Origin of the sequence: Pseudonocardia kujensis, from assembly GCF_021283305.1 — a bacterium.
Taxonomy (GTDB): domain Bacteria; phylum Actinomycetota; class Actinomycetes; order Mycobacteriales; family Pseudonocardiaceae; genus Pseudonocardia; species Pseudonocardia kujensis.
The window spans coordinates 55,494-111,221 of record NZ_JAJSOK010000020.1 but is presented as its reverse complement, the minus strand read 5'-3'; the positions used below and the strand labels follow the sequence as shown (position 1 = coordinate 111,221).

Annotated in this window: 56 protein-coding genes (1 of these 56 cut by a window edge); 19 read left to right on the top strand and 37 right to left on the bottom strand. The window is 75.4% G+C overall.

What is annotated here, in order from left to right; all coding sequences use genetic code 11:
• The 6 genes in view from LWC35_RS16520 to LWC35_RS16495 are tightly spaced (at most 32 nt apart) and all read right to left on the bottom strand, a layout consistent with a single transcriptional unit that may run on beyond the window.
• Positions 1-769, bottom strand: the 5' portion of a protein-coding gene (locus tag LWC35_RS16520) for an ROK family glucokinase (RefSeq protein ID WP_232871018.1). It extends 194 nt beyond the left edge of the window; only the first 769 of its 963 coding nucleotides appear in the window; the start codon lies at positions 767-769; its stop codon lies off the left edge, out of view.
• A 1-nt stretch (position 770) separates the two neighbouring features.
• Positions 771-1,199, bottom strand: coding sequence for a hypothetical protein (locus tag LWC35_RS16515; protein WP_232871017.1), 429 nt, complete (start codon positions 1,197-1,199; stop codon positions 771-773).
• Between the two features lie 13 nt (positions 1,200-1,212).
• The gene (locus LWC35_RS16510) at positions 1,213-2,478 is read right to left on the bottom strand and encodes an ArsA family ATPase (protein ID WP_232871016.1); all 1,266 of its coding nucleotides are present in this window, start codon (positions 2,476-2,478) and stop codon (positions 1,213-1,215) included.
• Between the two features lie 32 nt (positions 2,479-2,510).
• Positions 2,511-2,963: an SRPBCC family protein gene (locus LWC35_RS16505; protein ID WP_232871015.1), complete on the bottom strand. Its 453-nt coding sequence runs from the start codon at positions 2,961-2,963 to the stop codon at positions 2,511-2,513.
• Between the two features lie 21 nt (positions 2,964-2,984).
• Positions 2,985-3,773 carry a metallophosphoesterase family protein gene (locus LWC35_RS16500; protein ID WP_232871014.1) on the bottom strand — a complete coding sequence of 263 codons (789 nt, stop codon included), beginning with the start codon at positions 3,771-3,773 and terminating at the stop codon, positions 2,985-2,987.
• A gap of 12 nt (positions 3,774-3,785) precedes the next feature.
• Positions 3,786-4,181 carry a polyketide cyclase / dehydrase and lipid transport gene (locus LWC35_RS16495; RefSeq protein WP_232871013.1) on the bottom strand — a complete coding sequence of 132 codons (396 nt, stop codon included), beginning with the start codon at positions 4,179-4,181 and terminating at the stop codon, positions 3,786-3,788.
• Between the two features lie 202 nt (positions 4,182-4,383).
• On the opposite strand from LWC35_RS16495, the gene LWC35_RS16490 reads away from it, so the two are divergent.
• Entirely contained in the window at positions 4,384-6,195 is a 1,812-nt protein-coding gene (locus LWC35_RS16490) for an AMP-dependent synthetase/ligase (RefSeq protein ID WP_232871012.1), read from the top strand.
• 137 nt (positions 6,196-6,332) lie between these two features.
• On the opposite strand, the gene LWC35_RS16485 is transcribed toward LWC35_RS16490, so the two are convergent.
• From LWC35_RS16485 to LWC35_RS16470, 4 genes are all read right to left on the bottom strand, one after another.
• Entirely contained in the window at positions 6,333-7,469 is a 1,137-nt protein-coding gene (locus LWC35_RS16485) for a glycosyltransferase family 4 protein (RefSeq protein ID WP_232871011.1), read from the bottom strand.
• A gap of 71 nt (positions 7,470-7,540) precedes the next feature.
• Positions 7,541-8,677 carry an NlpC/P60 family protein gene (locus LWC35_RS40300; protein ID WP_232871010.1) on the bottom strand — a complete coding sequence of 379 codons (1,137 nt, stop codon included), beginning with the start codon at positions 8,675-8,677 and terminating at the stop codon, positions 7,541-7,543.
• A gap of 333 nt (positions 8,678-9,010) precedes the next feature.
• Positions 9,011-9,334, bottom strand: coding sequence for a hypothetical protein (locus LWC35_RS16475; protein WP_232871009.1), 324 nt, complete (start codon positions 9,332-9,334; stop codon positions 9,011-9,013).
• 109 nt (positions 9,335-9,443) lie between these two features.
• Positions 9,444-10,784, bottom strand: coding sequence for an NYN domain-containing protein (locus tag LWC35_RS16470; RefSeq protein ID WP_232871008.1), 1,341 nt, complete (start codon positions 10,782-10,784; stop codon positions 9,444-9,446).
• A 122-nt stretch (positions 10,785-10,906) separates the two neighbouring features.
• Between LWC35_RS16470 and LWC35_RS16465 the strand changes: the two genes are divergently transcribed.
• Positions 10,907-12,643, top strand: a complete 1,737-nt coding sequence (locus LWC35_RS16465) for a DEDD exonuclease domain-containing protein (protein ID WP_232871007.1) — start codon at positions 10,907-10,909, stop codon at positions 12,641-12,643.
• A gap of 4 nt (positions 12,644-12,647) precedes the next feature.
• Here the strand turns inward: LWC35_RS16465 and LWC35_RS16460 are convergent, their stop codons facing one another.
• The 4 genes from LWC35_RS16460 to LWC35_RS16445 all read right to left on the bottom strand — a co-directional run bounded on the left by LWC35_RS16460 (position 12,648) and on the right by LWC35_RS16445 (position 17,758).
• The gene (locus LWC35_RS16460) at positions 12,648-12,926 is read right to left on the bottom strand and encodes an Lrp/AsnC family transcriptional regulator (protein ID WP_232871006.1); all 279 of its coding nucleotides are present in this window, start codon (positions 12,924-12,926) and stop codon (positions 12,648-12,650) included.
• A gap of 296 nt (positions 12,927-13,222) precedes the next feature.
• Positions 13,223-14,263: a glycoside hydrolase family 16 protein gene (locus LWC35_RS40295; RefSeq protein WP_232871005.1), complete on the bottom strand. Its 1,041-nt coding sequence runs from the start codon at positions 14,261-14,263 to the stop codon at positions 13,223-13,225.
• 2,056 nt (positions 14,264-16,319) lie between these two features.
• Positions 16,320-17,360 carry an anthranilate phosphoribosyltransferase gene (trpD, locus tag LWC35_RS16450; RefSeq protein WP_232871004.1) on the bottom strand — a complete coding sequence of 347 codons (1,041 nt, stop codon included), beginning with the start codon at positions 17,358-17,360 and terminating at the stop codon, positions 16,320-16,322.
• The gene (locus tag LWC35_RS16445; protein ID WP_232871031.1) at positions 17,360-17,758 is read right to left on the bottom strand and encodes a response regulator; all 399 of its coding nucleotides are present in this window, start codon (positions 17,756-17,758) and stop codon (positions 17,360-17,362) included. The genes trpD and LWC35_RS16445 overlap by 1 nt, the downstream gene beginning before the upstream one ends.
• 229 nt (positions 17,759-17,987) lie before the next feature.
• Between LWC35_RS16445 and ctaE the strand changes: the two genes are divergently transcribed.
• The 5 genes from ctaE to LWC35_RS16420 all read left to right on the top strand — a co-directional run bounded on the left by ctaE (position 17,988) and on the right by LWC35_RS16420 (position 22,930).
• Complete coding sequence (gene ctaE, locus LWC35_RS16440; RefSeq protein ID WP_443690207.1) at positions 17,988-18,590, top strand: aa3-type cytochrome oxidase subunit III; 603 nt, start codon at positions 17,988-17,990, stop codon at positions 18,588-18,590.
• 55 nt (positions 18,591-18,645) lie between these two features.
• Complete coding sequence (qcrC, locus tag LWC35_RS16435) at positions 18,646-19,500, top strand: cytochrome bc1 complex diheme cytochrome c subunit (RefSeq protein ID WP_232871003.1); 855 nt, start codon at positions 18,646-18,648, stop codon at positions 19,498-19,500.
• Positions 19,497-20,618 (top strand): cytochrome bc1 complex Rieske iron-sulfur subunit, encoded by a 1,122-nt coding sequence (gene qcrA / locus LWC35_RS16430; protein ID WP_269804243.1) that lies wholly within the window; start codon positions 19,497-19,499, stop codon positions 20,616-20,618. The genes qcrC and qcrA overlap by 4 nt, the downstream gene beginning before the upstream one ends.
• Positions 20,615-22,312: a cytochrome bc1 complex cytochrome b subunit gene (gene qcrB, locus LWC35_RS16425; protein WP_232871002.1), complete on the top strand. Its 1,698-nt coding sequence runs from the start codon at positions 20,615-20,617 to the stop codon at positions 22,310-22,312. Before qcrA ends, qcrB begins: the two co-directional genes overlap by 4 nt.
• Before the next feature lie 330 nt (positions 22,313-22,642).
• Positions 22,643-22,930 carry a hypothetical protein gene (locus tag LWC35_RS16420; protein ID WP_232871001.1) on the top strand — a complete coding sequence of 96 codons (288 nt, stop codon included), beginning with the start codon at positions 22,643-22,645 and terminating at the stop codon, positions 22,928-22,930.
• Between the two features lie 68 nt (positions 22,931-22,998).
• Here LWC35_RS16420 and LWC35_RS16415 read toward each other — a convergent pair whose 3' ends face one another.
• Positions 22,999-24,366 (bottom strand): FAD-dependent oxidoreductase, encoded by a 1,368-nt coding sequence (locus tag LWC35_RS16415; protein ID WP_232871000.1) that lies wholly within the window; start codon positions 24,364-24,366, stop codon positions 22,999-23,001.
• 180 nt (positions 24,367-24,546) lie between these two features.
• The gene (locus tag LWC35_RS16410; RefSeq protein WP_232870999.1) at positions 24,547-25,509 is read right to left on the bottom strand and encodes a helix-turn-helix domain-containing protein; all 963 of its coding nucleotides are present in this window, start codon (positions 25,507-25,509) and stop codon (positions 24,547-24,549) included.
• 86 nt (positions 25,510-25,595) lie between these two features.
• On the opposite strand from LWC35_RS16410, the gene LWC35_RS16405 reads away from it, so the two are divergent.
• Positions 25,596-25,817, top strand: coding sequence for a hypothetical protein (locus LWC35_RS16405; RefSeq protein WP_232870998.1), 222 nt, complete (start codon positions 25,596-25,598; stop codon positions 25,815-25,817).
• A 114-nt stretch (positions 25,818-25,931) separates the two neighbouring features.
• Here LWC35_RS16405 and LWC35_RS16400 read toward each other — a convergent pair whose 3' ends face one another.
• The 4 genes from LWC35_RS16400 to LWC35_RS16385 form a co-directional block, all read right to left on the bottom strand.
• Positions 25,932-26,993: a winged helix DNA-binding domain-containing protein gene (locus LWC35_RS16400; protein WP_232870997.1), complete on the bottom strand. Its 1,062-nt coding sequence runs from the start codon at positions 26,991-26,993 to the stop codon at positions 25,932-25,934.
• A gap of 31 nt (positions 26,994-27,024) precedes the next feature.
• Complete coding sequence (locus LWC35_RS16395; RefSeq protein WP_232870996.1) at positions 27,025-27,945, bottom strand: LLM class flavin-dependent oxidoreductase; 921 nt, start codon at positions 27,943-27,945, stop codon at positions 27,025-27,027.
• A 67-nt stretch (positions 27,946-28,012) separates the two neighbouring features.
• A complete protein-coding gene (locus tag LWC35_RS16390; RefSeq protein ID WP_232870995.1) occupies positions 28,013-28,801 on the bottom strand; it encodes an IclR family transcriptional regulator domain-containing protein in 789 nt (262 codons plus the stop codon).
• Positions 28,798-29,937, bottom strand: coding sequence for a lyase family protein (locus LWC35_RS16385; RefSeq protein ID WP_232870994.1), 1,140 nt, complete (start codon positions 29,935-29,937; stop codon positions 28,798-28,800). The genes LWC35_RS16390 and LWC35_RS16385 overlap by 4 nt, the downstream gene beginning before the upstream one ends.
• A gap of 49 nt (positions 29,938-29,986) precedes the next feature.
• On the opposite strand from LWC35_RS16385, the gene LWC35_RS16380 reads away from it, so the two are divergent.
• The 3 genes from LWC35_RS16380 (at position 29,987) to LWC35_RS16370 (ending at position 32,186) form a co-directional block, all read left to right on the top strand.
• Positions 29,987-30,637 carry an HAD hydrolase-like protein gene (locus LWC35_RS16380; protein ID WP_232870993.1) on the top strand — a complete coding sequence of 217 codons (651 nt, stop codon included), beginning with the start codon at positions 29,987-29,989 and terminating at the stop codon, positions 30,635-30,637.
• Positions 30,638-30,745: 108 nt separating this feature from the next.
• Entirely contained in the window at positions 30,746-31,492 is a 747-nt protein-coding gene (locus tag LWC35_RS16375) for a CoA transferase subunit A (protein ID WP_232870992.1), read from the top strand.
• 70 nt (positions 31,493-31,562) lie between these two features.
• Positions 31,563-32,186 carry a CoA transferase subunit B gene (locus tag LWC35_RS16370; RefSeq protein ID WP_232870991.1) on the top strand — a complete coding sequence of 208 codons (624 nt, stop codon included), beginning with the start codon at positions 31,563-31,565 and terminating at the stop codon, positions 32,184-32,186.
• Positions 32,187-32,292: 106 nt separating this feature from the next.
• On the opposite strand, the gene LWC35_RS16365 is transcribed toward LWC35_RS16370, so the two are convergent.
• From LWC35_RS16365 to LWC35_RS16355, 3 genes are read right to left on the bottom strand one after another with little or no spacing between them, the layout of a single operon-like run.
• Entirely contained in the window at positions 32,293-32,901 is a 609-nt protein-coding gene (locus tag LWC35_RS16365) for a LutC/YkgG family protein (protein ID WP_232870990.1), read from the bottom strand.
• Positions 32,898-34,400 (bottom strand): LutB/LldF family L-lactate oxidation iron-sulfur protein, encoded by a 1,503-nt coding sequence (locus tag LWC35_RS16360; RefSeq protein ID WP_232870989.1) that lies wholly within the window; start codon positions 34,398-34,400, stop codon positions 32,898-32,900. Before LWC35_RS16360 ends, LWC35_RS16365 begins: the two co-directional genes overlap by 4 nt.
• Positions 34,397-35,209, bottom strand: a complete 813-nt coding sequence (locus tag LWC35_RS16355; protein ID WP_232870988.1) for a (Fe-S)-binding protein — start codon at positions 35,207-35,209, stop codon at positions 34,397-34,399. The genes LWC35_RS16360 and LWC35_RS16355 overlap by 4 nt, the downstream gene beginning before the upstream one ends.
• Positions 35,210-35,313: 104 nt before the next feature.
• Here LWC35_RS16355 and LWC35_RS16350 point away from each other — a divergent pair, with 104 nt between their 5' ends.
• Positions 35,314-36,027: a FadR/GntR family transcriptional regulator gene (locus tag LWC35_RS16350; protein ID WP_232870987.1), complete on the top strand. Its 714-nt coding sequence runs from the start codon at positions 35,314-35,316 to the stop codon at positions 36,025-36,027.
• On the opposite strand, the gene LWC35_RS16345 is transcribed toward LWC35_RS16350, so the two are convergent.
• The 3 genes from LWC35_RS16345 to LWC35_RS16335 form a co-directional block, all read right to left on the bottom strand.
• On the bottom strand, positions 36,028-37,284 hold the full coding sequence (locus tag LWC35_RS16345; RefSeq protein WP_232870986.1) for an RNA polymerase sigma factor: 1,257 nt from the start codon (positions 37,282-37,284) through the stop codon (positions 36,028-36,030).
• Positions 37,285-37,671, bottom strand: a complete 387-nt coding sequence (locus LWC35_RS16340; RefSeq protein ID WP_232870985.1) for a YciI family protein — start codon at positions 37,669-37,671, stop codon at positions 37,285-37,287. It lies immediately after the preceding gene.
• 100 nt (positions 37,672-37,771) lie between these two features.
• Positions 37,772-38,584: an alpha/beta fold hydrolase gene (locus LWC35_RS16335; protein ID WP_232871028.1), complete on the bottom strand. Its 813-nt coding sequence runs from the start codon at positions 38,582-38,584 to the stop codon at positions 37,772-37,774.
• 76 nt (positions 38,585-38,660) lie between these two features.
• Here LWC35_RS16335 and LWC35_RS16330 point away from each other — a divergent pair, with 76 nt between their 5' ends.
• The 3 genes from LWC35_RS16330 (at position 38,661) to LWC35_RS16320 (ending at position 41,414) form a co-directional block, all read left to right on the top strand.
• The gene (locus LWC35_RS16330) at positions 38,661-39,209 is read left to right on the top strand and encodes a CGNR zinc finger domain-containing protein (RefSeq protein ID WP_232870984.1); all 549 of its coding nucleotides are present in this window, start codon (positions 38,661-38,663) and stop codon (positions 39,207-39,209) included.
• Between the two features lie 11 nt (positions 39,210-39,220).
• Positions 39,221-40,462 (top strand): APC family permease, encoded by a 1,242-nt coding sequence (locus LWC35_RS16325; protein ID WP_232870983.1) that lies wholly within the window; start codon positions 39,221-39,223, stop codon positions 40,460-40,462.
• Positions 40,463-40,934: 472 nt separating this feature from the next.
• Complete coding sequence (locus tag LWC35_RS16320) at positions 40,935-41,414, top strand: DinB family protein (RefSeq protein ID WP_232870982.1); 480 nt, start codon at positions 40,935-40,937, stop codon at positions 41,412-41,414.
• Positions 41,415-41,427: 13 nt separating this feature from the next.
• On the opposite strand, the gene LWC35_RS16315 is transcribed toward LWC35_RS16320, so the two are convergent.
• Positions 41,428-42,129 carry a hypothetical protein gene (locus tag LWC35_RS16315; protein ID WP_232870981.1) on the bottom strand — a complete coding sequence of 234 codons (702 nt, stop codon included), beginning with the start codon at positions 42,127-42,129 and terminating at the stop codon, positions 41,428-41,430.
• Between the two features lie 43 nt (positions 42,130-42,172).
• Positions 42,173-42,784, bottom strand: a complete 612-nt coding sequence (locus LWC35_RS16310; protein WP_232870980.1) for an RNA polymerase sigma factor — start codon at positions 42,782-42,784, stop codon at positions 42,173-42,175.
• Positions 42,785-43,092: 308 nt separating this feature from the next.
• Between LWC35_RS16310 and LWC35_RS16305 the strand changes: the two genes are divergently transcribed.
• Positions 43,093-43,740 (top strand): response regulator, encoded by a 648-nt coding sequence (locus LWC35_RS16305; RefSeq protein WP_232870979.1) that lies wholly within the window; start codon positions 43,093-43,095, stop codon positions 43,738-43,740.
• Between the two features lie 15 nt (positions 43,741-43,755).
• On the opposite strand, the gene LWC35_RS16300 is transcribed toward LWC35_RS16305, so the two are convergent.
• Positions 43,756-45,471: a sensor histidine kinase gene (locus tag LWC35_RS16300; protein ID WP_232870978.1), complete on the bottom strand. Its 1,716-nt coding sequence runs from the start codon at positions 45,469-45,471 to the stop codon at positions 43,756-43,758.
• A 143-nt stretch (positions 45,472-45,614) separates the two neighbouring features.
• Between LWC35_RS16300 and LWC35_RS16295 the strand changes: the two genes are divergently transcribed.
• Entirely contained in the window at positions 45,615-46,733 is a 1,119-nt protein-coding gene (locus LWC35_RS16295; protein WP_232870977.1) for an Acg family FMN-binding oxidoreductase, read from the top strand.
• Positions 46,734-46,752: 19 nt separating this feature from the next.
• Here the strand turns inward: LWC35_RS16295 and LWC35_RS16290 are convergent, their stop codons facing one another.
• Positions 46,753-47,544: a hypothetical protein gene (locus tag LWC35_RS16290; protein WP_232870976.1), complete on the bottom strand. Its 792-nt coding sequence runs from the start codon at positions 47,542-47,544 to the stop codon at positions 46,753-46,755.
• A gap of 143 nt (positions 47,545-47,687) precedes the next feature.
• Between LWC35_RS16290 and LWC35_RS16285 the strand changes: the two genes are divergently transcribed.
• Entirely contained in the window at positions 47,688-48,122 is a 435-nt protein-coding gene (locus LWC35_RS16285) for a CBS domain-containing protein (RefSeq protein WP_232870975.1), read from the top strand.
• 73 nt (positions 48,123-48,195) lie between these two features.
• A complete protein-coding gene (locus tag LWC35_RS16280; RefSeq protein WP_232870974.1) occupies positions 48,196-48,705 on the top strand; it encodes a GNAT family N-acetyltransferase in 510 nt (169 codons plus the stop codon).
• A gap of 7 nt (positions 48,706-48,712) precedes the next feature.
• On the opposite strand, the gene LWC35_RS16275 is transcribed toward LWC35_RS16280, so the two are convergent.
• The 7 genes from LWC35_RS16275 to LWC35_RS16245 all read right to left on the bottom strand — a co-directional run bounded on the left by LWC35_RS16275 (position 48,713) and on the right by LWC35_RS16245 (position 55,622).
• On the bottom strand, positions 48,713-50,587 hold the full coding sequence (locus tag LWC35_RS16275; protein WP_232870973.1) for a helix-turn-helix domain-containing protein: 1,875 nt from the start codon (positions 50,585-50,587) through the stop codon (positions 48,713-48,715).
• A 62-nt stretch (positions 50,588-50,649) separates the two neighbouring features.
• Entirely contained in the window at positions 50,650-52,044 is a 1,395-nt protein-coding gene (locus LWC35_RS16270) for an MFS transporter (RefSeq protein ID WP_232870972.1), read from the bottom strand.
• An 82-nt stretch (positions 52,045-52,126) separates the two neighbouring features.
• Positions 52,127-52,993 (bottom strand): universal stress protein, encoded by an 867-nt coding sequence (locus tag LWC35_RS16265; RefSeq protein WP_232870971.1) that lies wholly within the window; start codon positions 52,991-52,993, stop codon positions 52,127-52,129.
• Positions 52,990-53,877 carry a universal stress protein gene (locus LWC35_RS16260; RefSeq protein WP_232870970.1) on the bottom strand — a complete coding sequence of 296 codons (888 nt, stop codon included), beginning with the start codon at positions 53,875-53,877 and terminating at the stop codon, positions 52,990-52,992. Before LWC35_RS16260 ends, LWC35_RS16265 begins: the two co-directional genes overlap by 4 nt.
• Positions 53,878-54,110: 233 nt before the next feature.
• On the bottom strand, positions 54,111-54,323 hold the full coding sequence (locus LWC35_RS16255; protein WP_232870969.1) for a hypothetical protein: 213 nt from the start codon (positions 54,321-54,323) through the stop codon (positions 54,111-54,113).
• Positions 54,324-54,402: 79 nt separating this feature from the next.
• Positions 54,403-54,867: an STAS domain-containing protein gene (locus LWC35_RS16250; protein WP_232870968.1), complete on the bottom strand. Its 465-nt coding sequence runs from the start codon at positions 54,865-54,867 to the stop codon at positions 54,403-54,405.
• Positions 54,868-55,061: 194 nt separating this feature from the next.
• Positions 55,062-55,622, bottom strand: coding sequence for an Rv1733c family protein (locus LWC35_RS16245; protein WP_232870967.1), 561 nt, complete (start codon positions 55,620-55,622; stop codon positions 55,062-55,064).
• Between the last annotated feature and the right edge of the window lie 106 nt (positions 55,623-55,728).

The following is a 55,728-nucleotide window of genomic DNA, read 5'->3' as shown; positions in this document are numbered from 1 at the left end:
TCACGACCAGCTCGGGGTCGAACACGTCGGCGATCAGCGACAGGCCCTCCCCCAGCCACCGGCCCATGTCCGCCACCGCCCGCCGCGCGAGCCGGTCGCCGTCGCGCGCGGCGGCGGCCACCCGCTGGCCGGTGATCCGGCCCGGGTCGCGCGCGGCCTCGCGGTGCAGCACCGAGGTGGTCGCGTCGGGATCGGCCAGCATCTCCAGGGCCGTGGTGGCGAGCGCCGTGCCGCTGCAGTAGCGCTCCCAGCAGCCGCGCTTGCCGCACTCGCAGGGGCGCCCGTCGGGCACCACGCGGACGTGCCCGAACTCCGGCGCCACGCCGAACGCGCCGCGGAACAGCGCGCCGTCGAGCAGCAGCGCCCCACCGATGCCGGTGCCGAGGGCCACGAACACCACGGTCGACGCGCCCGCGGCGGCCCCGTACCGGCGTTCGGCGAGGGCAGCGGCGTTGGCGTCGTGCTCGACGACGACCGGGACCCCCAGGCGCTTGCGCATCCGCTCCGCGACCGGCGCGTCCCGCCAGGACAGGTGCGGTGCGAACCGGACCAGGCCGCGGTCGGCGTCGATGAACCCGGCCAGTGCGAGCCCGACGGCCTCGACCTCGTGCCGGTTCGCGAGCTCGCTCACGCAGGAGGCGATGGTCGCCTCCAGCGCCTCGTCGCTCTTGGGCGTGGCCGCGCTCGCGCTGTCGATGACGCCGCCCTCGGGGTCGACGACCCCCGCCCGGACGCTGGTCCCCCCGACGTCCACCCCGACCGTCAGCACGTCAGGCCCGCACCACGCGGATGTGCTGAACCCGCCGGGACGGTCCGGGGCGGCCCCGTCGTGGTTCGTCGCCCGCTCCGTCCTGGTCCTCGGGTCGGTGAGGGGTCGTGCCATGTCCGCCCGCTTCCTCGGATCCACGCCCCGCAGCACTGCCGGCCGTTCCCTGCGCCGCCGGGTCCGGCAGCTCCTCCACCAACGCGCGCAGCATCGTCAACAGTCCCGCCGCGTGCTCGGACAGCCGTACCGCCAGCTCCGGGCGCTCGCCGCGCAGCACCGCGAGCAGGGCGCAGACCGGGCAGGACGCACAGCTCGAGGGCGTGGCGCCCTCCCCCGTACGGGCGGCGTCGACCAGCGGTCCGAGCCGGTCGAGCGCGGCCACGGCGAGGGCGCGCAGCTCGCGGGTCAGGCCCTCGGAGTGGGTGCAGCTCATCGCCGCCTCCCCGTCACCGCGTCATCCAGACCGCCGGGTCCGGCGCGAACACCACGACGAGCTCGGTCGCGTGGCCCTCGCCGACCAGCCGCGCCCCCGTGACCTCGCACCGGCGCAGCACGGCCGGCAGGCTCACCCGCCGGCGCGTGGCGCCCACGGTGACCACCAGCTCGTCGCCGACCCGGGTGAGGTCCAGCAGGCCGTCGGCCGCCCCGGGCAGACGCAGGGCCAGCTCGAACTCGGAGTCGGCGGAGGTGCCGGTGCCGGCGGTGCGCTCGAGGCGCAGGGTCGGGGCGGCGGGCGGAGCGGGTGCGGCGGGGTCCGCGTCGCCGTACAGGCAGCCGCCGAGCGCGACCAGGGCCTCGACGCCCGTCGGCTCCGCCGCGGTGTAGGGCACCGTCGCGAGCGGCACCGCGTCGCCGCACTCGGCCCGCAGCTCGGCCAGCACGGCCTGCTGCTCGGTGTGCCGCTCGCGCAGCCAGCGCGCGGTCGGCCCGCGCAGCGACGGGGGCGGCGCGGGCATGACCCGGTTGATCACCAGGCCGTCGACCTGCAGGTCGTGCAGGGCCAGGGCGGTCAGGGTGCGGCGGGTCTCCGCGGCGACGACCCGCTCCGGCGTGAGGACGAGACGGATGGAGGTCTCCTCGCGGTCGGCCAGCAGGGCGCGCAGCCCGGCGAGCTGCGTGGCGAGCCGGTCCAGGGCGCCGACCGTGCGGTCCCAGCCCGCGGTCTGCTCGGCGCCGGCCCGCCCGGGGGCCAGCCCGGCGATCATCCCGCGGACCGCCCGGCGGTGCGCGGGGAACAGCCGCTCCAGGTACCCGGAGAGCGCCTCGGGCAGGCCGAGCAGGCGCAGCGTCTCGGCCGTGGGGCCGCAGTCGACGACCACCACCTCCCACAGCCCGGAGGTGGCGAGCCGGTGCACCTCGGCGAGCGCGAGCAGGTCCTCGACGCCCGGCAGGACGGTCAGCTCGTCGGCCAGCAGCTCGTCCACGCCGGCCCCGGCCAGCAGCGTCCGCAGGTGTCCCTGCAGCTCGGCCCACGTGCCGTCGAGCAGCACCCGGGTGTCGACGTGCGCGGCGAACAGCCCGTTCCCGAGGTCCGCGGGCTCGGTCTCGGTGGTGTCGTCGAGGCGCTCGCCGAGGGCGTCGCCGAGCGAGTGCGCGGGGTCGGTCGAGACGACGAGGGTCTTGCGCCCGGCACGGGCGAGACGCGCGGCAGTGGCCGCGGCGAGCGTCGTCTTCCCGACGCCCCCCTTGCCGGTGAACAGCACGACCCGCACCCGCGGCAGCGTAGCCGCCGGGGGGCGTGCGCTCAGGAGCGGCTCTCCACGCGGCGCTTCAAGCCCTTGAGCGCGGTGTCGATGATCACCTTCTCGGCCTTGCGGCGCAGCATGCCGATCATCGGGATGTTGAGGTCCACGGCCAGGCTGTAGGTCACCGTGGTCGGCGCGCCGCCCGTGGACTCCAGGGTGTACGAGCCGTTCTGCGCCTTCTGCATCTGGCCCTTGACCAGGGTCCAGCTGACCGAGCGGCCGTCGGGCGCCCAGTCGTAGTCCAGCGTGTAGGTGTCCTTGATCGGGCCGGCGTCCATCGAGAACCGGACCCGGTCGGCGCGGGCGGGGTCGGACCCCGCGCCCTTGTCGAGGATCTCGACCGTCTTCACCTGGTCCGCCCACTCGGGGTAGGCCTCGAAGTCCGCGATCACCGCCATGACCGTCTCCGGGTCGGCGTCGATGGTGATCGAGGACGTCGTCGCGTCGGCCATGGCGCGCACGTTACCGGCCGATCACCAGCGCAGCACGTACGGCTCGCCCGTCTTCCGGAAGTGCCCGACGTTGACGCACTCGGTCGCGCCCAGCCGTGCTCGCGGCGCCAGCGGCTGGTGGACGTGCCCGAACAACGCGGCCCGCGGCCGGTCGCGTTCGATCAGCTCCACCAGACCCTGGCCGGGCAGCTCGCGGCGCTTGGTGACGACGTCGTAGTGCAGGGCGGGGAGCGCCGGCGGGGCGTGTGTGCACAGCAGCTCGACGTCGGTCAGCTTGCCGACCGATGCCAGGTAGTCCTCGCTCGCGACCAGGTGCGGGCGCCACGGTCCGCCCGTGCGCGGCGGGAACCCCGGCGGCAGCGGCACCCCGCCCACGAAGCCGACGCGCAGCCCGCCGATCTCGACCACCTCGCCGTCGGGCACCCGGGTGCCGGGCCGGACGTGTGCGGGCCAGAGGTCGGGGACGTCGACGTTGCCGGGGATCGCCCAGGTCGGGTCCGGGAGCACGGGGAACATCGCCTCGTACTGCTCGGCGATGGCCTCCTCGATCACGGCGGCCGGGTCCGGGACGCGCGCCCAGGCCCGCCGGGCGAACTCCCGCAGCTCGCCGGGGCCGCCGGCGCGGCGCACCTCGCCGAACCTCCGGCTCACCTCGGGGCCCAGGACGCGGCCCAGGATGCCGCCCTCCGGGTTCCGGTAGTCGACGAAGTCGATCAGGTCGCCGAGCACGAACACCGCGTCGGCACCGTCGGCCGCCCTGGCGAGGGCCTCGACGTTGCCGTGCACGTCGGAGACCACATGCACCCGCATGATCTGCAGACGCTACGTCAGCGGGGGTTCCCCCGGGGCCCGGCCCGCCTCCAGCCGCGCCTTGAGCGCGAACGCGATCCGCTTGGCGGCCCGCTGCCGACGCTGGGTCTCGGCCACGGCGCGGCGGCGCGGCCAGGTCGTCGGCAGCCCGTTCGGGCCGGTCGGGTCGGCGCGCAGGAAGTAGTGGACGACGGTGCCGTCGAGCACGGCCTCCAACCACACCTCCATGCTCCCGGTCAGCGCGCCGCCCACGGTCCAGCGCACGCCCTCGTCGCCCCGGTCGGCGAGCACCTCCAGCCGCAGGTCCGGCCAGAGGCCCGGCCACGCCCCCCGGTCGGCGAACGCCGCCGCGACGCGCGAACGGGGTACGGCCAGGAATGTCTCGTCCACCACGTCCACACTCGGCACCGGCCACCTCCTCGCGGGCCCGATCCTTCCGCCCCGACCTGCGGGACCTGCGGCGGGGGGCCGCGCGGGCCGGGTCGGGGGCCACGCGGACCCCGCGCGACGAACCGGACAAGCCGGACACCTGCCGCCCTGCCGATCCGCGCGGCGACGCGCTATCTTTCCTCACGAGTAACCTGCCAACGCCGGCCAGGAGGTCAGGATCGTGCGTGAGTACAGCGTCCCGGCGACCGTCACGGTCCGTCCGGAGGAGAACCTCCTCGACGCCGTCTACGCGAACGAGGCCGAGGTCCCGCGGACCACGCTGCTGCGCGTCCAGGAGGGCGACGGCTGGCGGGACGTCTCCGCCGCCGAGTTCGCCGCGCAGGTCACCGCCGTCGCCCGGGGCCTGATCGCCTCCGGGGTCGAGCCGGGCGACCGCGTCGCGCTCCTGTCGCGCACCCGCTACGAGTGGACGCTCGTCGACTACGCGATCCTCGCCGTCGGCGGCGTCACGGTGCCGATCTACGAGACCTCCTCGGCGTCGCAGATCCAGTGGATCCTGTCCGACTCCGGCGCGGTCGGGATCGTCGTCGAGACCGCCGACCACGCCGCGCTGGTCGCGGAGGCGGGCACCACGCTGAGGTTCGTCGAGGAGATCGCGTCGGGCGCGGTCGACGCGCTCGTCGCCGCGGGCAAGGACCTCGCCGACGAGCAGGTCCACGAGCGCCGCCGGGCCGTGCGGGCGGACGACCTGGCCACGCTAATCTACACGTCGGGCACCACGGGCCGGCCCAAGGGCTGCGAGCTGACGCACCGCAACCTGCTCGCCGAGATCGCCTCGACCCGGGCGGTGCTCTCCGAGCTGCTCACCGACACCGGCTCGGTGCTGCTGTTCCTGCCGCTGGCACACGTCTTCGGCAAGATCATCCAGTGCGGCGCCATCGCCTCGCGCACCGTCATCGGGCACACCCCGGACACCAAGAACCTGCTGCCCGACCTGCAGACCTTCCGCCCGACCTTCCTGCTCGCCGTCCCGCGGGTGTTCGAGAAGGTCTACAACGGCGCGCGGCAGAAGGCGCACGACGAGGGCAAGGGCCGGATCTTCGACGCGGCCGCCGACACCGCGATCGCCTGGTCGCAGGCGAAGGACACCGGCGGCCCCGGGCTGGGGCTCAAGGTCAGGCACGCGGTGTTCGACAAGCTCGTGTACGCCAAGCTGCGCGCCGCGACCGGCGGCCGGGTCGTCGCCGCGGTGTCCGGTAGCGCCCCGCTCGGCGAGCGTCTCGGGCACTTCTTCCGCGGCATCGGGCTGCCGATCCTCGAGGGCTACGGCCTCACCGAGACCAGCGCCGGCATCACCGTCAACGCGCTCTCGGCGCAGCGGGTCGGCACCGTCGGGCGGCCGGTCCCGGGCCACTCCGTCCGGATCGCCGACGACGGCGAGATCCTGCTCCGCGGCGACATCGTGTTCCGCGGGTACTGGCAGAACGAGAAGGCCACCGCGGAGGCCCTCGATGGCGGCTGGTTCCACAGCGGCGACATCGGCGAGCTCGACGACGCCGGCTACCTGAAGATCACCGGTCGCAAGAAGGAGCTGCTGGTCACGGCCGGCGGCAAGAACGTCGCCCCGGCCGTTCTGGAGGACCGGCTGCGGGCGCACCCGCTGGTCGGGCAGTGCATGGTCGTCGGCGACGGCAAGCCCTTCATCGGCGCGCTGGTGACCATCGACCCCGAGGCCCTGCCCGCCTGGCGCGAGCGCCACGGCAAGGCCGCCACGGACGACCCGTCCTCCGCCGCCGACCTGGTCGACGACCCGGAGCTGCGCGGTGAGATCGCCGCGGCGGTCGAGGAGGCCAACCAGGCGGTCTCGCGGGCCGAGCAGATCCGCAAGTTCCGCATCCTCCCGGTCGACTTCACCGAGGCGGGCGGGGAGCTCACGCCCACGCTCAAGGTCAAGCGCGCCGTGGTGGCACAGCAGTACGCCTCGGAGATCGCCGCGATCTACGCCCCCGCCGAGACCCCGCAGCCGGCCTGATCGCCACCCTAGCGTTATGGAACCATAACGCGCTTTTTCGGGGCTGCTGAGCGCGTTATGGAACCATAATGCGTATTTCCGGGTCCGGTGAGCGCGTTATGGAACCATGACGCGCTTCCGGCAAAAGCCGACGCGCATCACGATTCGCTGCCGGTCAGGAAACGCCGCAGACGGGCGACCTGGGTAGGGAGGGTCCACTCCTCCTGCATCCAGGCACGCCCCGCGGCGCCCATCTTCCGCGCCCGGTCGGGGTCGGCGAGCAGGTCGGCGAGGGCGTCGACCAGGGCGGCCCGGTCCCGGCCGTCGACGACGTGCCCGGTCTCCCCCTCGCGCACCGTCTCCGGCGCCCCGCCGCTGTCCCCCGCCACCACCGGGACCCCGCACGCCGAGGCCTCGAGCAGCACGATGCCGAGGCCCTCGACGTCCAGGCCGCCGCCGCGCGTCCGGCACGGCAGGGCGAAGGCGTCGCCGACCGCCTGGTGCGCGGCGAGCTCCTCGGCCGGCACCGCCCCGGTGAACACGACGTGCTCGCCCACCCCGTTCCGCGCCGCGAGCCGCGGCAGCCGGTCCCGGTCCGGCCCGTCGCCGACGACGAGCAACCGGGTGCCCGGGACCCGCTCCCGCAGCGGCGCCAGGGCCTCGATCAGCGCGTCCTGCCCCTTGCGCGCCACCAGCCGCGACAGGCAGGTCACCACCGGGGCCTCCCCGAGCCCGTACCGCGCCCGCAGCGCCTCCCGGGCGGCGGGGTCCGGCCGGAAGACCTCGGTGTCGACCGCCGGCGGCAGGTGTTCGAGGGCCGCCCGCGGTCCGAAGGCCGCGGCGAACCGCCCCCGCGTGTACCGCGACACCACGGTGACGACGTCGGCGTCGTCACCGATGCGGCGCAGGGCCTGGCGGGCGCCGGGCAGCATCGACCAGCCCACTTCGTGCCCGTGCGTGCTGGCCACGACCCGCTCGACGCCCGCGGACCGGCGCAGTCCCGGCCCGAGCAGCGCCAGCGGCGCCGCCGCGCCGAACCAGACGGTGGTGGCGCCGTGCACCCGGGCGTGGCCGGCTGCGCGCCGGGCGACCTCGGGCACGGGCAGCATCAACGACGTCGGGTGTCGGTGCACGGGATATCCGAGCCCGGCGTCGAACGCGGCCGCGCCCTCCCACGCCGGCGCGTACACCGCCAGCTCTCCCGACGGCAGCCGGTCGGCCAGGGCCCGCAGATAGTTCTGGATGCCACCCCGGCGTGGCGGGAAGTCGTTCGTGACGAGGAGCGTGCGGGCCACCCGGGGAACCTATCGGGCCGCCCTCCCCACCCCGGCACGACATCCGCGGCGGCACCGGGGAGCGGACGAGGTCAGAGGCGGCGGGCGCCGGTGAATGCGCCGCGGGACACGGTCTGGTACTTCACGACGTCGCCGCTCTGCGGCGCGTTGATCATCTTGCCGCCGCCGGCGTAGATGCCGACGTGGCTCACCGGGGAGTAGTAGAAGACCAGGTCGCCTGGCTGCAGGTCGTTCCACGCGACCGGCGTGCCGACCCGGGCCTGCGCACTGCTCGAGCGCGGCAGCGTGATCCCGGCCTGCTTGAACGCCCACGAGGTCAGCCCCGAGCAGTCGAACGAGCCCGGCCCGCTGGCCCCCCACACGTACGGCCGGCCTAGCTTGGTCGCCGCGGCCCGCAGCGCATCGGCGCCGACGCCCGTGCCCAGGAGGATGTCCGGCGCGTCCTCCACCGGCCCGTTGAGGTCCGCGATCTCGTCGGGGCCCAGCCGGCGCAGCAGGTCCTCGGCCTCGCCGATCCGCTTCTCGGCGTCGGCCTTCCGGGTCCCGATCTCGTCGGCGGCGTGGCGCGCGTCGTCCGCGGCGGTCTGGGCGCGCAGGGTCGCGTCGTCGGCCGCGGCCTGGGTCCGGGCGGCCCGGTCGGCCTTGTCCTTCAGGTCGTCGAGCGCGACGAGCCGGTCGGCGGAGAGCGTCTCGAGCGCCGACATCTGGTCCAGGTAGGCCTGCGGCGACGGGCTTGCCACCAGGGCGTTGAACTGGTCCAGCCGGCTGTTCTCGTAGAACGAGAGCGTGACGCCGTCGAGCGTCTGCCGGTAGGCCTCCTCGTCCGCGCGGGCCTGGTCCGCGGCGGCCCGCAGGGGGTCCACCGCCTCACGGAGCCGGTCGGCCTCGGCCTGTTTGGCGGTGAGGTTGTCCGTGGCGGCGTGCCACTGCTCGGTGAGCGCCTCGGCCTCGTGCCGGACGTCGACGATCCGCTGCCGCGCCTCCTCCGGCGTCCGGGGCGGTTCCGGCGCCGCCGGGAGCTGCACCGTGGGGGCCACGGGCGCTGCGGGAGCAGCGGGGGCAGGCGACGCAGCCGGGTCCGCCGGGTCCGCGGGTGCGGCGGGTGCCGCCGGCGCGGGTAGCCCGGGGATGCCGGGCAGGACCGGGTCGGCGGCCGCGGTACCGGCCGGGAGCGCGGCGACCGCCGCGGTCACCAGCGCGATCGTCACCCCGGCCAGGGCACCGACCCTCGCGCGGGTCCGGGGCGGCACGGCCCTCCGGGTCCTCCGCTCTCGGCGCGACAGCACGCGGACGCGACTCCCTCCTCGGTCCCCGCCGCGCCCGCCCGGGTCGGGGTCCCGGGCGGCGGGGCGCCGGAGAGGCGCCGCGGCGGTGACCCCACGGGCCGCCCTGGGGACGACGGCCGCTCGACGCGAGGTCGCGGCGAGATTACGAGCGTGTGATTCACCCGTCCAGACCTCGCCGGGGAGCCGTGCTGTGAGCGGTCGGCGACCCGTTCGTCGCCGAACGTGGCCGCCCGGCGCGATCGGTGCCGCATTTCGCTACACAGCGTTGCGGCGATCGGCGGCCGGACCCCCGATGTCGGTGACGGTGTGCGTCCGGGTGGGGACCAAGCGCAACCGCGGCAGCAGCCCCTGGTCCGCCAGGACCGCCAACGCCTGCCGCTCGGCTGCGTCGAGCTGTACCCGTGGCGCGCCGGACGGCAGATCCTCGCCGCCGACGGCGACCACCTCCCCGCCCCCGGCGGGGTCCGCCGCGCCGCCGGTGAGCGCCCCCGGTACCTCCGGCATGCCCAGCAGGACCCCGATCGCGCAGTCCCCGCAGGACGACCCGCGGACCTCGCAGCTGTCGCAGTCGACGATCATCGTGTCGCTCCTCGCCTCCGGTGATCTCGTCGGGCGCACCGTACGGAGAGGCACCGACAGTTTCCGGAGATCGACCACCTGACCTGCGGAGACGTCGAGGACGGTGACGTCAGGAACGGAGCCGGCCGAGCAGCACCGAGGAGGGCACCGCGTGCGCCCCGCGGCGGCGCACCGACGCGGCGACCGCGCGGTCCGAGGAGGCGACGAGCAGCGGCCTGCCCTGCGGCTCGGCCGCGACGAGGTCCCGGATGACGTCGTCGGCGATCACGCCGGGATCGCTGAACAACACCCGCACGCCCCGGGTCCCGCGGGTCTGCGCGGCGCTCACCGCCGCGCCGTCGAACACCACGGTGACCTCGACCCCGGTCCGCGCCGCGAGCGCGCCCAGCTGCCCCACGAGCCGGGTGCGCTGGTCGGCGAGCGGCAGCTCCGGGTAGCCGGTCTTGCTCACGTTGTAGCCGTCGACGATGAGGTGCGCGGCGGGCAGGGCCAGCAGCGAGTCGAGCATCGCGAGGTTGACGACCGGGGCGCCGCGGGTGCCGTCCGGCCCCGCGACGAGATCGGCGGGACGCGGCCCGCCGCCGCCGACGGAGAGCTCCCGGCGCAGGCCCTGCACGGCGCCGCCGAGGGTCTCGAGGAGCAACCCGAGCCGCACCTCGTCGCCCTGCCGGGCCTCCTTGGCCGCCTGCCGGGCGGCCGCCACCTCGGCCTGCGCGCGCCGGGCGCGGCGGTGCTCCTCCTCCGCCCGCTCCCGTTCGCGGTCCCGCTCGGCGATCACCTCGGCCAGCCGTGCGTCGGCACCCGCCCGCAGCCGGGCGACCTCCGCCTCCAGCTCGGCCTGCGCGTCGCGCGCGAAGCGCAGCCTGGTGCCCTGCTCGGACACCTTGCGGCGCAGCTGCGCCACCTCCTGCTCGCGCTGCGCGGCGGCCTCGCGGGCCTGGTCGCGCGCCTCGGCCAGCTCGGCGCGCAGCCGCTCGACCTCGACGGTCAGCTTGTCCGCCCGCGACAGGGCCTCGTCGCGCTCGGCTCGGGCCTCGGCCGCGTCGCCCCGCCGGGCGACGGCGGCGACCGCACCGCGGGCGTCGGGGGCACCGGTCAGCACGGCGGCGGCCGCGGCGGTCAGCGGCTCGTCCGGGCCCGCGGCGAGCTCGCCGGGCCGGTGCTCCTCCCACCAGGCGACGACGGCGGTGCGGAAGGTCGCGTTGTCCCGCAGCTCGCGCACGAGCGTGGTGCCGCCCAGGCGGGCGCGCTTGGCCGGGGTGAAGCGGGCGAACTGGCGGAGTGCGGCGGGCACCTCGGTCGGCGGGAGCCCGGCGAGCGCGGTGCCGGCAACCTCGGCGAGCCGGTGCCGCACGGGGTCCGGGAGCAGGTTCCAGTCCAGGTCCGCGACCCGTCCGGCGGACGCCGCGGCACCCTGCGGGTGCTCGGGCGAGGCGTCCTCCGGGTACATCGGTCAAGGTTATCCCCGATCCGGACGGGCGGCCACGGATTCGGCCGCGACGCACCGGGCCCGGCGACACGCTCGAACGGGTGTGCGAGGAATTGTCGGTGGCTCGAACTACCGTTCGCACCGTGACCGCTCCCCAGCTGTCGTTCGACGAGCTCGGCACCCCGCTGCGCGAGGTGACGTTCGTCGTGCTCGACCTCGAGACCACCGGCGGGAGCCACGAGCGGGACGGGATCACCGAGGTCGGTGCCGTCAAGGTACGGGGCGGCGAGGAGCTGGGCGAGCTGGCCACGCTCGTCGACCCCGGCTCCGGCATCCCGCCCAACATCGTGGCGCTCACCGGCATCACCACCGCGATGGTCCGCACCGCGCCGCGGCTGCCCGCCGTGCTGCCGTCGGTGCTGGAGTTCCTCACCGGCGCCGTGCTGGTGGCGCACAACGCCCCGTTCGACGCCGGCTTCCTGCGCTCCGCCTGCGAGCGGCACGGGCAGGTGTGGCCGCGGCCGCCGGTCCTCTGCACGGCACGGCTCGCCCGGGCGGTCCTGCCCCGGGACGAGTGCCCGAGCGTGCGGCTCGGCGCCCTCGCCCGGCACTTCGGTACCCACACGCAGCCGAACCACCGGGCGTTGTCCGACGCGCGGGCCACCGTCGAGGTGCTGCACCACCTGCTCGAGCGGGTGGGCAACCTGGGGGTGCAGAGCCTGGAGGAGCTGCTCGCGCTGACCCGGGAGGCGTCGGCGCACCGGCCGACCCAGCGCCAGCGGCAGAAGCGCCACCTCGCCGAGCAGGTGCCCTCTGCGCCGGGCGTGTACCTGTTCCGCGGGCCGCGCGAGGAGGTGCTCTACGTCGGGACCAGCGGCGATCTCCGGCGCCGGGTGCGCAGCTACTTCACCGCGGGCGAGCGGCGCCGGCGGATCCGGGACATGGTGGCGTTGGCCGAACGGGTCGACTCGGTCGTCTGCGCGCACGCGCTCGAGGCGGGCGTCCGCGAGCTGCGGCTGCTCGCGGCGCACAAGCCGAAGTACAACCGCCGCTCGCGCAACCCCGCCCGCACCTGGTGGGTGGTGCCGACCGCCGAGACCTTCCCCCGGCTGTCGGTGATCACCAGCGCGCGCGAGGGTGCACTGGGTCCGTTCGCCTCGCACCGCTCCGCCGCCACGGCGTTGGACACGCTGCTCGACGCCGTGCCCCTGCGGCGCTGCACGCAGCGGATCCCGGCCCGGGCGCCGTCGGCGTCCCCCTGCATGCTGCACGAGCTGGGGAAATGCGGAGCGCCGTGCGCCGGTCTGCAGTCGCCGGAGGAGTACGCGCCCGCCGTCGAGTCGCTGCGGTCGCTGGTCCACGGGGCGAGCGACGACCCGCTGCACCTGCTGGCCCGCGGCGTCGACGAACTGGCGGGCAAGGAGCGGTTCGAGGAGGCGGCGGGCGACCGGGACCGGCTGGCGGCGCTGATCTCGGCGCTCGAGCGGCGCCAGACGCTGGCCGCGCTGGCCGCCCAGCCCGAGCTCGTCGGTGCCCGGCCGGACGGGCGGGGCGGCTGGGAGCTCGCGGTGGTGCGGTACGGGCAACTGGCCGCGGCCGACGTGGCGCGCCGGGGCGTGCGCCCGATGCCCGTCGTCGAGGCGCTGCGGGCCGGCGCCCAGACCATCCTGCCGGGCGAGGGGCCGCTGCACGGAGCCCCGCCCGAGGAGGTGCGGCTGATCTACCGCTGGCTCACCACCGGCGGCACCCGGCTCGTGTACTGCGAGCCCTGGTCCGAGCCCGCGCGGGGTGCCGCGCGATGGAGCGGATGGGCGCTCAAGGCGCGCGAGGGCACGGAGGCCGGGCGCACCGCCGTCGAGGTGCTGGCGGGGAGGGGGTGAGCGGTCAGGCGGAGCCCACCGAGAAGGCGGCCTCGGTGTCGGCGCGGGAGTAGGAACGGAAGGCGATGTGGGTGTCGGTGTGCTGCACGCCGTCCACCTTCGAGATCTTCCCCGCGATGAGGTCGGCGAGCTGCTCGTGCTCGCGCACCTTCACGATCGCGATCAGGTCGACGTCGCCGGCGCACGAGTAGACCTCGGCGACGCCCTCGATGTCCGCGATCGCCTGTGCGGTCTCGGGGATCCGGTCGGCGAGGGTGTGGACCAGGACGATCGCGGTGATCACGGGCTCTCCTTCTCACGAGGCCTCGGGGCGGTTCGCTGCGGAGGCTAGTCCAGCCGGGGCCGTGCTGCCGCGCTCCACACCGGACACGGTCGGCAACCGGGCGGAGATCGGCGACGTCCCGGGCCGCGCGACGAGCAGCGGGCGGCACGGGCCGAGCGGATGCCGACGGGCCGCGGCGGCGCACACGCCTGATGGGTCGCACAGGTACCACACACCGCGCACACCCGGTCGAGGACCTGCGCGAGGCCGCGACCGGTGTGCGAGCGCGTGCGGGGCGGTCAGCCCGGGTCGAGCGGTCAGCCCGAGTGGAGTGCGTCGAAGGACGAGGCCCGGGTGGCCGAGGCCGCCGGCGCCGCCTCGGTCATCGTTCCCTCACCGGACCGCTCGCCGTCCGACGAATCCCCGCCGGACCCGTTGCCGGAGGACCGGGAGTCGTCGGATCCCGATCCGCTCGAGGTCGCCGGGCCGGAGTCGCCCGAGCCCTTCGAGCCGGCCGACGCGGCCGACCCGTCCGAGCCGTCCGAGCCGCTCGAGCCGGACGGCTCCTGGCCCGCCGTGGCGGGGTCGCCGGCCGTCGCGCCCGAGCCCGGGGCGGCGGCCGCGGGCTGTCCGGCGCCGTCGAGCGAGTAGATGCGCACCCAGTCGACCTCGTAGCTGGCCTCGCGCATCCCGCCGCCGTGGAAGTTGTCGAACTGGATGGTCAGGTGCCCGGAGGGCATGTCCTGGATGTTCTTGCGGCCGCCGGGACCCGCGCCGTTCTCGAGCGTGTACCACTCCTTACCGTCGATGTAGCCCCGCACGTGGTCGGGGGTCCACTCGAAGGCGATGGTGTGCCACTCGGACAGCGGGGCCCCGCAGTCCTTCTCCTCCAGGAACTCCTGCTGCACCGGCATCCGCGGGTGCGGGTAGTGGATGAAGGCGTTGGCGCACTCCTCGCCGGGGGCCCCGTTCTCCAGGAAGTCGTACTCGCCGTCCTGCGGCCAGCTGTCCGACTCCGGCCAGACGATCAGCAGCGGGTGGTACTCCTTGCCCGACTCCCCCGTGTTGAAGGAGCGGACCCGGGCCTCCCAGCGGCCGTACCGCTGGTCGAGCTTCGAGGCCAGCCAGCCGGTGTCGCCGTTCCTGCTGCCCTTCTGGATCAGCTTCTCGCCGTCGACGGTGCTGTTGGCGCCGCAGCGCTTGCCGTTGCCGTTGTGGCCGGCCCAACAGCCGTTGATCGTGCTCCACTTCGTCTGGTCGGGCCCGCCGGTGTAGTTGAACTCGTCGGACTCCGGCAGCGGCGTACCCCAGCCGTACTTCTCGGCGGCGGTGGTGGGCTCGGCCGGCGGCACGACCACGGGCGGCTCCACGAGGGGCGGCTCCGGCACCCCCACCCCACCGGGCCCGGCGACCGTGCCGCCCGGCGGGGCAGCCGTTCCGGGGTCCACCGCGGGGGCGGACGGATCGGCCGACGGGTCCGTCCCGGCACCGCCCACGGGCGAGGCAGGAGACGCGACCGCGGGTCCGGCCACCGGAGCCGCCGCGCCGGCGACGGGAGACGTGCCGGAAGCGGGCGCGGTGCCGGCCACGGGAACCGAACCGGCGACGGATGTCGACCCGGCGACGGGGGACGTTCCGGCGGCGGGAGGCGTTCCGGCGGCGGGTGCGGTGCCGGCGGCGGGCGTCGAGCCGGGAGCAGATGCTGTTCCCGCGGCGGGCGCGATGCCGGACGCGGGGTCCGAGCCGGCAGCCGGGTCGGTCACCGTGCCGCCCACCGGCGAGGCGGGCGAGGCCGCGGACGAGCCTGCCGCGGGCGCAGCGACCGGAGCAGCGAGCGCATCGGCTGGAGCGGCGGCAGCGCCCGCGGGGGCGACGGCCGGTGCTGCGGATCCCGGCGTCGCGGCCTGAGCCGGGGCCGGCCCGCCTGCGGCCGCGGCGTCCGCAGCTGCCACTCCCGATGACGGCGCACCTGCCGACTCGGAGGAGAGCAGCCCTGATCCAGCCGGGGCGGAAGAGGCCCCCGCGGTGGCTGCGGTGACTGCGGTGCCTGCCGTGGCCTCCCCGGCCGTGTCGTGGGCGAGCGCGACGCCGGGCCCGACCAGGCCCAGGGCACCGATCGTCGCGATCAGAGCGAGGTGTCTGCGGGTTCGGAGCTTCATCGGGTCGCCTTTCGCGTGCACCGCCGTCGCCCGGGCGGGCAACCCAGCCCGACGGGATCGTGACGCTGCGCAAGGCGCCGGCCACTACCCGCCGTTCTGCGTGATGTCGTTGAGGTAGGTGGTGCTGGCGTGAATCATGGTGTTCATGTCCGCTTTGCGTCACGGCCGGACAGCCGAAGCCCCTCGAAGGCGTGACACCGTCACCGTTCGGGCGTCACCCGGTGCAGCGAGCCCTTCAAGCGCAGGTCACGGGTCGAACCACCCGACTGAGCAGCACGCCTGACGCAGAGTTGCCGCGATCGTCACCGGCAGTGAGAAGGGGCTCGTGGCAACAAGAGCCGCTGCCGAAGCGCGGGACCTCAGGTCGCCGCACCAAGATCGCCGCGACAGTCACAGGACCGTCGGACCAACAGCCCGCACGTCCCACTCGGAATGATCACGTCAACGACGCCGCCCGCCACACCCAACCCGCCGAACCCCGCAGCGCTACTCGTGGAGGCCGCAGCCCGACTCATCACCTCGAGATCGCGCCGACCGTGACAGGACGGCAGTCCCGGCAGCGGCAGGACGGCAGTCCCGGCAGCCCTCACGCCCCACTCGGAACGATCACGACAGCGTCGTGAGCAGCGCAACCCGACCCATCAGCCAGCGATCGCGACGAGAGTGACAGGACAGTCGTCGCAGCAGCCCTCACGTCCCACCCGGAACGATCACGACAGCGCCATCGCGGGACCCGCCCCGACTCGCGGAATCCCACAGTGCGACTCGCGGGATGCCGCAATCCCACTGGGTCCCATCACGATCGCGCCGACAGTGACACGAGGGGCGCCCCGACAGCCCTCAGGCCCCACTCGGAACGATCACGACCAGTGCCTCGCGCACCGCAGCCCGACCCATCACCCAGAGATCGCCGCGACAATGACAGTACGGTCGTCGCCGCAGCCCTCACGTCCCACTCGGAACGATCATGAAGGCGCCGTCGCGCGCCACACCCCGACCCGGGGGAACCCACACCCCGACCCGCCGGAACCCACAGCGCGACTCGCGAGAGCCCACACCCCGACTCGCGCAAGCCACACCCCGACCCGCCGGAACCCACAGCGCGACGCGCGAGAACCCACACCCCGACTCGCGCAAGCCACACCCGACCCGCGGGACCCCACAGCGCGGCCCGCGGAAGTCCACACCCCGACTCGCGGACGGGCCGCCACGGGGCGGGGGTGGGTGGGTCGGGCGGGCCCCCACCCCGCCCGCACTACCCCTTGAGTCGGGTGGAGACCTCGGCCCACTTCACGAGCAGCCGCTCGGCCGCTCCGGAGTCGATCGCCGCGGCGGCCCGCTCCAGGCCCGCGGACAAGGCGGCGTCGAGGTCGGTGACCGGGCCGTCGTAGGCCGCGAGCGCCCCCGCGGCGTTGAGCAGCACCGCCTCCCGGACGGGCCCCTGCTTGCCGGCGACGAGGTCGCGGGCGACCTCGGCGTTGGCGCGGGCGTCGCCGCCCCGCAGGTCCTCGCGGGTGGCAGGGCCGATGCCGAGGCGCGCGGGGTCGACGTCGGCCCGCCGCACCTCTCCCCCGCCGGCGATCCAGACCGCGCTGCCGGTGGTGGTGGTGAGCTCGTCGAGCCCGTCGTCGCCCCGCACCACGAGCGCCGACGCCCCGCGCCCGGCCAGCACCTCGGCGATCACCGGGGCGAGCCGCGCGTCCGCGCACCCGACGAGCCCGGCCGAGGGCTGGGCCGGGTTGGTGAGCGGGCCGAGGATGTTCATGGCCGTGGGGACGCCGAGCTCGCGGCGCACCGGGCCGGCGTGCCGCATCGAGGGGTGGAAGACCGGGGCGAAGCAGAAGGCGATGCCCGCCTCCGCGACGCACCGCGCGACCGCCACCGGCGGCAGGTCGATGACCACCCCGAGGGCCTCGAGCACGTCCGCGGCCCCGGACGACGAGGACGCGGCCCGGTTGCCGTGCTTCACCACCGGCACCCCGGCGGCAGCGACCACGATCGCCGCCATCGTGGAGATGTTGACGGTGTTGGCCTGGTCGCCGCCGGTGCCGACGATGTCGACCGCGCGCCCGTCGACGGTCACGCGGTTCGCGTGCTCCAGCATGGCCGCGGCGAGCCCGGTGATCTCCTTGGCCGTCTCACCCTTGGACCGGAGCGCGACGAGGAACCCCGCGAGCTGGGCCGGTGTGGCGTCGGCCGACAGCACGCGGTCCATCACCCAGGCCGTGTCCTCGGCCGCGAGGTCCTGACCGGAGATGAGCCGGCCGAGCAGCGCCGGCCAGGTCTGGTCGGCCATCAGCGGCGGACCGGAGCGCCGTCCCCGCCCTCGAGGCCGCGCAGCACCTCGGCCACCGTCTCGGCGGCGGTCAGCGGGTCGAGCGGGTGCACGAGGACGGCGTCGGCGCGGGACCAGGTGGCCAGCCACCGGTCGTCGGCACGCCGGACGGACACCACGATCGGGGGACAGTCGGGGATCTCGTCCTTCAGCTGCCGGGCGACGCCCAGGCCGCCGGTCGGCTGCGCCTCGCCGTCGAGGATCGCGAGGTCGACCTCGCCGGCGTCGCACGCCGCGAGGACCTCGGCGACCCCGGCCGCCTCGACGTACCGGACCCGGCCGAGGTCGGGCGCGGGCCGCCGCCCCACCGCCGTCACGACGGCCTCCCTGACCTCGGGCCGATGGCTGTAGACCAGCACGTTCCAGGTCCGCCGCCCGGACGACGCGGACGGGCTGGTGCTCGCGGGAAGGCTTCCGGCGCTGCTCACCCGCCGCATACTAGTCAGCACCCTCACACCCGTGGGCGCGCACGCGCGGGAACCGGGAGGGGCTGGTGAGGCGTTGGCCGGATGCCGCCGGACCGGTTCGCCCTGACGAAGTGGGTATCCCGACAGGCTGTAGAAGTTCGCGTGGGGTCATAATGCCCGCGTGACGACAGCGGCTCCCAACATCAGCGCGCGGATCCACTCGCTGAACCGACCGAACCTGGTCAGCATCGGCACCATCGTCTGGCTGTCCAGCGAGCTGATGTTCTTCGCCGGCCTGTTCGCGATCTACTTCACCGCGCGCGCCCAGAACGTCGGCGAGTGGCCTCCGCCGCCGACCCATCTCGACGTCCCCTACGCCCTGGTCGTGACGATCGTCCTCGTGGCGTCCTCGTTCACGTGCCAGTTCGGGGTGTTCGCCGCGGAGCGGGGCGACGTGTTCGGCCTCCGGCGCTGGTACACCCTGACCCTGCTCATGGGCACGTTCTTCGTGCTCGGGCAGATCAACGAGTACCACACGCTGGTGACCGAGCACGAGACGACGATCTCGTCCAGCGCCTACGGCACCGTCTTCTACATGGCCACGGGCTTCCACGGCCTCCACGTGACCGGCGGCCTGATCGCGTTCATCTTCCTGTTGATCCGCACCAGGCTGAGCAAGTTCACCCCGGCGCAGGCCACTGCGGCGATCGTCGTGTCCTACTACTGGCACTTCGTCGACGTCGTCTGGATCGGCCTGTTCGCCGTCATCTACTTCATCCGGTAGCGGGCCCCGCTCCCCGGAAGCACCGAACGCCGACCGTGAGGGTTAGACGCCGACGATGACCACCGAGACCACCACACCACCCGCGCCCCGGAAGCGGCGGCCGCACGGCAAGATGCGGCGCAAGTTCGCCGGTCTCCTCGCGATCGGCATCGCCCTGCTCGCGGTGGGCGGCGGGTACACGCTGTTCGCCCCGAACGCCGAGCAGAACCAGGCGGTCGCCCAGCCCGACGCCGCCCTGGTGGCCAAGGGCCAGGAGCTCTACAACGCCGCCTGCATCACCTGCCACGGCTCCAACCTGCAGGGTGTCGAGGAGCGCGGCCCCAGCCTGATCGGCGTCGGCGATGCCGCGGTCTACTTCCAGGTCTCCTCCGGCCGGATGCCGCTGGCGCGCCAGGAGGCCCAGGCGGGCCGCAAGCCCCCGCTCCCGCAGTTCGACCCGGACACCGAGGAGGGCCGGGCCAACCTCGACGCCCTCGGTGCCTACATCCAGGCCAACGGCGGCGGTCCCGAGACCCCCGCGCAGACCGGCGCCGCCCTCCGCGGTGACGACCCGGCCCGCGGCGGCCAGCTCTTCCGCCTGAACTGCGCCTCGTGCCACAACTTCACCGGTGTCGGCGGTGCGCTGTCGTCGGGCAAGTACGCCCCGACGCTGTCGACCCCCACCGAGGAGCAGATCTACACCGCGATGCTCACGGGCCCGCAGAACATGCCGAAGTTCGGCGACCGGCAGCTCACGCCGGAGGAGAAGCGGGACATCATCGCCTACATCAAGTCCGTCACCAACGGCAGCAACCAGGTGGGCGGCTACGACCTCGGGGGCCTCGGCCCGACGACCGAGGGCGTGGTCATCTTCGTCGTCGGCCTGACCGTTGTCGTCGGTTTCGCAATGTGGTTGGGAGCGAAGAATTGAGCGCCACCGACACCCCCGGCCGCCCCTCCCAGGAGGAGCTCGAGGGGATGAGCCAGGAGGAGCTGGCGCGGCTGGCCGGGACCCTCGACGACGTCGAGGTCGTGCACAACGCGCCCAAGTGGCCGGTCCGGGGCACGCGGGCCGAGAAGCGGGCCGAGCGGACCGTCGCCACCTGGTTCGTCCTGTCGGCGCTCTCGGCCCTCGGCTTCATCGTCGCGTTCATCGCCTGGCCCCACCAGTACGTCCCCCCGGGTGCGCCCGGCTACGGCTGGTACGCCTCGTACAACCCGGCGATCGGCTTCCTGTTCGGGTTCACGGTCCTCGCGCTGGGCATCGGCGTCATCGCCTACGTGCGGAAGTTCTTCCCGGAGGAGGTCTCGGTCCAGCAGCGGCACGACGGCCGTTCGGACGAGGTCGACCGTAAGACGATCATCGCCCAGCTGGTCTCGGCCGGGAAGTCGACCGACATCGGCCGCCGCAAGCTGATCACCCGCTCCGCAGGCGCCGCGGCCGGCATCTTCGGCATCGGCCTCGGCATCGCGGCCCTCGGACCGCTCATCCGCAACCCGTGGAAGGGCGGCGACCAGGCCGCGCTGTGGGTCACCCCCTGGGCCCCGAAGGGCGGCGAGACCGTCTACCTGCGCCGGGACACCGGAATTCTCGGCGAGATCTCCCGGGTCCGCCCCGAGGACATGGAGCCGGGCTCCATGGAGACCGTGTTCCCCTACCGCGAGTCGGAGCGCGGCAACGAGGAGGAGCTGCTGCACGCGCAGCGCGCCTCGGACGCGCCGGTCATGCTCATCCGCCTCCGCCCGGGCACCCAGACGATCAAGCGTCAGGGCCAGGAGGACTTCAACTTCGGCGACTACTACGCCTTCTCGAAGGTGTGCACCCACCTGGGCTGCCCGACGTCGCTGTACCAGACGCAGGACAACCGCATCCTGTGCCCGTGCCACCAGTCGCAGTTCCTCGCGACCGAGTACGCCCGCCCGGTCTTCGGTCCGGCGACGCGCGCATTGCCCCAGCTGCCCATTACCGTGGACAGTGAGGGTTACTTCGTGGCACGGAGCGACTTCATCGAGCCCGTCGGACCGGCATTCTGGGAGCGGAGGCCATGAGCGCCATCACCACACCCGTCACCTCGTCCGGTGGCCCGAAGAGCAGGGCCGGCGCCGCGCTCGACGAGCTGGACCAGCGGTACCACCCCGCGGCGGGGCTGCGGAAGCAGTTCAACAAGGTCTTCCCCACGCACTGGTCGTTCATGCTGGGCGAGGTCGCCCTCTACAGCTTCATCGTCCTGCTGCTCTCGGGCATCTACCTGGGGTTGTTCTTCGACCCGTCGATGACCGAGGTCGTCTACAACGGCGCCTTCGACAACCTGCGCGGCATCCACATGTCGCGGGCCTACGAGAGCGCGGTCCAGATCTCCCTGGAGCTGCGGGGCGGCCTGTTCGTCCGGCAGGTCCACCACTGGGCGGCGCTGCTGTTCGTCGCCTCGATGGTGGCGCACATGTTCCGCGTCTTCTTCACCGGCGCGTTCCGCAAGCCGCGTGAGACGAACTGGATCATCGGCCTGGTCCTGATCCTGCTGGGCATGCTCGAGGGCTTCACCGGCTACTCGCTGCCGGACGACCTGCTCTCCGGCATCGGTCTGCGGATCGCCTCGGGCTTCATCCTCTCGATCCCGCTGATCGGCACCTGGACGCACTGGGCGCTGTTCGGCGGCGAGTTCCCGGGCATGGAGATCATCCCGCGGCTCTACATCGTCCACGTGCTGATCTTCCCGGGCATCCTGCTCGCGCTGATCGGCGTGCACCTCGCGCTGGTCTGGTACCAGAAGCACACGCAGTTCCCCGGCCCCGGCCGCAAGGAGACCAACGTCGTCGGCGTCCGGATCCTCCCGGCGTTCGCGGCCAAGGGCGGCGCGTTCTTCGCGATCGTCGTCGGCGTCATCGGGATCATGGCCGGCATCTTCCAGATCAACCCGATCTGGAACCTCGGCCCGTACGACCCGTCGCACGTCTCCGCCGGCTCGCAGCCCGACTGGTACATGCTCTTCTCCGAGGGCATGGCGCGCATCTTCCCGCCGTGGGAGATCTACCTGTTCGGCCGCTACACCATCCCGGCGGCCTTCTGGGCCACGGTGGCGTTCCTCCCGGTGCTGTTCGTGGTGGCGGGCATCTACCCGGCCCTCGAGCGGAAGATGACCGGCGACAACGCCCTGCACAACCTGCTCCAGCGCCCCCGTGACGTCCCCGTCCGCACCTCGCTGGGCATCATGGGCATCACGTTCTACGTCTGGCTGGTGCTCTCGGGCGTCAACGACTGGATCGCCTACTTCTTCCACGTCTCGCTCAACGCGACCACGTGGGCGGGCCGCATCGGCCTGCTGGTGCTCCCGCCGATCGCCTACTGGGTCACCTACCGGATCTGCATCGGCCTGCAGAAGAGCGACCGGGCGGTCCTCGAGCACGGCATCGAGACGGGCATCATCCGGCGTCTGCCGCACGGTGAGTTCATCGAGGTGCACCAGCCGCTGGCCGGCGTCGACGACCACGGCCACGCGATCCCGCTCGAGTACCAGGGCGCCCCGGTGCCCAAGCGGATGAACCAGCTGGGCTCGGCCGGTACGCCGGTCGCCGGCTCGCTGCTCGGCCCGGACCCCGTCGACGAGACGGTGGCCCTCGACCGGGCCCGTGCCGAGAACCACCACCGCGAGCTCGAGGAGCACGACCGGCGCGCCCGGGCCGCGGAGGAGCTGGAGCTGGCCGGCCGGCCCGACGCCGGGCGGCCGAAGGACCAGACGGACTGACGGTCCGCCCGTCCGGCCCGGAACACGGAGAAGGGGTCCCGCACCGCGGGGCCCCTTCCTCCGTTCTCGGGCCCCTCCCCGCGGTTCACCCTGTCCGGGAGGCCAGGTGTCGCACGCCACGCGCTGCTGCTACGGTGGCGGACGTGCGACTCGCAGCGATCCTTCTCGCCGCGCGCCCCGGGCTCGTAGTAGCCCAGCGCGTCGGCTGAGCCAGGCTGCCGCCGCGCCCTCGCGGGACCTCTCGCCCCGCGCTCCCCAAGCCGAGAACCCTGCCGAGACCTGGCTCGCGTTCCCAGCAGCACCACGAACGCATCCTCCCGGAGCACGTCCATGAGCATCACCATCGACCGGCCGAGCACCACCACCGACCGCACCGCCGGCTGCCGCATCCTCCGCCGCCACACGATCGTCACCACGCACGGCATGGACGGCGTCCTGCTGGTCGCCGCCGAGCTGCGCGCCTGCGGCGGCCTCGTCAAGGAGATGGCGGTCGACGTCCGCGAGGGCGTCGGCTGCAGCGAGCTCACCTGCTCGGTCAGCATGACCGCGGAGGAGGCCGCGCAGTTCGCGGCCCGCCTCCGCGCCCTGCCGAGCGTCGAGTCCGTCGATCCCTACTGAGAATCGCAGTATGGAACCATAATGCGATTTCGCGCGTCGATTTCGAGCATTATGGTTCCATAACGCGGTCAGACGCGGGTCCGGCCCCGGGCCGCGGCGAGCATCTCGCCCAGCTCGGCGACCTTGACCCGCTCGGCCCCGCCGCGGGCCTCCCCCAGGCGCAGCTCCTCGGCGTCGAGCCGCTCCCAGTCGGTCCAGGTGACCGGCTCGATGCCGTAGGCCTCCAGCCGTTCGACGACGGACCCCGGGTCCGGATACTCCGGGTCCGGGAGGGCGTGGAGGTCGTCGAGCAGCGAGGCGACGGTCTCCACGGCGTCGCCCTTGTTCGTCCCGATGACGCCGGTGGGGCCGCGCTTGATCCAGCCGGTCACGTAGGCCCCGGGCACCGGCCGGTCGCCGTCGACGACCCGTCCGGCCTCGTTGGGCACGATCCCGTTCCGCTCGTCGTACGGCAGCCCCGGGATCGGCTCGCCCGAGTATCCGATGGCCCGGACGACCAGCCCGGCCTCGAACGTCTCCTCCTCGCCGGTCCCGACGACCTTGCCGTCGCGCACCTCGTTGCGCTCGACGACCATCCCGGCCACCCGGCCGCCGTCCTCCAGCAGCCGCACGGGCGTGCGGAGGAAGTGCAGGTGGATCCTCCGCGGTGTGTCGTCGGGGGTGTGCGCGGCCCACTCGGTGAGCATCGCGAGGTTCTGTTTCTGCCGGCGCTCCATCGTCTCGAGCACGGCGTCGGGGACGCCCGCGGCGAGCACGCCGTCGTCGTGCACCAGCACCTGCACCCCCTCGAGCTCGCCGATCTGCCGCAGCTCGGCCGGGGTGAACTTGACGTGCTCCGGGCCGCGCCGGATCACCACGTGGACGTCGGCGACCGCGCTCCCGCGCAAGGTCTCCAGCACCCGGTCCGGGACGTCCGTCCCCGCCATGTCCACGTGGCCGCGGGCGAGCACGCGGGCGACGTCGAGCGCGACGTTGCCGGCCCCCACCACGACCACCCCGGGGTGGTCGAGCAACGGCTCCAGGTCGACGAAGTCCGGGTGGCCGCAGTACCAGCTCACGAACGCGCCGGAGCCGTGGCTGCCGTCGAGCTCCTCGCCGGGGATGCCCAGGGCACGGTCCACCGAGCTGCCCGAGGCGTGCACGATCGCGTGATAGTGCTCGCGAAGCACCTCGAGCGGGATCCCGCCCTCGCCGACCCGGACGTTGCCCAGGAACCGGACGCGCGAGCCGTCGGCGAAGGGCTTCTGCAGCACCCGGATCACCGACTTCATCTTCACGTGGTCCGGAGCGACGCCGTAGCGGACCAGGCCGTACGGGGCGGGCAGCCGGTCGAGCACGTCGACGTCGACGGGGACCTCGGAGGCCAGCAGGGCGGCCGCGGCGTACAGGCCGGACGGGCCGGCCCCGACCACCGCCACTCTCGGTTGCGCGGGCATCTCGGGCGTCACTGCTCCTCGCGCGCCCCCGGTCGGCGGGTCGACGGCGGTCGGCGACGGCCGACGGCGACCGGGGCGCAGGTGGTGGGAATGCGCGTCTGTCCGGCTCAGTATCGCCCGCCCCGGAGGCCTCGCGAGTGAGATCCGTCACGCAGGGCGGACCGGGTGGTCGGCTGGCCGTCAGCCGACGAGCTCCTCGCTGCTGCGGAAGGACCGCCGGTAGTCGGCCGGCGCGACCCCGACGACCTTGCGGAAGTGGTGCCGCAGCAGGGTGGCGCTGCCGAACCCGCACCGGGCGGCCACGGCGTCGACGGGGAGATCGGTGTCCTCGAGCAGGCGCCGTGCGTGCAGCACGCGCTGCCGGGTGAGCCAGCGCAGCGGGGTCGTGCCGGTCTCGTTCACGAAACGGCGCGCGAAGGTCCGCTCGGACATCGTGGCCCGACGGGCGAGGTCCGCGACCGTGTGCTCGACGTCGAGGTGCGTGAGCATCCAGTCCAGCAGCGGCCCGAGCGAGTCCGCCGAGCACTCCGGCACCGGCCGGTCGATGAACTGGCGCTGCCCGCCCTCCCGCTGCGGCGGCACGACCATGCGGCGGGCGATCCCGTTCACGACCGCGCTGCCGAGCTCGCGGCGGACCAGGTGCAGGCAGGCGTCGATGCCCGCCGCGGTGCCGGCGCTGGTGATGAGGTTGCCGTCGTCGACGAAGAGGACGTCCGGGTCCACCTCGACGGTCGGGTACCGCTCGCGCAGCTCGTCGACGCTGTGCCAGTGGGCGGTGACCTTGCGCCCGTCGAGCAACCCGGCCTCGGCCAGCACGAACACGCCGGAGCACACGGTCAGCAGGATGGCGCCGGCCGCCTCGGCGTCGCGCAGGGCCTGGAGCGCCGCCTCCGGGAACTCCCGCAGACGGGTGGCGGGAACGGCGACCAGGTCAGCACCCCGGAGCCCCTCGAGGCCGTGCTCGGGCACGACCTGCACGCCGCCGGTCGTGCTGACCGGCTTCCCGGCCTCGACCCCGCAGACGCGGTACTCGAGGACCGGCAGGCCGTCGTCGGAGCGGTCCATGCCGAACACCTCGCACAGCACCCCGAACTCGAACACGGCGAGCTCGGGCATGACCAGCACGGCGACGCTGCGCAGCATGCGCGCCAGCATACTGGCGGCATCTTTGCGCAGGGTGTCTCGTCTGCCACTTCTGGCAGGAAGTGATGCGGAGCAAACTTTCTGCCATGACCGCATCGATCCTCGTCCTCGCCGCCCTCGTCGTCCTCGGCTGGAGCCTGGTCCGCGCCCACCGCGACGGAGACCGCCGTTTCCGCCTCGCCCAGTTCCGCCCGGCGGCGCCGTTCGCGGGCGTGCTGCCGGCCGACCGCGACCGGGAACGTCTCGTCGCCGACCTGCGGGCCCTGCCCGATTCACCCGCCGACATCGAGACCCGGCTGCGCATCTAGATTCCGTCCCGACGGGCCGGCCCCGACCGGGGCCGGCCGGCCGGCGTGTTCGGCCCGGCCGTTCGGCCCGGCTGTTCGGGCCGGCTGTTCGGGCCGGCTGTTCGGGCCGGGCGTTCAGGCCAGGTGGAACGCCGTGAGCCGCTCCGCCTCCTCCGCCACCTCCCGTGCCACGGTCGCGGGCAGCTCCTCGAAGGCGGCCGGCACGACCCGGCCGTGGGTGAACCGCCAGGTCCCGGCCACCCGGCCGTCGACCAGGAACGTGGGCGTGGACTGCGGCATACGCGTGGCGAACACCTTCTCCCGGTGCTCCGCGGGCAGGATGGCCGCCCGGGTGGCGTGCCCGAGCAGGAGCACCGCGTCCCAGTTCGACAGGAACCGCACCGGCGCCGGCGTGGCGGCGGCCGGGATCGGCAGCCGCGGCAGGTCGACGAGCTCGCCGCCCGCCGGGTCGCGGAACCGCCGGGTCTCCAGCCGCCCGAGCACCGCCCGCACCTCGGTGACCGTCCAGCCCGCGTACCGCGCGACGTCCTGCGCCGACGCCGGCCCGAAGCCCCGCAGGTAGCGCTCGACCAGCAGCTCCTCGGCGCGGGTGCGGTCGGCCCCGTCCGCGGGCACCCAGTGCTCGGCCAGCCCGTACACGTGTGCGCGGGGCGACTCCCAGGTCCCGGCGGGCGGCACCCGGACCATGTCGAGCCACAGCTGCACGCCCTGGAAGGCGATCTTCGGGAACCCGTCCTCCGCGAGCCGCGCCACGATCTCGGCCTGCTTCAGCGGCCCGTGCGCGAGGTACCCGCGGACCGCGGCGGCCACGGCGGGCATGTCCAGCCCCGCGGCCTGCTTCTGGACCCGCAGCCACCATCGGCGCCGGGGCTCGCGCACCGCCTCGGTGAGCGGCGCGAGGTCGGCCGCCGAGACCATGTGGATCGTGCAGCGCATGACCCAGGCCTGGACGATCCGGCGCCCGGTCAGCGCCGCGGTGAGGTCCTCGCGGCGGAAGTCCCGCAGCCGCGACCACAGCCCGACGTAGCCCGACGGCGCGTACTGCGTCTGCAGCCCGCCCACCCGCTCCACGGCGCGGACCGAACCCGTCCGGGCCCGCTGCAGCAACAGCTGCCGCGCCAGCAGCGCACGGTTCAGCTCGCCCCACGACAGCACGCGCTCCCCCACGCCGCGCACTGCGCCATCCGCCCCCGACAGAAGGGGACGGTCAGTGCGGAGCGGTGGCCAGCCCGGCGGTGGGCACGGGCAGGCCGAACCGCTCGCGCAGGGTGCGCAGCGGGGTCCGGTGCGCCCGCAGCAGCGGGACGACGTCGTCGGCCACCTTCTCCAGCCCGCGCGGCCGGGCGGGGAGGAACACCACGCCGTCGGCGCCGGCCGCGGCGAGCTCGCGGGTGAGTGAGGCCAGCCCGGCCGAGCCGGAGTGGTGCAGCCCGTCCCCCGCCCCCACGCCCACGTCCACCAGGACGCGCAGCGTCGCCGGGTCGCGCCCGGCCTCGGCGGCCGCGCCCTCGACGTCGAGCCGGCGCATCGCCGCCTCCCGCACGGAGCCGGCGGAGATCCGCACGACGTCGGCGGACCGGGCCGCCACCGGCAGTGCCTCGGGTGCGTCGACGCGGATCACGACGACCGGCTCGCCCTGCGGCGACCGCGGCACCGGGATCCGGCCGCGGACCTGCACGAACTCGCCGCTGAACCCCTCGGCGACCCCGGCGCGGCCACCCGTCCGGAGCCGGTGCGCCGCCTCGACGACCTCCGCGGCCTCGGCCCACAGCTCCCCGGGCGGGGTCGGCGCGACGGGATCCCGCACGACGACCTCCCACCCGGCCCTCCCGAGGGAGGCCGCGTCGAGCGCGGCCACGGCGTCGTGCAGGGCGACGGGATCGGCTCCGGTCACGGACACCTGCGGCACCAGCCCGGTGCCGGGCACGCCCGGGGCCACACGGGTGGCGCTCGCGAGGGCGTCGAGGCGGGGATGCGCGCGCTCCGCAGCGGCGGGACCGGGCACGGGGTCGATCAGGAACAGCACGTCGACCCCCCGCGCCGTGAGGGTCATCCGCTCCAGGTACCGGCCCGGATCGGTGCCCTCCCCGCACGGCTGCACGCCCAGCACGATCGGTCGCTCGGCCACGGGTCCCCCTCGGTCGCCTCTCGGACGCACCATCGCAGCACGGGCCCGCGCCGGGCGCCCGCCGGGGTCACCCCCGCAGCCCCTTCAGGTCCGCCTCGACGGCCGCGGCGCAGGCGCGCAGGTGCGGCAGGGCCTCGTCACGCAGCCAGGCGGTGCTGTTGCGCAGCGCGTGGGTACTGACGTTGGCGGCCGCGACCACGGTGCCCGCGGCGTCGCGGATCGGGACCGCGACGGAGCGCAGCCCGTCCTCCAGCTCCTGGTCGACCAGGCAGTAGCCGGCGGCCCGGACGTCGCCGAGGACGTCGCGCAGGGCGTCCCGGTCGGCCACCGTGCGGTCGGTGAGCGGCTCGAGCGCCCCCAGCCGCGCGTCGAGCTCGGCCGGGGGCAGGGCGGCCAGCAGCACCCGCCCCATCGAGGTGGCGTAGGCCGGGAAGCGGGTGCCGACGGTGATCGACACGGCCATGATCCGCGCGGTGGCGACCCGCGCGACGTACACGACGTCGCCGCCGTCGAGCACCGAGACCGAGGCCGACTCGTGCACGGTCTCGACGAGCTCCTCGAGGTGCGGGGCGGCGAGTTCGGGCAGCGACAGGGCCGAGAGGTAGGAGTAGCCCAGCTCCAGCACGCGCGGGGTGAGGGCGAAGAGCCGCCCGTCCGTGCGGACGTAGCCGAGCTCGACGAGCGTGAGCAGGAAGCGGCGGGCCGCGGCGCGGGTCAGCCCGGTGGCGCGGGCGACGTCGGACAGCGTCTGCGCCGGGTGTGCCCCGTCGAACGCCTTGATCACCGACAGCCCGCGGGCGAGCGACTGGACGTGCTCGGGGCGGACCGCGTGGTTCTCCGGGTCGGGCGCGTTCACCGGGCCTCCAGGATCCGGTCGACGAGCTCCGCGGCGTGCCCGGTGTCGGGCTCGCCGTCGGTCGTCAGGGCGAGGTTGCGACGCAGGGCGTCCGGGTGCACCTGCAGGCCCTCCAGACAGGTGCGGAGCCGCGCCGCGGCGCCGCCGGTCACCGCGAGCAGGTCGGTGAGCGTGCCCCACTCCGCGTGCCAGGCGCCGGCCGCGCGCTGGTGCTCGTGGTCCATCGCGGCGAGCAGCGTCGCGACCAGCCCGGGCGCCCGCCGCGCCGACGCCCGCGCGGTGATCGCGGCGATGGGGTTGCGTTTGTGCGGCATCGACGACGAGTCGCCGGGGGCCGCCTCCGAGACCTCGCCGACCTCGGTCTGCGACAGCAGCACGACGTCCGTCGCGGGCTTCGCGCACGCGCCGGCGGCGACCCCGAGGGCCCCGGCCAGGGTGCCGATCCGGGTGCGCTCGGTGTGCCACGGGACGCCCTGCGGGGCGAGCCCGAGCAGGTCGGCGACGGCGTCGGCGACGGCGGGGCCGTGCGGGTGCGAGGCGGCGAGCGTGCCGGCCGCACCCCCGAACTGGACCGGCAGGGCGTCGACCCGCGCCGCAAGCTCCCGGGCGGCGGTGTCGAGCCCGGCCGCCCACCCCGCCGCGACCAGGCCGAACGTGGTCGGCAGGGCCTGCTGGCCGAGGGTGCGCGCGATCGCCGGGGTGTCGCGGTGGGCGGCGGCGAGCCGGGCCGCGGCGGCGGCGGCAGCCCGGAGGTCGGCGAGCAGTGTCGGTGCGGCGCGGCGGACGAGCAGCACCAGGGCGGTGTCCATGACGTCCTGGCTGGTCGCGCCCGGGTGCACGGCGCCGCTCGCTCCGCCCGCCTCCCTGCGGAGAAGGCGGGCCAGCGGGATGACCGGGTTCCCGCCCTCGACGGCCGCGGCGGCGAGCTCGCCCGGCACGTCCGGGTCCGCGGCGAGCCGGTCCGCCGCGGCGGCGACCTCCTCCGCGTCGTCGGACCGGACGAGGGCGTAGCGTGCGGCGGCGCGGGAGAGGGCGACCTCGACGTCGAGCAGCGCGCGGACCCACGCGGTGTCGTCGAGGTGCGCGGCGACGGCGTCGGTGCCGGAGAGCGGCGCGAGCAACCCCGTGTTCGTCATGCGTACGACCGTACGGCATGCGTCCCGTGTGGTCAGGGACAATGGCCCCGTGACGCGCCCCCGCTACCGCACCGTGCTCCTCGACCTCGACGGCACCCTCGTCGACTCCGCCCCCGGCATTCTGGGGACCCTCCGCACCGCCTTCGAGCAGGTCGGCGTGCCCTACGACGACACCGTGATCGGCCGCCACCTGCTCGGCCCGCCGCTCTACGAGTCGCTGCCGCCGCTGGTGGGCGCGGAGAACGCCGAGCGCATCCTCGCGCTCTACCGGCCGCTGTACCGCGAGAGCGGCCTGCTCAAGTCGACCCCGTACCCGGGCATCGAGGACCTGCTGCGCGCCCTCGCCGGCGCCGGGGTCCGGCTCGGGCTCGCGACGAGCAAGGCCGAGCCCGCCGCCCGGGAGATCCTCGCCAACCAGGGCTGGACCGAGCTGTTCACCGCCATCACCGGCGACACGGTCGACGCGCAGCGGCCCAGCAAGGCGGCCGTGGTGGAGGAGGCGCTGCGCCGGCTCGGCTCCCCCGCCCCGGACGAGACGATCATGGTCGGCGACCGGCTGCACGACGTCGTCGGCTCCGGCCGGCACGGCATCTCCTGCCTGGGTGCGGGCTGGGGCTACGGCGAGCCGGGCGAGCTCGACACCGCCGGCGCGGTCGCGGTCTACGACACCGCCGCCGACCTGCAGGCCGCCCTCCTCTGACGCCGGAACGGTGAGGGTCGCCGCGGCGACCCTCACCACACCCCTGCCCGCCCCTGTTCGCAATACGAACTCTTGTGCGAGATGCGAACGGACGGTACGGTGCCCGCCATGGACAAGGTGGTGGCGTCGGCGCGCGAAGCGGTCGCCGACATCGGGGACGGCGCGTCCCTGGCCGTCGGGGGCTTCGGCATGTCCGGCGTCCCGACCGCGCTGATCGCGGCCCTGCTCGAGCAGGGCGCGACCGACCTCGAGACGATCAGCAACAACCTGGGGGTGGACGGCTTCGGCCTGGGCACCCTGCTCGCCGCGGGCCGGATCCGCCGGACGATCGGCTCCTACGTCGGCAACAACAAGGAGTTCGCCCGGCAGTACCTGGCCGGTGAGCTCGAGCTGGAGCTGACCCCGCAGGGCACGCTCGCCGAGCGGCTGCGCGCCGGGGGCGCAGGGATCCCGGCGTTCTTCACCCCGGCGGGTGTGGGCACCCTGGTCGGCGACGGCGGCCTGCCGTGGCGCTACGCCGCCGACGGCACCGTCGCGGTGAAGTCCCCGCCGAAGGAGGTCCGCGAGTTCGACGGCGTGCGCTACGTGCTCGAGCGCGCCATCGCCCCGGACTTCGCGCTGGTGCACGCCTGGAAGGGCGACCGGCACGGCAACCTCGTCTACCGGCGCAGCGCCCGCAACTTCAACCCGGATTGCGCCGCGGCCGGGCGGATCACGATCGCGCAGGTCGAGCACCTCGTCGAGCCCGGCGAGATCGACGCCGACGCCGTGCACACCCCCGGCATCCACGTCCAGCGCGTCGTGCACGTGCCCGACGCCGAGAAGCCGGTCGAGTTCAGGACGGTGCGCTCGTGAGCGAGCCTGCGAGCGAATCCTCACCACAGCGTCCGTGCGGAGCGTCGAGCTCGCGCAGCGAGGGAGAACGATGAGCCTCACCAGGGACCAGCTCGCCAAGCGGGTGGCCGACGAGCTGCCCGACGGCTCGTACGTCAACCTCGGCATCGGCATGCCGACGCTCGTGCCCGACCACATCCCGGGCACCCGGACCGTGGTGCTGCACAGCGAGAACGGCATCCTCGGCGTCGGCCCCTACCCGACCGACGACGAGGTCGACCCGGACCTGATCAACGCGGGCAAGGAGACCGTCACCGTCCTGCCCGGCGCGAGCTACTTCGGCTCGTCGGACAGCTTCTCGATGATCCGCGGGGGCAAGGTCGACGTCGCCGTGCTGGGTGCGATGCAGGTCAGCGCGACCGGCGACCTCGCCAACTGGGCCATCCCCGGCAAGATGATCAAGGGGATGGGCGGGGCGATGGACCTCGTCCACGGGGCGAAGAAGGTCATCGTGATGATGGACCACGTCTCCAAGGACGGCTCGCCCAAGATCCTCGAGCAGTGCACCCTGCCGCTGACCGGCGTGGGCTGCGTCAACCGGATCGTCACCGACCTCGCCGTGATCGACGTGACCGACGAGGGCCTGCGTCTGTTCGAGACCTTCGGCGTGTCCGAGGACGAGGTCCGCGGGAAGACCGGCGCGCCCCTCCGCTGACGCACCAGGGAGCCATGACGCGGCCTTCGACCGTCGTTTCGCGCGTCATGGTTCCACAACGCGATTCTCGGCGGCTTTCTCGCGCGTCATGGTTCCAGAGTGCGAGTCAGCCCACCAGCAGGACGATCAGGGTGCGGGGGCCGTGCACGCCCTCGACCCGGTCCAGCTCGATGTCGCTGGTCGCGCTCGGGCCGCTGATCCACGTCAGCGGCCGGGCCGGGTCGAGACGGGCCACCGCGGCGGTGACATCGGCGACCACCTGGTCCGCCCGCACCACGCACACGTGCCGGTCCGGCACCAGGGTCGCCGCCCGGCGCCCCTGGCCCGGCCCGTGGTCCAGCACGATCGTGCCGGTCTCGGCGATGCCCAGTGCGGCCGTGGTGAGCACGCCGTCGACGGTGTCCAGCTCGGCGGTCGTCAGCTGCTCGTCGAGGATCGCGTCGGCCGGGCGCAGGGCCTCCGGCAGGTCGGCGGGAACCAGCAGGCGCGGGACACCGTCGAGGGCGGCCGCCAGGTGCGTCGGCAGGTCCTCGGGCGTGCAGCGCACCACGGTCGCCTTGTAGTCGGCGACCCGCTCGGCGAACAGGTCGACGTCGGCGGCGGTGGTCGGCCGCGGCTGCGGCCGGTCCACGGCGACGTCGGCAGGCTTCTCGGCGCCCGGGACGTCGCGCAGGGCCGTCCGCACCCGGCCCAGGACCTCCTCGCGCGCGCTCACTGCGCTCCCCCGTCCTCGTCCTGCCGCTCGGTCCGGCCGCCGTCCGTCCGCGCCCACCAGGCCCGGAACGACTCCGCCGCCGGCACCGGCACGTCCCGCGCGTCGGACCAGGCCGCGGCCGGGCCGGGCAGCGCGCCGAGCACCCCACGACCGCCGGGGGCGCGGCGCTTCGTACCCCGGAGGACCTTGCCGACCGCCCCGGAGATCCGCTCCGCGGCGGCTGTCCGCCGGGCGTCGGCGAACGCCCACGACGCCGCCTTCATCGCCAGGTTCTGCACCTTCGGCTCGCCCCGGTGGGCGTCGACCACCTTCGTACGCAGGTGCACCAGCACCTCCGGGATGTCGATCCGCACCGGGCACACCTCGAAGCAGGCGCCGCACAGGCTCGACGCGTAGGGCAGCGAGTCGAGCTGGGTGTCGTGCCCGACCCCGCGCAGCATCGGGGTGAGGATCGCGCCGATCGGACCCGGGTAGACCGAGCCGTAGCTGTGCCCGCCGGTGCGCTCGTAGACCGGGCAGACGTTGAGGCAGGCCGAGCAGCGGATGCAGCGCAACGCCTGCCGGCCGACCTCGTCGGCGAGGACGTCCGTGCGCCCGTTGTCGAGCAGCACGACGTGCACCTCCTGCGGCCCGTCGGCAGGGGTCACGCCGCTCCACATCGAGGTGTACGGGTTCATCCGCTCGCCGGTGGAGCTGCGCGGCAACAGCTGCAGGAAGACGTCGAGGTCCGCCCAGGTGGGCACCAGCTTCTCGATGCCCACCACGCTGACCAGCACCTCGGGCAGGGTCAGGCACATCCGGCCGTTGCCCTCGCTCTCGACCACGGCCAGGGTGCCGGTCTCCGCGACGGCGAAGTTGGCCCCGGACACCGCGACCTTGGCGCGCAGGAACTTCTCCCGCAGGTGCGCCCGGGCAGCGGCGGCGAGCTCGGCCGGCGTGTCGGTGAGGTCGGGGGGCGCGGGCCTCCCGTACCGGCCCATCTCCCGCAGGAAGATCTCCCGCACCTCGGAGCGGTTGCGGTGGATCGCGGGCACCAGGATGTGGCTGGGCAGGTCCTCGCCGAGCTGCACGATGAGCTCGGCCAGGTCGGTCTCCCAGGCGTGGATCCCGGCGGCCTCCAGGGCCTCGTTGAGCCCGATCTCCTGGGTCGCCATGGACTTGACCTTGACGACCTCGTCCGTGCCGTGCCCGCGCGCGATGTCGACGACGATCCGGTTGGCCTCGGCGGCGTCGCGGGCCCAGTGCACGGTCGCCCCGGCCCGGGTCAGCGACTCCTCGAGCTGGGCGAGGTACGTGTCGAGGTGCCGCAGGGTGCGGTCCTTGAGCGCGGCACCGGCGCGCCGCAGCCGCTCCCACTCGTCGACCTCGCCGACGACGGCGGCCCGCTTGGCCCGGATCGTGCCGGTCGCGTGGGCGAGGTTGCGGCGCAGCTGGGTGTCGGCCAACGCGGTGCGCGCCGCGGTCGGGAAGGCCGGAGTGCCGAGGAACGTGGCGCTCACGGGGCACCCCCGGCCAGGGCCGCGGTGTCGACGGCGCTGCCGACCGAACGCCGGTCCGCCTCCCGGGGCGGCTGCTCGATCACGGGCTCGGTCGCGGCCAGCACCTCCGCGAGGTGCATGACCCGCACGCCGGACCGCTCGCGGGAGAGCAGCCCGCCGATGTGGGTCAGGCAGGAGTTGTCGCCCGCGACCAGCACCTCGGCGCCGGACTCGCGCACGTGCCGCGCCTTGTCCGCGCCCATCGCGATCGAGGTGTCGGAGTTCTTGACCGCGAAGGTCCCACCGAACCCGCAGCACTCCGCGGCCGCCGGCAGCGCGACCAGCCGCAGCCCGCGCACCGCCTCCAGCAGCCGGGTCGGGCGGTCGCCCACGCCCAGCATCCGCAGCGAGTGGCAGGTCGGGTGGTAGGTGACCCGGTGCGGGAAGTACGCCCCCACGTCGACCACGCCCAGGACGTCGACCAGGTACTCCGACAGCTCGTACGCCGGCGGCGCCTGCTCGACGGCGCGCACGAGGCCGGGGTCGCCGGAGCGCTCCGCCACCATCCGGTGCTGGTGGCGCACGGATCCGGCGCACGACCCGGACGGCACCACGACGGCCTCGTACCCGGCGAATGCATCCAGGTGCCGGCGCAGCAGCGGCACGGCCTCGTCGAGGTAGCCGGTGTTGACCATCGGCTGGCCGCAGCAGGTCTGCGCGGCCGGGAAGTCGACGTCGACGCCCAGCCGGCGGAGCAGGGTGACGACGGCGCGGCCGGTTTCCGGGAACAGGGCGTCGTTCATGCAGGTGACGAGCAGGCCGACGGGCACGGTGCCTCCGGTGGTGGACGGCGTGTGGCTCTGGGGAGACCCCAGCCGAGCTATGGTCGGACCTTAGTCCGGACGGTAGGCTCCCGTCCACCGAGGGGGTGGAGATGGCGGCACCACGCTGGGACCAGGTCCAGCGCGTCCCGACCTACGAGCTCGTGATCGAGCGGATCGAGGAGCAGCTCGTCTCGGGGGCGCTCGGCCCGGGTGACCGGCTGCCCCCGGAGCGGGAGCTGGCCTCGATGCTCGGCGCGAGCCGGCAGGCGGTGCGCGAGGCGCTGCGCGTGCTGCAGGCGCAGGGCGTGGTGCGTTCGCAGCAGGGCACCGGCAGCGACTCCGGCACCGTGATCGTCCCCGCGCCGGCGAAGGCGCTGTCGCGGCTGCTCAAGATGCACCTCGCCGTGAGCTCCTTCCCGGCCGAGGACCTCACCGGGGCGCGCGTGATGCTGGAGCGGACCAGCGCCGCGTCGGCCGCCGAGCGGCACTCCCCCGCCGATCTCGCCCGGCTCCGCGAGGCACTGGGGGCGATGGACGCCGACCTCCCGCGCGAGGAGTTCAACCCGCTCGACACCGCCTTCCACGTCGCGATCGCCGGATCCGGTGGGAACCGGCTGGTCAGCGAGCTGACCGCGGCCATCCGCGAGTCGCTGCGCGGCGCCCTGCTCGACGGCATGCGGGCCGAGGAGGACTGGCCGGGCCTGCGCGCGGTGCTGCGCCGCGAGCACCGCGGGATCCTCGACGCGATCGAGGCGGGCGACGGGGCACTGGCCGCGGACCGGATGGAGGCCCACATCCGGGCCTTCCACCGCCGCCTGCCCTGATCAGCTGGTGCCGGGGTCGTCGTCGGGCGGCGCGGTGGCGGCCGATCCCGCCCGCCGGGCCAGGTCCTCGAGGTAGCGCTTCTCGGCGAGGTTGAGCGTCGCCCGGGCGGCGCGCCGGAAGTGTTCGCGCGCCTGCTCGTGCTCGCCGAGCCGGTCCAGCAGGTGGGCCCGCACGGCGTCGGGCCGGTGGTGGCGGACCAGCCGCTTGTCCCCGGCCACCCGGTCCAGCACCTCCAGCCCCCGCTCGGGCCCGTAGGCCATCCCGACGGCCACCGCCCGGTTCAGCGTGACCACCGGGTTGTCCGTGCACTCCTCCAGCAGCCGGTAGAGGATCTCGATCTGCCGCCAGTCGGTGTCGGCGTCCGTCGGCGCCTCCGCGTGGACCGCCGCGATCGCGGCCTGCAGCTGGTACGGGCCGACCCGGCGGCGGGCCAACGTGCGTTCGAGCAGGCCGGTCGCCTCGCCGATCGCCGCGTGGTCCCAGCGGCTCCGGTCCTGCTCGGCGAGGGGGACCAGCCGGCCGTCGGCGTCGGTGCGGGCCTGCCGGCGGGCGTCGGTCAGGAGCATGAGGACGAGCAGCCCGGCGACCTCGCCGTCGTCGGGCAGGAGGCGGTGCAGCATCCGGGTCAGCCGGATCGCCTCGGCGGACAGGTCGACCCGGGTCAGGCCGGGTCCCGCGCTGGCCGTGTAGCCCTCGTTGAAGATCAGGTAGAGGACGTGCAGCGCGGCGGCCAGCCGCTCGGTCCGGACGTCGGCGGGCAGGGTGAACACGGTCCCGCCGGCCTCGATCGCGGCCTTCGCCCGGCTGATCCGCTGGGCCATCGTCGCCTCGGGGACCAGGAACGCGCGCGCGATCTCCGCGGTCGTCAACCCGCCGACGGCGCGCAGGGTCAACGCGATCCGGCTCGCCTCGGTGAGGTGGGGGTGGACGCAGAGCAGCAGCATCTCGAGGCTGTCGTCGACGGCCGGCACCTCGAGGTCGACGGTCCCGGCGGGATCGACGGCCACGGCCTCCTCCCGGCGCCGCCGTGCGCTGTCGCTGCGCCACAGGTCCGTCAGCCGGCGCCGGGCGACGGTGACCAGCCAGCCGACCGGCTCCTCCGGGACGCCGCTCTCGGGCCAGGCGGTCGCCGCGGCGAGCAGGGCCTCCTGCACCGCGTCCTCGCACAGGTCGAACTGCCGGTAACGGCCGACGAGCACGCCGAGGACCTGCGGCGCGCAGCGGCGCAGCAGGTCCTCCAGCGCGCGGTCGGACACTCAGGAGGCCTTGGGCTCGGTCAGGCCGAAGCCCGCCGTGAACACGACCGGGCGCACCTCGACCGCGAGCCCCTCGATCCCGGCGTCGGGGATCTTCGCGGCCAGCTCGTAGGCCCGCTCCGGGGTCTCGACGTCGACCACGTAGAAGCCGCCCATGTACTCCTTGGCCTCGACGAACGGCCCGTCCGTCACGGTCGTCGCGCCGTCGCGGACGGACACGACCGCGCTGCGGGAGGGGTCGGCCAGGGCCTGGGTGCCGATCAGCTCGCCGGTGCGGGTGATCTCCTCCATGAACCGGCCGTGCCCGGTCTCGATCTCGCGGCCCTGGGCCTCGGTCAGGCTCTCCAGCACGGCGGGGTCGATCTGCATGATGAACAGGTACTTCACGACGTCTCCCTCTCGTCGGCGGCGCCCGGGGCGGGCCTCCGTCACGAAGTCGTACGGAGCGGACGGCCCGCGCTCGACATCTTGCCCTGGGTGAGCTGCGTCACCTACCGCGAAGGAACCGGCCGAGTTCGGCGGCGGTGGTGGCCGGGTCGTCCTCCGGGAGGAAGTGGCCCGCCCCCGGCACCACGACGCGGCGGGCGCCGGGGATCGCCGCGGCGAGCCGGTCGGCGGCGTCGGCCGGGAGCCAGCGGTCGTGCTCGCCCCACAGCACGAGCGTCGGCACCCCGACCTCGCCCAGCGCCGCGACGACCTCCCTGGTGTCGGCCTCGTCGAAGCCCTCGACCTGGTCGAGGTAGCGCTGCTGCCCGGGCACGCCCGCGTACGGCTCGAGGTAGGCGCGCTCGGTCGCGCCGTCGAGCGGCCGGTGCGTGGCCGTGGCGAGGTGGGCGCGGATCAGCTGGTGGAACACGTGCTCGGGCATGGTGCGGTAGGCGTCGGGGTGCGCCTGGATGTGCTGCGCCACTGGCGTGGTCCAGGGCGGGAGGACGGCGGCGTCGAGCAGCGCGAGGGCGCGGGCGGGGACGCGGTGTCGCAGGTGTGCCCGCAGGACGGCGGCCGCCCCGATGTCGTGCCCGACGAGCACCGGGTCGCGCAGGCCCCAGATCTCGACCAGCTCCGCGAGCGTCGCGGCGTGCAGGGCGACCGACGGGCGGACGCCGGGTCCGGTCGTCGAGCGGCCGTAGCCGAGCAGGTCCCAGACGTGGACCGTGTGGTCCTTCGCGAGCTCCGGCACCACGCCGCGCCACAGCAGCGACGAGGACGGCGTGCCGTGGGTGAGGACGACGGCGGGGCCCTCCCCGACGCGCTCGCAGGCCACCGTCCCGCCCGTCACCTTCTCCTGGGTCTGGAGCATCTCCACCTCCGGTAAGGTCTTCAACGTCGTTGGGACGATTACCGTGGCACGGCGGAGGTAAGGTGTGCAACTGGCTTTGAGCGATTACCCGCGCGGAGCGGAGCTGGCCGGCGCGCTCGTCGCCACCGCGCCCCGGGTGTGGCACGGCGTCGAGAAGCTGGGCACGCCGGGCGAGGTCGACGCCCTGCTCGCCGAGCACGGGTTCGCGGGCTCCTGCACGCCGGCCGAGCTCGACGGGGTGCGGGACCTGCGGACGGAGCTGCGCGCGATCGTCGACGCGGCCGTGGCGGGCGAGGAGACGGGCGTCGTCGTCCGGCGCGCCTCGGCGCTCGCCGCGGGTGGGCTGACCCTCGGCGAGGCCGGCCCGGCCCGCGGCGGGCTGCCCGCCTGGGTCTTCGGCTCCGACGCCGGGCTGGTCGAGGGGCTGGCGGCGGTCACCGGGGTGGGGCTGCTGGGGGCGGTGCGGGCGCTCGGGCCGGAGCGGTTCCGCGCGTGCGCCGCGCCGTTCTGCGAGGGCGCTTTCGTCGACGTCAGCCGCGCCGGGCGGCGCCGCTACTGCATGCCGGACCTGTGCGGCAACCGCGTCCACGTGGCCAACCACCGCGCGCGGCGGCGATCCGGCTAGCGTTCCGCCCGATGGACACTCCCGCGCTGCAGCGCCGGCTGGGGACGTTCGACGCGACCGTGATCGGGCTCGGCTCGATGATCGGCGCCGGGGTGTTCGCGGCCTTCGCGCCCGCGGCGGCCGCCGCCGGCTCGGCGCTGCTCGTCGGGCTCGCCCTCGCCGCCGTGGTGGCATGGTGCAACGCGACGTCCTCGGCCCAGCTCGCGGCCCGGTACCCGCGGTCCGGCGGCACGTACGTCTACGGACGCGAGCGGCTGGGGCCGTGGTGGGGTTTCGTCGCGGGCTGGGGTTTCGTCGTCGGGAAGACGGCGAGCTGCGCGGCGATGGCGCTCACGGCCGCGGCCTACCTGGTGCCCGGCGCCTGGCAGCGGCCGGCGGCCGTGCTCGCCGTCGTCGTGGTGACCGGGGTGAACCTGGCGGGGGTGACGCGCACGGCCCGGTCGACCCGGGTCCTGGTCGCGCTGGTCCTGCTCGCGCTGGCCGCGATCCTGGTGACCGCGGTGGCCCGGGACCGGCTGCCGCCCGCGGGCCCGCTGACCGGCGCGCCCGGTGTCTACGCGGTCCTCCAGGCCGCCGGCCTGCTCTTCTTCGCCTTCGCCGGCTACGCGCGCGTCGCGACGCTCGGCGAAGAGGTCCGCGACCCCGCACGCACGATCCCGCGGGCGATCACCCTGGCGCTCACGGGCGCGATCGTGGTCTACGCGGCGGTCGGCGTCGTGCTGCTGGGGGTGCTGGGCCCGGCGCGCCTGGCGGCGTCGTCCGCGCCCCTGGCCGACGTCCTGCCGTCCGGCGCGACCTGGCTCGCGGCGGTCGGTGGCGCGCTCGCCTCCCTCGGCGCACTGCTGGGGCTCGTCGCCGGGGTGGGCCGGACGGTGCTCGCGATGGCCCGCGAGGCGGACCTGCCCGCGCCGCTGGCCGCCGTCGACGCCCGGCGGTCCGTGCCCCGCCGCGCGGAGATCGCGGTCGCGGTGGTCGTGGTGGGGCTGGTGTGCGCGGTCGACCTGCGCGGCGCGATCGGCTTCTCGTCCTTCGGCGTGCTGCTCTACTACTTCGTCGCCAACCTGTCGGCACTCGGGCAGCCGCGCGCCGAGCGCCGGTACCCGCGGGCGTTCGCGCTGCTCGGGCTGCTCGGCTGCGCCGTCCTCGTCGTGACCCTCCCCTGGCGGTCCGTGGTGGCCGGGGTGGGGGTCGTGGTCGTCGGCGTGGGGTACCGGTGGGTGCGGCTGCGGATCCGGGGCGGCCGGCGGGCGTGAGCAGGCGATCACCGACGGTCCGGGCCCGGATCTGACACGGGACCTTCGTCCCGGTCCCGCGGACCGAGCGACCCGCCGACGCTGATCGGTCGGCCCCTCCTGCCCGTCGCACCGGCCCGCGACGCTGATCGCCTGCGCACGGCGCGCGATGCCGCCGCTGTGCCGCAACGGATCCGGCGACGCGGGGCGTCGCGCGCCGGGCCGGACGTCCGGGACGGGCAGGGAGGGCCCGCCCGGTTCCCGGGCGACCGGGCGGCGGTGGTGGGCCGCCCGCCCGGTCGCCACCCACCGACACCCGGCCGCGGGCGGCGATGCCCCCCGACCACCGCGGCCGGGCCCTCCTTCGCCACCTCGGGGCACCCCGGCCCACCTCGGGCCCCGGGAGCAGGTCCTGGGATCATCGCGCTCGCCGCGGGCCGCCGCCCGCACACCGCTGCCGTGGTCTCGGTCCGCGGCGGGAGGGGAGACGCCGATGGGCTCGTTCGCCGTGCCGCTGGACCCCGAACGCACCCAGCTCGAGGCGTTCGTGGAGGAGTACCGCAGCGCCCTCGAGCTGACCCTCGACGGCCTCACCGAGGAGCAGGCCCGCCGCCGGCTCGTCCCGTCGGCGACGACGCTGCTCGGCCTGCTCAAGCACGTCACGTGGATGCAGCGGGTGTGGTTCGAGGAGTGCGTCGGCGGCACGTCCCGCCGGGAGCTCGGCCTGGTGCGGACCCCGGACGAGTCCTTCCGGCTCGCCGACCACGACACCGTCGCCTCCGTCACGGCGGCCCACCGGCAGGCCTGCGCGAGGGCCCGGGCCGCGGTCGCCGACCTGCCGCTGGACGCCGTCGTCACCGGCCACCGGTCCGGGCCGCGCACGCTGCGCTGGGTGTACCTGCAGGTCCTGCGCGAGCTGGCCCACCACTGCGGGCACGCCGACATCCTGCGCGAACAGGTCCTCGCCGGCTGAAGCTGCGGCCGCCCTACTGCTCGTCGTCGTCCTGGGCCTTCTTGGCGAGCCCGGGCGGGACCTTGCCCGAGTTCCCCGCCTCCCCCACCGACGTGCCGGAGCCGTCCGCGTCGCCCGACCCACCGGAACCGGCACCGTCGCCGTTCGAGTTGCCCCCGCTCCCCGCCCAGCCCCCGCGCGCCGTCGGCCCGGAGGGACCCACGCCCCGGCCGTGGCTCCCGTCGACCCGCACGGCACCGCCGGTTCCGTGGGCGGCCACCGACTGCCCGGTCACCGGCCCTCCCGCGTCCACCGCGGCGGACGTGGCGGTGGCGGCGGTGGCGGTGGAGGCGGCCGTGAGCGCCGCCCCGGCCACGCCGGCGACGTGCTCGCCCGGCGCCGACCAGGTCGGGCTCTCCGCCGGCCCGTGGTCGACGTTCGGGCCGGCCGGGTGCGTGTCCCCGGCCGCGATGGCGAAGCCGCCGCTCGCGGTGCCCACCACGGCGAGGGCGGCCGCGAGGGACTTGGCCGCGACGGCACCCGACGCCGTGACGGTCGCCCTCCGGAGCCGCCAGCGGCCCCGCGACGTCGCGGCGGCGGCGAAGGCCGCGAGAGCGTCGCGCTCCCCCCGCAGCTCCGCGGCGGAGCCGGGAGCCGCGGCCGCGTCGAGCAGGCGGCGGAGGTCGCGGGGCCCGCCGTCGCCGTCGAGCAGCCGGTCGACGTCCGTGATGGCCATCCAGGTCCCCGGCGGCGCCGCGCCGCCCCGGCCCGTGCAGTGCTCACACATCGGCGACCCCCGTCCGCCGTTCCCGTCCGGTCCGCGCCGGACCGGCCTCCTCACCCGCGCGCAGCCGCTCGGCCAGCCGCCGCAGCCCGCGGTGGGCCGCGACCCGGACCGCGCCGGGCCGCTTGCCCAGCACCTGGGCGGCGGCCGGTGCGTCGAGCCCGATCACCGCGCGCAGCAGCACCGCCTCGGCCTCGGTGCGCGGCAACGCGAGGATCTGGTCGAGCGCCCACTGCGTCGCCAGCCCGTCGAAGACGGCACCGTCGGTGTGCCGGACGTCCGCGAGGGCCACCAGGTCCGCCGGCTCCGCGGGGTCGGCCGGGCGGCGGGTGCGGGCCCGCGCCGAGTCCATCGCCCGGTTGCGGCAGATCGTGGTGACCCAGCCGCGGAAGCCGTCGAGGTCACCGGAGAAGCGGCGCAGGTCCTTCGCGACGTGCAACCAGGTCTCGGCGGTGACGTCCTCGGCGTCGGCGCCGACCAGCGCGGTGGCGTACCGCAGCAGGCGGGGTTGCAGGTCGCGGTAGAGCACGACGAAGGCCCATTCGTCGCCCGCCCGGGCCGCGCCCAGCGCGTCCTCGAGCAGGGTCTGGTCGCGGGACGCGGCCACGGGGGCCACGGTCGGGCCGGCGAGGGCGGGCACTCCACCTCCAGGTCGATCGATGACGGGCCGGACGTCGGGGGGCGTCTCCGTCCGGCCCGCCATGCCCTCAGCGCGGTGGTGTCGTCGGTCGTTACGCGCCGTGGCCGTGATGGCCGAGATTGCGCCGACCGACGAGTGCGCGACCCCCGAACGGACGCAGCCGGCCACCACGGACGGGTGCCGGGACGTTCGGCTCTACCGCCCGGGACCTTTCGGGCCCGGCGGAGGGTTGCGCCGCCCGTTAGCGTCGGACCGGTCGAGGACGAGGAGGCCCCGTGACCATCTCGGTGTTCCTGCTGGACGACCACGAGATCGTCCGTCGCGGCATCGCCCAGCTGCTGGAGACCGAGGACGACATCGAGGTCGTCGGCGAGGCCGGGACCGCCGCGCAGGCGCTGGCCCGCATCCCCGCCACCCGGCCCGACGTGGCGATCCTCGACGTCCGCCTGCCCGACGGCGAGGGCATCACCGTCTGCCGCGACATCCGCTCGACCCTGAACCCGCCGCCGGCCTGCCTGATGCTCACCTCGTACTCCGACGACGAGGCCCTCTTCGGCGCGATCATGGCCGGCGCCGCCGGCTACCTGCTCAAACAGGTCGCCGGCACCGACCTCATCGGGGCCGTGCGGACCGTCGCGGCGGGCGGCTCGCTGCTCGACCCGAAGGCCACCGCGCTGGTCCTGGAACGGCTCCGGCACGGGTCCGAGCCCGACGACCCCCGCTACGAGGGCCTCTCCCCCCAGGAGCGGCGGATCCTCGACCTGATCGCCGACGGCCTCACCAACCGCCAGATCGGCGCCGAGCTCTACCTGGCCGAGAAGACGGTCAAGAACTACGTCTCCTCGCTGCTGCACAAGCTCGGCTTCTCCCGGCGCACCGAGGCCGCGGTGTACGCGACCGAGCGCCGCCGCCGCGCCCGCTGAGGACCGGCCGCGGGATCACCCGTGGTCGAGCGGGACCCGCCACGTCAGCCGGGTGCCGCCGCCGGGCCGGCGCCACACGTCCAGGCCGCCGCCCAGCTCCTCGGCGCGTTCGGCGAGGTTGTGCAGCCCGCTGCGGGCGACGTCGCCGGACATCCCCGTGCCGTCGTCGACGATCTGGAGCACGAGGTCGGCGGCCGCCTCCAGGGTGACCGTGACCGTCCGTCCGCCCGAGTGCCGGACCGCGTTGCTCGTGCCCTCCCGCACCGCCGCCAGCAGGTGCGGCACGAGCTCCGGCGGGACGAGCGAGTCGACGGGCCCGGAGGTGCGGACCGACGGCACCAGGGCCGACCCGGCGACGACCTCGTCGACGGTGTCGAGCAGCCGTCGCCGGACGCCCCCGCCACCCTGGTCGGCGCCGTGCAGGTCGAAGATCGAGGTCCGGATCTCGCGGACGGTCTCGTCGAGCTCGTCGACGGCCTGCCGGATCCGGTCCTGGACGTCCGGGCGCACGGAGCGGCGCAGCGTGCTCTGCAGCTTCAGGCCGGTGGCGAACAGCCGCTGGATCACGTGGTCGTGCAGGTCCCGGGCGATGCGGTCGCGGTCGGCGAGCACGTCGAGCTGCCGCTGCGCACGGGTCTTCTCCGCGATCTCCAGGGCCATCGCGGCCTGTTCGGCGAACGAGGTCACCAGCGGCACCTCGGTGGGCCGATAGGGCTCGCCGCCGACCCGCCGCAGCGCGACCAGCACCCCGATCACCCGCTCCCCCGAGCGCATCGGCACCGCGACCGACGGGCCCAGTTCCGCCGGCACCGAGTCCGCGCCGTGGTCGAGGAACGCCGCCGGCGAGCCGGCCAGCAGCGGGTTGCGGCTCTCGACCACCTCGTCGAGGTCCGCGCCCGCCCGGATCCCGCCGGAGGGCAGACCGAGCGGCTCGCCGGCGCTCCCGCACAGCTCGTAGAGGCCCTCCTCGTCGGGACCGAGCAGCACCACGGTGGCCGCCGACCTCGTCAGCTCCAGGGTGCGGACGGCGACGAGCCGGAGCACCTCCTCGTCCGAGGCCCCGGCCAGCACCTCGGCCCGCACCTCGCCCAGCGCCTCCAGCCAGTGCTGGCGCTGCCGGCTCTGCTCGAACAGGTCCGAGTTCTGCACGGCGATCCCGGCGGCCGCCGCGAGCACGTGCAGCATCACCTCGTCGTCCGCGGTGAACTCGCCGCCGCCGACCTTCTCGGTGAGGTAGAGGTTGCCGTAGATCTCGTCCCGGACCCGGACCGGGACGCCGAGGAAGCTGTGCATCGGCGGGTGGTTCGGCGGGAAGCCCACCGACGCCGGGTGTTCGGTCAGATCCGCCAGCCGCAGCGACTCGGGATCCAGGATCAGCTGGCCGAGCAGGCCCTTCCCGGTGGGCGGCCGTCCGAGGGTCTCCCGCACCCCCGGGGGCAGCCCGACGTCGATGAACCGGGAGATCGACCCGTCCGGCGCGAGCACGCCGAGCGCGCCGAACCGGGCGTCGACGAGGTCCACCGCGGACTGCACGATCCGGCGCAGCGTCGCGTCCAGCTCCAGCCCCGCCCCGACGGCGAGCACGGCGTCGAGCAGGCTCTGCATCCGGTCCCGGGCGGCCACGATCTGGCCCAGCCGCTCCTGCACCTCGCCGAGCAGCTCGTCGAGCCGCAGCCCGGCGAGCGCCCCGGAGACCGGGGGTCCCTCCGGCCCGCGATCCGGCCCCGTCATCGGTCCTCCCGTCGGTCAGCGGCGCAGACACGGTGCCACCCGCACGCGATCACGACAAGCCCGCCGCGGCCCACCCCGGCGGGTCGAACACCCCCTGCGCACGGGACCTTCGGCGGTAGCGGCCGGTTCCCACCGCCCGCACGATGATCACGGGTCCGACCGGGGACCCGCAGGACCTCGGACGGCGAGCGATGATGATCGAGACGGGTTCGCTCGGGCTGACCGAGGAAGAGCTGCAGGATGTCCTCGGCGCCGCCGCCCGGGCGCCCTCGTTGCACAACACCCAACCCTGGCTCTTCCGCCTCGTCCCCGACGGGATCGAGCTGCACGCCGACCTCGGGCGCCGGCTGCCGGTCGCCGACCCGAGTGGGAGGGAGCTGCGGCTCGCCTGCGGCGCGGCCCTGTTCAACCTGCGGCTGGCCCTCATCGGGCACGGGGTGCGCCCGCTCGTCACGCTGCTGCCGGACCCGGCACGTCCCGACCTGGTCGCCGTGGTCCGCCGCGGCGGCAGCCGCCCGCCGACGCCGGAGCAGCGCCGCCTGCTGGAGGCCGTGCCGCGGCGCCGCACGAACCGGCGGCCCTTCACCGACGCGCTCGTCCCCACCCCCGCCCGGCACGCGCTGCGCCGGGCCGCGCTCGACGAGGGCGCCTGGCTGGATCTCGTCACCGACCCCGTGCAGCGGGTCGAGCTGGGCGCGCTGGCCCGGCGCGCGCACGAGCGGCAGATGGCCGACCCGGAGTTCGTCGCCGAACTGGAGCGCTGGACGGGGTACGGCGAGGAGCGGACCGACGGGGTCCCGGCCGCCGCGGGCGGGCCGCTGCCCGGACCCAACGCGACGTGGGTGCTGCGCGACTTCAGCGGCGGGACCGCGCGCGCCGCCGACGGCGTCGAGGCCGAGCCGCTCATCGCGGTGCTCAGTGCGCACTCCGACGGCCCGCGCGAGGAGGTCCGCGCCGGCCACGCCATGCAACGCGTGCTGCTCACGGCCACGGCGCACGGCCTCGCCGTGTCCTTCCTGTCCCAGCTCGTGGAGTGCCCCGACGTGCGGGAGGCCCTGCGGCGGCTGATCGGCGGCGCCCGGCCGCCGCAGGTCGTGCTGCGGATCGGGCAGGGCTGGCCGGTCCCGGGCACGCCCCGCCGACCGCTGACCGAGCTGCTGCTGCCTCCAGCCGACGGGCCGGGCGCCGGGGAGCTCCCGGGGGACGCGCCGCTGCACGCGGACGACGGGCCCGGTCCCGGCTCGACCGACCACCACACCTGACTGCTCCGCCACCGACCGCTCAGCCGACCCCCAGCCGGTCCCGCCAGAACTCGAGTACCGCGACGGTGCTGCCCCGGGCCCCCTCCAGCACGTCGCGCGCCCGGTCGGGCAGCCGGGCCCGCAGCGCCGCCGGGTCCGCGGGCGCGGCGACGACGGCGGTGCGGAGGCCGAGCAGGGCCGCGGTCAACCGCAGCGCCTCGACGGCCTGCCCGGTGCGCAGGTCGGCGTGCGGGACCCGACCCGGCGCACCCACCAGGACGAACACGGGCTCCGGCCGCATCTCCCCGTCGTCGAGCAGGTCCGGCCAGGTCGGCCCGAGCTCGTCGCCCGGCACCACCGGGTGGCCGATCCCGCGCAGCCACGCGCTCTCCGTCTCCGCGGCGCGCCGCAGCACCGCGCGGACCGCGGGGGCCCGCGGGCCGTCCGCGCCCTGCGGCCGGCCCTCGTCGCGCAGGGCCGCGTAGAGCGCCCGCTCGAGGGGCCGGGGCGCGTACGGCTCGCCCGGCCGCACCACGGCGAGCAGCCCCTCCTCGACCGGGTACGTGACCTGCGGGCGGCGGCCCTGGGCGGCCACCGCGAGCCGGATGGCCCGCAGCCCCGCCCCGGCCGCGACCCGGGTCACCCGCGCCAGCGGCTCCTCGGCCAGCGACCAGCGCCGCACCACGGACCGGACGGCGACGCCGTCGTCGACGGCCGTGACGAACCAGGGTGCCGTTCCCTCCGGCGCCGCGGCCGCCCGGGCCGCGTCGACGAGCGGGGCGACCCGCAGTGCCGCCCGCGGCTCCGGGGTCGCCACCGGGTGAGCGGACATGGCCCCGAGTCTCGGTATCCGCGACCGGACGTCACGAGAGGCGAAGGTCCCCGGAACGAGGTGCCCCGGCGAGGGCCGCCCGTCGGGCCGGTCCGGGCCCTCGGCCCCTGCCGCGCGCGCCCCGGCGGGGCGACGCTGCGGGCATGACCGAGCAGCGGCAGCGCCCGGCCCCGCCGGAGACCCTCGACGACGACCCGCCGGTGGAGGCCGTCATGGCGCGCCGGCTCGTCGGGGTCGACCCCGCGACCCCGCTGCCCACCGCCCTGCGGCTGATGGTCGCCGCCGCCGTGCGCCATCTGCCCGTCGTGCGCGAAGGCCGCTGCCTCGGCATGGTCGCGGAGGTCGACATGCTGCGCGGCCTCGCGGCCCGGCAGGGGCCCTTCGGGCCTGCGACGCTGCTGGTCGCCGACGTGCTGCGGCCCGCGCCGGAGGTCCCACCCGGCACCCCGCTGCACGAGGTCGCGGCCCGCATGGACCGCGACCGCACGGACGCCCTGCTCGTCGTCGAGGCGGGCCGCCCGGTCGGCATCGTCACGGCGACGGACCTGGTCCACGCGCTGGCCGCCCGCGTCCGCTGAGGACCGCGCCGGGGACGGCGGACCCGGTCCCGCGGCGGTACCGTGGCGCCGTCCGGCTGCGAGGAGGACCACCGTGGACGTCGAGGTGACGCGCAACCCGGACGGCGGGACCGACCGCCGGACCGACGGCGGGACCGGCGGCTGGAGCGGCGGCTGGAGCGGCGGCTGGACCAAGGAGGCGCCCGCCCGCTGGGACGTGGGGAAGGCCGCGGCGTTCGGCGACCTCCCCCCGAGGTTGTTCGGGCTCGGCACCCCCGCGGCGGGCGACCCGCTGGCCGACGAGTGGTGGCGGGCCGAGGACGGCCGCGGCGTGGTCGGCTACGGCCGGCTCGACGACTCGTGGGGCGACGCCGAGACCCTGGTCGTCGTGCACCCCGACCGGCGCGGCGAGGGCCTCGGGGCCGTGGTCCTCGACCGGCTCGAGCGCGAGGCCGCACGCCGGCACCTCAACTACGTCTACAACGTCGTGCCGCTGACGCACCCGGACCGCGAGGAGATCTCCGCCTGGCTGCGGGCCCACGGGTTCGAGGAGAAGGCCGACGGCGAGCTGCGCAAGCGCGTCCCACGGGCCGAGGTGGACTGACGCGACCTCAGCCCGGCCGGCCCGGGGCACCGAGCCGGTGCAACCGCAACGCCAGCTGGATCTCCAGCGCCCGGTCCGGTTCCTGCCAGCCCGCCCCCAGGAGCGTGCCGATCCGCTCGAGCCGCTGGGCGACCGTGTTGACGTGCACGTGCAGCGCGGCCGCCGCCCGGCTCGGGCTGGCCCCGGCCGCGTAGTAGCACTCGAGGGTGCGGAGCAGGTCGCTGCCGCGCCGGGCGTCGTGCTCGACGACCGGGCCGAGGACTCCGGCGACGTAGCCCGCGACGTCCGGCCGGTCGCCGAGCAGGAGCCCGGCGACGCCGAGGTCCGGGGCCGCGGCCGCCTCCCCCGCGCGGCCGAGCGCGAGCAGCGCCTCCGCGGACCGGCGCGCCTCCGCCAGGGCCCCCGCCAGGCCGGCCGCGGGCTGTACGGGCCCGGCGGCGCCGACCGTGACGGCCCCGTCGGGGTCCTCCGGGGTCGCCGCCCGGGCCAGCGGCTCGGCCGCGGCCGCGGTGTCGGTGCCGGGCAGCAGCGCGACGACCGCGCCCTCGTGCTCGGCGACGAGCCCGGCCCGGCCGCCGGCCGCGGCGGCGTCGCGCAGCACGGCCCGCCGTCGGCCCGGCGCGCACCGGCAGACCAGCAGGACGTGCGGGCGGCGCGCCGCGACCCCGAGCTCGGCGAGCCGGGTGAGGACCGCGGGCCGCGGCCGGTCGGCCGCCGCGAGCAGCTCGGCGAGCGCCCCGGCCCGCTCCCGGCGGTCCGCCTCGGCCTCGCGCTGGCCGAAGAGCAGGACCAGCGCCGTGACCATCGCGGCCCGCTCGACCGTCCGGACCTGGCCCGCGTCGAGGTCGGGCACGCCGCCGAGGAGCAGCGTGCCGAGCCGTTGCCCGGCCGCGACCACCGCGACGGCCCACGTCCGGCCCGCCCGGGTGAGCCGGCCCGGCGCCCCGTCCGCGGCGCGGACCGCGCCCGCCCAGCACGCGGGATCGGGCGTCCCGCCGAACCGGGCGGCCGGCGTGCCGTCGCCGTCGAGCACCACCACCCACGCGTCGAGCAGCCGGCCGAGGGCCTCGGCGAGGTCCGCGACGTGGCCGCCCTCGAGGACCACGCCGGCGAACCGGTCGTGCGCGGCGGCGGCCTCGGCGATCGCGGCGTGCGCGGTGCGCAGCGCGTCGAGGGCCGCCGCGGTGTCGGCGAGCTGGCGGGTCTGCACGAGCGAGACGGCGGCCAGCGCGGCGAGCGACCCGAGCAGTGCCACCTCCTCGGGCGGGAACGGCCGGGCGGAACGGTTGGCGGCGAACAGCACGCCGACGAACTCGGCGTCGACCAGCAGCGGGACCCCGCAGATCGCGACGAGGCCCTCCTCCCCCACGGCCGCGTCGATCTCCTCGGTGTGCCGGTAGCGCTCGTCCGCGCCGTAGTTCCCGGTCCAGTGCGGGTTCCGGGTCGCGGCGACGAGCCCGCCGAGGCCGGCGCCGAGGGGCAGCCGGAGCGCCTGGAACCGCCGCGACACCGAGCCCGCCGTGGCGCGCATGTAGGTGTCGCCGCGGTCGGCGTCGTAGAGGGTGAGGTAGGCGAGGTCGGTGCCGAGCAGGGCGCGGGCCCGGCGGACGATCGCGTCGAGCACCACGCCCGTGTCGGACTGCGAGGTGAGCTCCCGGGCGGTCTCGACCAGCGCGGCCAGCTCGGTCTCCCGGCGCCGGCCGGCCTCCATCGCCGAGCGGATCCGCAGGACCAGCGCCCCGGCCTCGGGCTCGGACCCGGCGAGCTCGGTCGCCGCGTGCTCCAGCGCACCGGCCCGACCGTCGGGGCCCGACCCACCGGTCTCGGTGCGGCCGACCCGGTCGGCGAGCAGGCGGAGCAGGTCGAGGACGGTGCGCGCCACCCGGGCATCCTGCCCGGTCGCCCGGCCCGGGGGCTGCTCCACCACGCCCGGGGCCACGGCCGTCAGGACCGCGTGGTCGTGGCCCCGTCCGGCTGGGCCCGTGCGCGGTCGTCGCCGAACCCGTCGTCGGCGGCGAGGTCGCGGTTGCGGGTCTCGCGGTAGGAGGCGACCGCGACGAGGGTGAGCACCGAGCTGGCCGCGACGTACACCGCGATCGCGAAGCCCGTGCCGAAGGAGGCGAGCAGGGCCACCGAGATGAGCGGGGCGAGGCCACCGGCCGCGACCGAGGCCAGCTGGTAGCCGATCGAGACGCCCGAGTACCGGACGCCGGTGCCGAACAGCTCGGACAGGAACGCCGCCTGCGGCCCGTACATGGCGCCGTGGAAGACCAGCCCGCCGACGACGGCGAGCACGGTGAGCCCGAAGCTCTGCGTGTCGAGCAGCGCGAAGAACACGAACGCCCAGACCCCGACGCCGACGGCGCCGAGCAGGTACACCGGCCGGCGACCGATCCGGTCGGAGACCAGGCCCCACAACGGGATCGTGACGACGTGCACCGCGGCGCCGATCAGGACCGCGCCGAGGACGAAGGAGGACGGCAGCCCGAAGCGCTCCTTCATGTACGTCGAGACCACGATGGTGAAGATGTAGTAGGAGACGTTCTCGGCGAACCGGGCGCCCATCGCCGTGAGGACCTCGCGCGGGTAGCGGCGCAGCACCTCCACGATCGGCGGCGTCGTCGCCCTGCCCTCCGCCGCACGCTCGGCGGCCTTGGCCTGCGCCTCGCGGAAGACCGGCGACTCCTCGACCGAGAGCCGCACGTAGAGCCCGATGAGCACCAGCACCGCGGACAGCAGGAACGGGATCCGCCAGCCCCAGACGTCGAACGCCTCCTCGGACTGCACCACGGCGAGCAGCGCGAGCAGCCCGTTGGCCAGCAGCTGGCCCGCCGGCGCCCCGGCCTGCGGCCAGCTCGCCCAGAACCCGCGCCGCCGGGCGTCGCCGTGCTCGGAGACGATGAGGACCGCGCCGCCCCACTCGCCGCCGAGCGCGAAGCCCTGGATCAGCCGCAGCAGCACCAGGAGCGCCGGCGCCGCCACCCCGATGGTCGCGTAGCCCGGCAGCAGGCCGATCGCGAAGGTCGACAGCCCCATCATCAGCAGGCTGACGACGAGGAGCTTCTTGCGGCCGAGCCGGTCGCCGTAGTGGCCGAACACCAGGCCGCCGAGCGGGCGCGCGACGAACCCGATCGCGAAGGTGCCGAAGGACAGCAGCGTCCCGGCGACCGGGTCCGCGGCCGGGAAGAAGACGTGCGGCAGCACGATGGCCGCGGCCACGCCGTAGAGGAAGAAGTCGTACCACTCGACCGTCGTGCCCAGCATGGAGGCGGCGACGACCTTGATCAGCGAGGTGCGCGGCGGGGTTCCCGCGGGGCCGCGGGGCGACGGCTGTGTCATGGTGCGGACAGTAGAGCGGCCGAGGCCGCACGAGTATGTGCTGGCGCCACACCATTGTCCGGATCGGGTGTGGCCGGCATCCTCACAGCCCGGGGCTGACCACCGCCACCGGCGCGTGCGCGTGGTGCAGCAGTGCCCGGCCGGTGGAGCCGAGCAGGGCGCTGCCGAGCCGGCCGCGGCCGACCGAGCCGACGACCACGAGCCGGGCGTCCGCCGACCGCGCGACGAGGGCCCGCGCGGGCGGGCCGTGGACCAGCTCCCGCGACACCCGCACGGCGGGGTACTTGCCGGTCCAGCCCGCGAGCCGTTCGGCGAGGACCTCGTGCTCCTGCTCCTCCAGCTCCGCGAGCCCGGTGAGGGCGTCGGGGTCCTCGAGGTACTCGACCCAGGCGTGCAGCGCGACCAGCGGGGCCGCCCAGGCGTCGGCCTCGGCGAAGGCGAACGCCAGCGCGGTCTCGCTCGCCGGCGACCCGTCCACGCCCACCACCACCGGCCGCACGCGGTCGGTGCGGACCAACGCGTCGTCGGACAGGACCGGGCCGCGGACCACCACGAGCGGACACGGCGCCCGCCGGGCGAGCGCCGTGCCGACCGATCCCACCAGCAGCCCGGCGAACCCGCCCACGCCGCGCGGCCCGACCACCAGCACCCGCGCGCCCGCCGCCTCGCGCAGCAGCACCTCCGTCGGGTCGCCCTCGACCACCGTCTGCTCCACGGCCAGCTCCGGGACCACGGCCCGGGCGTGGTGGGCGGCCTTCCACAGCTGGTGGTGGGCGTGCGACCAGAGCAGCGAGGACGCCTCGGGGGCCGACGACGGCGGCAACCGGTAGGCCCGCACGAGCCGCAGCACGCAGCGGTTCCGGGCCGCCTCGGCGGCCGCCCAACGCGCCGCCTCGGTCGCGTGGTCGGAGCCGTCGACGCCGGCGACGACGGTGCCGGGCAGGCTCACGCCGGGGACTCCGCCTCGGGCCGGACCACGGCCACCGGGCAGGCGGCGTGGTGCAGGACCGCCTGGCTCACCGAGCCGAGCAACGGGCCGGAGACCGTGCCCCGTCCCCGCGACCCGACGACGACCAGCGCGGCACCGGCGGACCGGTCCACGAGCTCGCGCGCGGCGCCGTCGATCACGATCACCGCGCGGACGTCGACGCCCGGGTACTTCCCGGTCCAGCCGGCCAGCCGCCCCTCAAGGGCCTTCTCCTGCTCCGCCTGCACCGCGCTGCGGTCGAGCAGGGGCACGAGGAAGGGATCGAGCACGGCCTCGCTCCAGGCGTGCACCGCGACCAGCGGCACGGACCGCCGCGCCGCCTCCTCGAAGGCCACGCCGAGTGCGGCCTCGTTCTCCCCGTCCCCGTCCACCCCGACGACGATCGGCCCGTCCGGTGCCGGCGTGCCGCGCACCACCACGACGGGGCACTCGGCGTGGACCGCGACGGCGATCGCCACCGACCCGAGCAGCAGCCCCGTGAAGCCGCCCCGGCCGCGCGTCCCGACCACGACCAGCGCCGCCCGCTCGGACTCGGCGCGCAGCACCACCGGCGCCTCGCCGCCACGCACCTCGCGCTCGATCTCGCACCCGGGCGCGACCGCCCGGGCCGCCGCGACCGCCCCCTCCAGGTGCTCCTCGGCGGCGCGGGTCGTGGCCTGCCGCTGGTACTCCTGACCGAGCGCGGGCAGGCCGACGGGCCGGAACGTCGTCCAGCCCACGGCCGCGACGAGCCGGAGCCGGGCGCCGCGCCGTGCCGCGTCGGCCGCCGCCCACCGGGCCGCGTCGAGCGCCGAGTCGGATCCGTCCACGCCGGCGACCACCGCGCCGCCGAGCTGGTTCGTCATCGTTCCTCCCCCGGACGCCCCCGGGACGTCCGAGGACCTCGGCCCCGGACGTCCTCCCTGGACGTCACCCGGACCACCGCGGGCGTCGCCGCACAACGGTGCCCCCGGACCGGGTGCCGGCGCTCCGGCTCTCCGGCCCGGTGGGAGGGGACGAAGGACCCCGGCGGCGCGGAGCGTGCCCGAGGTCCGGCGGGGTGTCCGGCGCGGTGTCCGGCGCGGTGTCCGGCCGGGGATCAGCCGACGGGCGTGCCCCGCCGGGGCCGCCAGCCCCGGCCGGTCTCGTCCGGGACCAGCGGGCGGCCGCAGCCGCACCGGGAGTGCGCGGACTCCCAGCTGAGCGCCTGGGCGGGGTGGTTGACCCGGACCGTGGCGCCGCAGGCGGGGCACTCACCCACCCAGATCGCCTCGACGAGGCCCGACTCGTACCGCAGGTCGTTCCGGTGCACGACACCCTCCTCGGATAGCCCCGGACGATTAGCGCGCCGGCCGGGGCCGCCGCCAGGGTCCTTCGGCCCCTGCGGGCCCTCAACCGGTCAGGGCCGGGACGCGGCCGGGAGTGCGTTTCCGGGGCCGCCCGCCGGCGGTGTCCGCCGAGCCGGCGGGTCCGGAGCTCCCGCAGCCGCCGATGCCCTCGGCGACCACGGCGTCGAGCAGGGCGAGGACGCGGCCGGGCAGCACCGGCCTGCGGTCCTCCAGACCGGCGACGACCAGCTCGACCCCGACCGCCGCGGCGCGGTGCCGGGCGTGCCGCAGGACGTCGAGGCCCCGGCACTCGAACGAGCGGACGTCACGCAGGTCCACGACCAGGCGGCCGCGGCACGTCTCCTCCCGGGCCGACGTGACCAGCGCGGACGAGTCGCGCAACAGGTCGTCGAGCAGCCGCAGCAGCCGCGTCCCGTTGCCCGCGTCGAGGTCGCCGGCGACACGCACCAGGACGGTGCCGGTGCCGGGCACCTCGACGCAGAGCTGGACGGGCAGCGCCGAGGTCATGGGTTCCGCTCCTCTCGCGCCCCTCCGGGCGCGGGTCGGGTGCTCAGGCGTCGTGGTCGGACGGGGATGCACCGAGCGTCCGTCGCGCCGGCAGGCCGTCAGTACCCACGGAGGTCCCTGCCGCTCGGGACCAAGGTCCCGGTCGCTCACCGGCAAACCCGTACGACCGCCCGGTCGGTGGTCCGCAGGCCGGTTCAGCCCGTGGACGCGCGGCCCGTCCAGCGCGGTTCCACCTCGGCCCACTCCCGCGCCCACTCGGCGGCACGCAGCCGCGCCACCCCGGCGAACGCCAACCGCCCGACGCCCGCCAGCAGGAGGCCGCCCACCAGCAGGAGGGTGCCGGCCGAGGTGATCGTCACGAACACGACCTCGTCCGCGCCGAGCGGGGCGCGCACGAGCCGGCCGTCGGCGGTGATCCACGCGGACACCTGGTCGCCGACGTGCTTCGGGGCCGCGACCTCGGTGCGCGCGGTGTGCGCGACGCCGTCGGGCCCGGTCCAGCGGACGTCGGCCGGGATGCGGTTCCCGGCCTCGGGGACCACGGGGACCTCCTCGGCGACGACGACGGTGAGCGGGGTGCGGTCGCGGGCCTCGGCGACGGCGCGCGCGGTCAGGCTGCTGTGGATGTTCAGCCCGACGACGAGAGCCGCTCCGAGGGCCACCAGCGTCAGGGCGCAGAACACCCACGCGACGAGGTCCGCGAGGCGGTCGGAGCGGCGCCGGGGCAGCCGGTCGCCACGCGGCGGTGGGGCCATCGCGCCAGCCTCGGGAGGACCGCCCGTGCCGGGCAGGGCCGAAGGTCCGCAGGAGTCCCGGCGTCGGTCGGGACCGCGGGGAGTCCGGCGGGGACCGGCGGAGCCG

Bases quoted from the DNA above. Each gene is read 5' to 3' on its own strand.
- LWC35_RS16515 (WP_232871017.1), bottom strand. From the start codon at position 1,199: ATGAGCTGCACCCACTCCGAGGGCCTGACCCGCGAGCTGCGCGCCCTC.
- LWC35_RS16505 (WP_232871015.1), bottom strand. From the start codon at position 2,963: ATGGCCGACGCGACGACGTCCTCGATCACCATCGACGCCGACCCGGAG.
- LWC35_RS16500 (WP_232871014.1), bottom strand. From the start codon at position 3,773: ATGCGGGTGCATGTGGTCTCCGACGTGCACGGCAACGTCGAGGCCCTC.
- LWC35_RS16475 (WP_232871009.1), bottom strand. From the start codon at position 9,334: ATGATCGTCGACTGCGACAGCTGCGAGGTCCGCGGGTCGTCCTGCGGG.
- LWC35_RS16470 (WP_232871008.1), bottom strand. From the start codon at position 10,784: ATGTACCCGGAGGACGCCTCGCCCGAGCACCCGCAGGGTGCCGCGGCG.
- trpD (WP_232871004.1), bottom strand. From the start codon at position 17,360: ATGGCCGACCAGACCTGGCCGGCGCTGCTCGGCCGGCTCATCTCCGGT.
- qcrC (WP_232871003.1), top strand. From the start codon at position 18,646: ATGACCACCGAGACCACCACACCACCCGCGCCCCGGAAGCGGCGGCCG.
- qcrB (WP_232871002.1), top strand. From the start codon at position 20,615: ATGAGCGCCATCACCACACCCGTCACCTCGTCCGGTGGCCCGAAGAGC.
- LWC35_RS16420 (WP_232871001.1), top strand. From the start codon at position 22,643: ATGAGCATCACCATCGACCGGCCGAGCACCACCACCGACCGCACCGCC.
- LWC35_RS16415 (WP_232871000.1), bottom strand. From the start codon at position 24,366: ATGCCCGCGCAACCGAGAGTGGCGGTGGTCGGGGCCGGCCCGTCCGGC.
- LWC35_RS16410 (WP_232870999.1), bottom strand. From the start codon at position 25,509: ATGCTGCGCAGCGTCGCCGTGCTGGTCATGCCCGAGCTCGCCGTGTTC.
- LWC35_RS16405 (WP_232870998.1), top strand. From the start codon at position 25,596: ATGACCGCATCGATCCTCGTCCTCGCCGCCCTCGTCGTCCTCGGCTGG.
- LWC35_RS16385 (WP_232870994.1), bottom strand. From the start codon at position 29,937: ATGACGAACACGGGGTTGCTCGCGCCGCTCTCCGGCACCGACGCCGTC.
- LWC35_RS16375 (WP_232870992.1), top strand. From the start codon at position 30,746: ATGGACAAGGTGGTGGCGTCGGCGCGCGAAGCGGTCGCCGACATCGGG.
- LWC35_RS16370 (WP_232870991.1), top strand. From the start codon at position 31,563: ATGAGCCTCACCAGGGACCAGCTCGCCAAGCGGGTGGCCGACGAGCTG.
- LWC35_RS16350 (WP_232870987.1), top strand. From the start codon at position 35,314: ATGGCGGCACCACGCTGGGACCAGGTCCAGCGCGTCCCGACCTACGAG.
- LWC35_RS16335 (WP_232871028.1), bottom strand. From the start codon at position 38,584: ATGCTCCAGACCCAGGAGAAGGTGACGGGCGGGACGGTGGCCTGCGAG.
- LWC35_RS16325 (WP_232870983.1), top strand. From the start codon at position 39,221: ATGGACACTCCCGCGCTGCAGCGCCGGCTGGGGACGTTCGACGCGACC.
- LWC35_RS16320 (WP_232870982.1), top strand. From the start codon at position 40,935: ATGGGCTCGTTCGCCGTGCCGCTGGACCCCGAACGCACCCAGCTCGAG.
- LWC35_RS16315 (WP_232870981.1), bottom strand. From the start codon at position 42,129: ATGGCCATCACGGACGTCGACCGGCTGCTCGACGGCGACGGCGGGCCC.
- LWC35_RS16300 (WP_232870978.1), bottom strand. From the start codon at position 45,471: ATGACGGGGCCGGATCGCGGGCCGGAGGGACCCCCGGTCTCCGGGGCG.
- LWC35_RS16295 (WP_232870977.1), top strand. From the start codon at position 45,615: ATGATCACGGGTCCGACCGGGGACCCGCAGGACCTCGGACGGCGAGCG.
- LWC35_RS16290 (WP_232870976.1), bottom strand. From the start codon at position 47,544: ATGTCCGCTCACCCGGTGGCGACCCCGGAGCCGCGGGCGGCACTGCGG.
- LWC35_RS16285 (WP_232870975.1), top strand. From the start codon at position 47,688: ATGACCGAGCAGCGGCAGCGCCCGGCCCCGCCGGAGACCCTCGACGAC.
- LWC35_RS16270 (WP_232870972.1), bottom strand. From the start codon at position 52,044: ATGACACAGCCGTCGCCCCGCGGCCCCGCGGGAACCCCGCCGCGCACC.
- LWC35_RS16260 (WP_232870970.1), bottom strand. From the start codon at position 53,877: ATGACGAACCAGCTCGGCGGCGCGGTGGTCGCCGGCGTGGACGGATCC.
- LWC35_RS16250 (WP_232870968.1), bottom strand. From the start codon at position 54,867: ATGACCTCGGCGCTGCCCGTCCAGCTCTGCGTCGAGGTGCCCGGCACC.
- LWC35_RS16245 (WP_232870967.1), bottom strand. From the start codon at position 55,622: ATGGCCCCACCGCCGCGTGGCGACCGGCTGCCCCGGCGCCGCTCCGAC.